47 protein-coding genes and 2 tRNA genes are annotated in these 53,549 nt (G+C 39.1%); 24 read left to right on the forward strand and 25 right to left on the reverse strand.

Annotation, left to right across the window (positions count from 1 at the left end; translation table 11 throughout):
- Window positions 1-68: 68 nt before the first annotated feature.
- Together A0J48_RS09890 and gatC are read left to right on the forward strand one after the other, a co-directional pair.
- Entirely contained in the window at window positions 69-590 is a 522-nt protein-coding gene (locus A0J48_RS09890) for a photosystem I assembly protein Ycf3 (RefSeq protein WP_200322658.1), read from the forward strand.
- A gap of 73 nt (window positions 591-663) precedes the next feature.
- Window positions 664-954, forward strand: a complete 291-nt coding sequence (gene gatC, locus A0J48_RS09895) for an Asp-tRNA(Asn)/Glu-tRNA(Gln) amidotransferase subunit GatC (RefSeq protein ID WP_200322660.1) — start codon at window positions 664-666, stop codon at window positions 952-954.
- A gap of 266 nt (window positions 955-1,220) precedes the next feature.
- Here the strand turns inward: gatC and pirA are convergent, their stop codons facing one another.
- Window positions 1,221-1,376 (reverse strand): arginine synthesis PII-interacting regulator PirA, encoded by a 156-nt coding sequence (gene pirA / locus A0J48_RS09900; RefSeq protein WP_200322662.1) that lies wholly within the window; start codon window positions 1,374-1,376, stop codon window positions 1,221-1,223.
- Window positions 1,377-1,502: 126 nt separating this feature from the next.
- Here pirA and A0J48_RS09905 point away from each other — a divergent pair, with 126 nt between their 5' ends.
- The gene (locus tag A0J48_RS09905) at window positions 1,503-2,324 is read left to right on the forward strand and encodes an SAM hydrolase/SAM-dependent halogenase family protein (RefSeq protein WP_200322663.1); all 822 of its coding nucleotides are present in this window, start codon (window positions 1,503-1,505) and stop codon (window positions 2,322-2,324) included.
- 58 nt (window positions 2,325-2,382) lie between these two features.
- On the opposite strand, the gene aspS is transcribed toward A0J48_RS09905, so the two are convergent.
- The 3 genes from aspS to A0J48_RS09920 all read right to left on the reverse strand — a co-directional run bounded on the left by aspS (window position 2,383) and on the right by A0J48_RS09920 (window position 7,038).
- Complete coding sequence (gene aspS, locus A0J48_RS09910; protein ID WP_200322664.1) at window positions 2,383-4,176, reverse strand: aspartate--tRNA ligase; 1,794 nt, start codon at window positions 4,174-4,176, stop codon at window positions 2,383-2,385.
- A gap of 218 nt (window positions 4,177-4,394) precedes the next feature.
- Window positions 4,395-5,756 carry a tRNA (N6-isopentenyl adenosine(37)-C2)-methylthiotransferase MiaB gene (gene miaB / locus A0J48_RS09915; RefSeq protein ID WP_200322665.1) on the reverse strand — a complete coding sequence of 454 codons (1,362 nt, stop codon included), beginning with the start codon at window positions 5,754-5,756 and terminating at the stop codon, window positions 4,395-4,397.
- 157 nt (window positions 5,757-5,913) lie between these two features.
- Window positions 5,914-7,038: a glycosyltransferase family 1 protein gene (locus A0J48_RS09920; protein ID WP_200322666.1), complete on the reverse strand. Its 1,125-nt coding sequence runs from the start codon at window positions 7,036-7,038 to the stop codon at window positions 5,914-5,916.
- Window positions 7,039-7,186: 148 nt separating this feature from the next.
- Here A0J48_RS09920 and A0J48_RS09925 point away from each other — a divergent pair, with 148 nt between their 5' ends.
- Together A0J48_RS09925 and A0J48_RS09930 are read left to right on the forward strand one after the other, a co-directional pair.
- The gene (locus A0J48_RS09925; protein WP_200322667.1) at window positions 7,187-8,323 is read left to right on the forward strand and encodes a glycosyltransferase family 4 protein; all 1,137 of its coding nucleotides are present in this window, start codon (window positions 7,187-7,189) and stop codon (window positions 8,321-8,323) included.
- A 509-nt stretch (window positions 8,324-8,832) separates the two neighbouring features.
- Entirely contained in the window at window positions 8,833-9,210 is a 378-nt protein-coding gene (locus A0J48_RS09930; RefSeq protein WP_200322668.1) for a hypothetical protein, read from the forward strand.
- Window positions 9,211-9,361: 151 nt separating this feature from the next.
- Here the strand turns inward: A0J48_RS09930 and A0J48_RS09935 are convergent, their stop codons facing one another.
- The gene (locus A0J48_RS09935) at window positions 9,362-10,444 is read right to left on the reverse strand and encodes a tetratricopeptide repeat protein (protein WP_200322670.1); all 1,083 of its coding nucleotides are present in this window, start codon (window positions 10,442-10,444) and stop codon (window positions 9,362-9,364) included.
- 89 nt (window positions 10,445-10,533) lie between these two features.
- Window positions 10,534-11,247 carry a 16S rRNA (uracil(1498)-N(3))-methyltransferase gene (locus A0J48_RS09940; protein WP_200322671.1) on the reverse strand — a complete coding sequence of 238 codons (714 nt, stop codon included), beginning with the start codon at window positions 11,245-11,247 and terminating at the stop codon, window positions 10,534-10,536.
- A 575-nt stretch (window positions 11,248-11,822) separates the two neighbouring features.
- Here A0J48_RS09940 and A0J48_RS09945 point away from each other — a divergent pair.
- Window positions 11,823-12,569, forward strand: a complete 747-nt coding sequence (locus A0J48_RS09945; RefSeq protein ID WP_200322673.1) for a phycobilisome rod-core linker polypeptide — start codon at window positions 11,823-11,825, stop codon at window positions 12,567-12,569.
- 316 nt (window positions 12,570-12,885) lie between these two features.
- On the opposite strand, the gene sir is transcribed toward A0J48_RS09945, so the two are convergent.
- On the reverse strand, window positions 12,886-14,799 hold the full coding sequence (gene sir, locus A0J48_RS09950; protein WP_200322675.1) for a sulfite reductase, ferredoxin dependent: 1,914 nt from the start codon (window positions 14,797-14,799) through the stop codon (window positions 12,886-12,888).
- Between the two features lie 332 nt (window positions 14,800-15,131).
- A complete protein-coding gene (locus A0J48_RS09955) occupies window positions 15,132-15,668 on the reverse strand; it encodes an autotransporter outer membrane beta-barrel domain-containing protein (protein WP_200322677.1) in 537 nt (178 codons plus the stop codon).
- Between the two features lie 239 nt (window positions 15,669-15,907).
- Here A0J48_RS09955 and A0J48_RS09960 point away from each other — a divergent pair, with 239 nt between their 5' ends.
- Window positions 15,908-16,855: an ADP-ribosylglycohydrolase family protein gene (locus tag A0J48_RS09960; protein WP_200322679.1), complete on the forward strand. Its 948-nt coding sequence runs from the start codon at window positions 15,908-15,910 to the stop codon at window positions 16,853-16,855.
- Between the two features lie 39 nt (window positions 16,856-16,894).
- On the opposite strand, the gene cutA is transcribed toward A0J48_RS09960, so the two are convergent.
- The 5 genes from cutA to A0J48_RS09985 form a co-directional block, all read right to left on the reverse strand.
- Entirely contained in the window at window positions 16,895-17,224 is a 330-nt protein-coding gene (gene cutA, locus A0J48_RS09965) for a divalent-cation tolerance protein CutA (RefSeq protein WP_200322681.1), read from the reverse strand.
- A gap of 5 nt (window positions 17,225-17,229) precedes the next feature.
- The gene (locus tag A0J48_RS09970) at window positions 17,230-18,225 is read right to left on the reverse strand and encodes a helix-turn-helix domain-containing protein (RefSeq protein WP_200322683.1); all 996 of its coding nucleotides are present in this window, start codon (window positions 18,223-18,225) and stop codon (window positions 17,230-17,232) included.
- A gap of 18 nt (window positions 18,226-18,243) precedes the next feature.
- Window positions 18,244-19,122 (reverse strand): hypothetical protein, encoded by an 879-nt coding sequence (locus A0J48_RS09975; RefSeq protein ID WP_200322685.1) that lies wholly within the window; start codon window positions 19,120-19,122, stop codon window positions 18,244-18,246.
- Between the two features lie 246 nt (window positions 19,123-19,368).
- Window positions 19,369-20,019, reverse strand: a complete 651-nt coding sequence (locus tag A0J48_RS09980) for an Npun_F0813 family protein (RefSeq protein ID WP_200322687.1) — start codon at window positions 20,017-20,019, stop codon at window positions 19,369-19,371.
- A gap of 11 nt (window positions 20,020-20,030) precedes the next feature.
- Entirely contained in the window at window positions 20,031-20,171 is a 141-nt protein-coding gene (locus A0J48_RS09985) for a hypothetical protein (protein ID WP_200322689.1), read from the reverse strand.
- 205 nt (window positions 20,172-20,376) lie between these two features.
- Between A0J48_RS09985 and A0J48_RS09990 the strand changes: the two genes are divergently transcribed.
- A tRNA-Arg gene (locus A0J48_RS09990) sits at window positions 20,377-20,449 on the forward strand.
- Between the two features lie 17 nt (window positions 20,450-20,466).
- Here the strand turns inward: A0J48_RS09990 and A0J48_RS09995 are convergent.
- The 4 genes from A0J48_RS09995 to A0J48_RS10010 form a co-directional block, all read right to left on the reverse strand.
- Complete coding sequence (locus A0J48_RS09995) at window positions 20,467-21,015, reverse strand: deoxycytidylate deaminase (RefSeq protein ID WP_200322690.1); 549 nt, start codon at window positions 21,013-21,015, stop codon at window positions 20,467-20,469.
- A gap of 50 nt (window positions 21,016-21,065) precedes the next feature.
- Window positions 21,066-21,497: a nucleoside 2-deoxyribosyltransferase gene (locus tag A0J48_RS10000; RefSeq protein WP_200322692.1), complete on the reverse strand. Its 432-nt coding sequence runs from the start codon at window positions 21,495-21,497 to the stop codon at window positions 21,066-21,068.
- 122 nt (window positions 21,498-21,619) lie between these two features.
- Entirely contained in the window at window positions 21,620-22,468 is an 849-nt protein-coding gene (locus A0J48_RS10005; RefSeq protein ID WP_200322694.1) for a dCTP deaminase/dUTPase family protein, read from the reverse strand.
- Window positions 22,469-22,540: 72 nt separating this feature from the next.
- Window positions 22,541-24,034, reverse strand: coding sequence for a thymidylate synthase (locus A0J48_RS10010; RefSeq protein ID WP_200322735.1), 1,494 nt, complete (start codon window positions 24,032-24,034; stop codon window positions 22,541-22,543).
- Between the two features lie 321 nt (window positions 24,035-24,355).
- Between A0J48_RS10010 and A0J48_RS10015 the strand changes: the two genes are divergently transcribed.
- The 3 genes from A0J48_RS10015 to A0J48_RS10025 all read left to right on the forward strand — a co-directional run bounded on the left by A0J48_RS10015 (window position 24,356) and on the right by A0J48_RS10025 (window position 27,238).
- Window positions 24,356-26,230 carry a diguanylate cyclase domain-containing protein gene (locus tag A0J48_RS10015; RefSeq protein ID WP_200322702.1) on the forward strand — a complete coding sequence of 625 codons (1,875 nt, stop codon included), beginning with the start codon at window positions 24,356-24,358 and terminating at the stop codon, window positions 26,228-26,230.
- Between the two features lie 87 nt (window positions 26,231-26,317).
- On the forward strand, window positions 26,318-26,533 hold the full coding sequence (locus A0J48_RS10020; protein ID WP_200322704.1) for a chlorophyll a/b-binding protein: 216 nt from the start codon (window positions 26,318-26,320) through the stop codon (window positions 26,531-26,533).
- Between the two features lie 126 nt (window positions 26,534-26,659).
- Window positions 26,660-27,238, forward strand: coding sequence for a thioredoxin family protein (locus A0J48_RS10025; RefSeq protein ID WP_200322706.1), 579 nt, complete (start codon window positions 26,660-26,662; stop codon window positions 27,236-27,238).
- Window positions 27,239-27,307: 69 nt separating this feature from the next.
- Here the strand turns inward: A0J48_RS10025 and A0J48_RS10030 are convergent, their stop codons facing one another.
- The gene (locus tag A0J48_RS10030) at window positions 27,308-27,820 is read right to left on the reverse strand and encodes a hypothetical protein (RefSeq protein ID WP_200322708.1); all 513 of its coding nucleotides are present in this window, start codon (window positions 27,818-27,820) and stop codon (window positions 27,308-27,310) included.
- A 391-nt stretch (window positions 27,821-28,211) separates the two neighbouring features.
- Here A0J48_RS10030 and aroA point away from each other — a divergent pair, with 391 nt between their 5' ends.
- Window positions 28,212-29,561, forward strand: a complete 1,350-nt coding sequence (gene aroA / locus A0J48_RS10035) for a 3-phosphoshikimate 1-carboxyvinyltransferase (RefSeq protein ID WP_200322710.1) — start codon at window positions 28,212-28,214, stop codon at window positions 29,559-29,561.
- 36 nt (window positions 29,562-29,597) lie between these two features.
- Here aroA and A0J48_RS10040 read toward each other — a convergent pair whose 3' ends face one another.
- Entirely contained in the window at window positions 29,598-31,496 is a 1,899-nt protein-coding gene (locus tag A0J48_RS10040; RefSeq protein ID WP_200322711.1) for a transketolase, read from the reverse strand.
- 625 nt (window positions 31,497-32,121) lie between these two features.
- On the opposite strand from A0J48_RS10040, the gene A0J48_RS10045 reads away from it, so the two are divergent.
- Window positions 32,122-32,397, forward strand: coding sequence for a hypothetical protein (locus A0J48_RS10045; protein WP_234300826.1), 276 nt, complete (start codon window positions 32,122-32,124; stop codon window positions 32,395-32,397).
- 416 nt (window positions 32,398-32,813) lie between these two features.
- A complete protein-coding gene (locus tag A0J48_RS10055; protein ID WP_200322712.1) occupies window positions 32,814-33,608 on the forward strand; it encodes a DUF4231 domain-containing protein in 795 nt (264 codons plus the stop codon).
- Between the two features lie 152 nt (window positions 33,609-33,760).
- Here A0J48_RS10055 and A0J48_RS10060 read toward each other — a convergent pair whose 3' ends face one another.
- From A0J48_RS10060 to alr, 6 genes are all read right to left on the reverse strand, one after another.
- On the reverse strand, window positions 33,761-36,742 hold the full coding sequence (locus tag A0J48_RS10060; RefSeq protein ID WP_200322713.1) for a hybrid sensor histidine kinase/response regulator: 2,982 nt from the start codon (window positions 36,740-36,742) through the stop codon (window positions 33,761-33,763).
- Window positions 36,743-36,794: 52 nt separating this feature from the next.
- A complete protein-coding gene (locus A0J48_RS10065; protein WP_200322714.1) occupies window positions 36,795-39,047 on the reverse strand; it encodes a methyl-accepting chemotaxis protein in 2,253 nt (750 codons plus the stop codon).
- A 237-nt stretch (window positions 39,048-39,284) separates the two neighbouring features.
- A complete protein-coding gene (locus A0J48_RS10070) occupies window positions 39,285-39,797 on the reverse strand; it encodes a chemotaxis protein CheW (protein WP_200322715.1) in 513 nt (170 codons plus the stop codon).
- Between the two features lie 79 nt (window positions 39,798-39,876).
- Window positions 39,877-40,932, reverse strand: a complete 1,056-nt coding sequence (locus A0J48_RS10075) for a response regulator (RefSeq protein WP_200322716.1) — start codon at window positions 40,930-40,932, stop codon at window positions 39,877-39,879.
- Window positions 40,933-41,517: 585 nt separating this feature from the next.
- Window positions 41,518-41,599, reverse strand: a tRNA-Leu gene (locus A0J48_RS10080).
- A 120-nt stretch (window positions 41,600-41,719) separates the two neighbouring features.
- Window positions 41,720-42,907, reverse strand: a complete 1,188-nt coding sequence (alr, locus tag A0J48_RS10085; protein ID WP_200322718.1) for an alanine racemase — start codon at window positions 42,905-42,907, stop codon at window positions 41,720-41,722.
- A 371-nt stretch (window positions 42,908-43,278) separates the two neighbouring features.
- Here alr and A0J48_RS10090 point away from each other — a divergent pair, with 371 nt between their 5' ends.
- The 10 genes from A0J48_RS10090 to A0J48_RS10135 all read left to right on the forward strand — a co-directional run bounded on the left by A0J48_RS10090 (window position 43,279) and on the right by A0J48_RS10135 (window position 53,520).
- The gene (locus tag A0J48_RS10090) at window positions 43,279-43,776 is read left to right on the forward strand and encodes an HNH endonuclease (RefSeq protein WP_200322719.1); all 498 of its coding nucleotides are present in this window, start codon (window positions 43,279-43,281) and stop codon (window positions 43,774-43,776) included.
- A 752-nt stretch (window positions 43,777-44,528) separates the two neighbouring features.
- On the forward strand, window positions 44,529-45,806 hold the full coding sequence (locus tag A0J48_RS10095) for a DHH family phosphoesterase (RefSeq protein WP_200322720.1): 1,278 nt from the start codon (window positions 44,529-44,531) through the stop codon (window positions 45,804-45,806).
- A gap of 429 nt (window positions 45,807-46,235) precedes the next feature.
- Complete coding sequence (locus A0J48_RS10100; RefSeq protein WP_200322721.1) at window positions 46,236-46,643, forward strand: RusA family crossover junction endodeoxyribonuclease; 408 nt, start codon at window positions 46,236-46,238, stop codon at window positions 46,641-46,643.
- Window positions 46,640-47,881, forward strand: coding sequence for a hypothetical protein (locus A0J48_RS10105; RefSeq protein WP_200322722.1), 1,242 nt, complete (start codon window positions 46,640-46,642; stop codon window positions 47,879-47,881). Before A0J48_RS10100 ends, A0J48_RS10105 begins: the two co-directional genes overlap by 4 nt.
- Window positions 47,878-48,501, forward strand: a complete 624-nt coding sequence (locus A0J48_RS10110) for a Shedu immune nuclease family protein (protein WP_200322723.1) — start codon at window positions 47,878-47,880, stop codon at window positions 48,499-48,501. The genes A0J48_RS10105 and A0J48_RS10110 overlap by 4 nt, the downstream gene beginning before the upstream one ends.
- A gap of 87 nt (window positions 48,502-48,588) precedes the next feature.
- The gene (sixA, locus tag A0J48_RS10115) at window positions 48,589-49,083 is read left to right on the forward strand and encodes a phosphohistidine phosphatase SixA (RefSeq protein WP_200322725.1); all 495 of its coding nucleotides are present in this window, start codon (window positions 48,589-48,591) and stop codon (window positions 49,081-49,083) included.
- Between the two features lie 112 nt (window positions 49,084-49,195).
- Window positions 49,196-50,332: a citrate synthase gene (locus tag A0J48_RS10120; RefSeq protein ID WP_200322727.1), complete on the forward strand. Its 1,137-nt coding sequence runs from the start codon at window positions 49,196-49,198 to the stop codon at window positions 50,330-50,332.
- A 636-nt stretch (window positions 50,333-50,968) separates the two neighbouring features.
- Entirely contained in the window at window positions 50,969-52,087 is a 1,119-nt protein-coding gene (gene nuoH / locus A0J48_RS10125) for an NADH-quinone oxidoreductase subunit NuoH (protein WP_200322729.1), read from the forward strand.
- Window positions 52,088-52,182: 95 nt separating this feature from the next.
- A complete protein-coding gene (ndhI, locus tag A0J48_RS10130; protein ID WP_200322731.1) occupies window positions 52,183-52,764 on the forward strand; it encodes an NAD(P)H-quinone oxidoreductase subunit I in 582 nt (193 codons plus the stop codon).
- 144 nt (window positions 52,765-52,908) lie between these two features.
- Window positions 52,909-53,520 carry an NADH-quinone oxidoreductase subunit J gene (locus A0J48_RS10135; RefSeq protein WP_200322733.1) on the forward strand — a complete coding sequence of 204 codons (612 nt, stop codon included), beginning with the start codon at window positions 52,909-52,911 and terminating at the stop codon, window positions 53,518-53,520.
- Window positions 53,521-53,549: the final 29 nt, after the last annotated feature.

Raw genomic sequence — 53,549 nt, forward strand, 5'->3', positions numbered from 1 at the left:
CCCCAGTCCCCAGTCCCCAGTCACCCAAAATCAGCTAGATTAACTTATAGGTTAAGATAGGGGCAAATATGCCAAGAACACAGAAAAACGATAACTTTGTTGACAAGTCTTTTACGGTGATGGCAGATATTATCCTAAAAATGCTGCCAACCAACAAAAAAGCCAAGGAAGCATTTGTATATTACCGTGATGGTATGTCAGCCCAGGCTGAAGGTGAATATGCCGAAGCACTGGAATATTATGAAGAAGCTCTATCTTTAGAAGAAGACTCCAACGACAAGAGTTATATTCTCTACAATATGGGGCTGATTTATGCTAGTAATGGTGATCATAATAAGGCTTTAGAATTTTATCACCAGGCTGTTGAGTTGAACCCTCGTCTACCCCAAGCTTTAAATAACATCGCTGTTATTTATCACTACAAAGGGGAAAAAGCCAAGGAAGAAGGCGATAACGACGGTGGAGAAGCATTGTTTGACCAAGCAGCAGATTATTGGGTTAGAGCTATTCGCTTGGCACCAAATAATTATATTGAAGCTCAAAACTGGTTAAAAACTACTGGGCGATCGCAAATTGACGTATTCTTTTAACGAATTGGTAATTGGTAATTGGTGATTGGGGAAAAATCACCAATGACAACTGACAACTGACAACTGACAAACTATGATTGATCGTGAACAAGTCCATAAAGTCGCTAACCTGGCTCGGTTAGAATTGACACCAGAAGAAGAAGAAAAATTTACTATCCAACTGGGCAGTATTTTGGAGTATGTTGAACAATTGAGTGAGCTTGATGTTAGCGATATACCTCCAACAACCAGAGCTATTGATGTTAGTAATGTGACACGAGAGGATAAGTTACAACCCTATCCTGACAGAGAAGCAATTCTCGGTAGCGCACCTGAACAAGAAGGTGATTTTTTCAAAGTTCCTAAAATTCTTAATGCTGACTAAATAGCAATTACTGCATCTGACAGGTGACAGGTGACAGGTGACAGGTGACAGAATTAAAAGAGTGTTTTGGTGTCTAAGTTTTATCTGCTGATTGATGTTCTAACTACCCTGTCTATGGTCATAACATAAAAACTATTTCCAGGTGGGCAAAATGTCCACCTTAGTTTTTCTGGATTAAATTTGATGTTTTGAATCTACAAAAAAACCTGCTTTCGCAGGTCTACACACAACAAAACCATGAAGTCTAAATATTTTAATTAACCACTTTAACTATAGTACGCTTGTTCTGCCTCTAGTTGACGAACCAGTTTCTCGTCACCTTTAGCTTTGGCTACTTCTAAACGGTGTTCTACACTTTTTTGAATATTCTGCTTGTGAGCTTCATCAGCTTTTTGAACTGCTTGTAGTCTATTGCTACTCATGGCTAGAACCTCTTTACGTTTATTTTTATGTCATGCTTTTATAACATAACATATATTTTGTAGCTGTTGTTACAGAAAATTATAAATTAATCTACATTAATAGTCAAGGCTTGTTTCACTAAACAAATGAATCAATCAAAAATCCTGACTTTATTGAGTGATTTTGGTGATCATGATGTTTATGTAGGGGTGATGAAAGGTGTAATTGCCCAAATTAACCCAAATTTGCTGCTAATAGACTTAACGCATCAGATTCCACCGCAAAATATCCCTGCTGCTAGGTTTTGCTTGATGAATTCTTATGCTTATTTCCCTATGGGAACGGTGCATTTAGCAGTTGTAGATCCGGGTGTGGGAAGCCAGAGGAGAGCGATCGCACTAAAATTAGCTCAAGGTTATCTTGTTGGACCCGATAACGGCATTTTCAGTGGCATAATTAGTCAAAATCCGGTAATTGCAGCGGTAGAACTCACAAATACTAACTATTGGCGCACACCTCAACCCAGCAGTACATTTCACGGTCGAGATATTTTTGCACCAGTAGCAGCGCATCTTGCCAGTGGTGTTAATCTGCAAGAGTTAGGCAGGGAAATCAATCCAGAAACTTTGGTCAAGTTAAATATTGGCGAATGCTACTTGACAAACACAGGCGTAGCAGGTTGTATTCAATATATAGATCACTTTGGTAATTTAGTTAGCAACATTCCCGGAAGTTATGTGCAGGGTAAAACTTGGGGCGTGGAAGTTCAAGGTTTGACTATACCAGGATGTGCAACTTACAGTGATGTGAAAGCAGGGGAAGCTTTAGCTTTAATTGGTAGTCACGGATGGGTAGAAATTGCTGTCAATGGCGGTAATGCACAGATACAATTGCAGATAAATGGGCAATATGATTTACATCATTTTACTTTAAGGTTGATACAGCAATTGCCAGATTTCAAAAAATAAACTTACAAATTTGGGATGCACCCAAACCCCCTGCAAAAAGCAGAGGGAATTATCAAACTTACTCTTTAACTTTCGGTTTCACAGTGGAAGCAACATGAAGTTCTTTTAACTGCTTCGCATCTACACCAGAAGGTGCATCTGTTAACAAACAACGCGCTTGTTGAGTCTTGGGAAAAGCAATAACATCACGAATTGATTCTTCTCCAGCTAACAACATTACTAAACGGTCTACACCGTAAGCAATACCACCATGAGGAGGAGTACCATATTCAAAAGCTTCTAACAAAAAGCCAAATTTGTTTTGTGCTTCTTCTGGTGATAAACCAATAGCTTCAAACACCTGTTCTTGAACTTCTCGCTTATAAATTCGCAGACTTCCACCACCGACTTCAAACCCATTAAACACCAAATCATAGGCTTGTGCGCGGGCGGTTTTTAAATCATGCAAATCATCAGGATGGGGTGCGGTAAATGGGTGGTGTAATGCTTCCAAACGTTTCTCATCAGCATTCCATTCAAACATCGGGAATTCTGTAACCCAGAGAAGATTAATTTTATCTGCTGGAATTAAATTAAATTCCCTAGCCACAAATTGACGAATTCTATCTAAAGTTTTATTTACAGTCCCAGCATCAGCGGCTGCAAATAATAATAAATGTCCTGCTTTTGCACCTGTGCGGGTTAAAATTTCCTGCTTTTGTTCTGGTGTCAAATTATCTTTAATTGCGCCAATGGTGTCAATTTCTCCATTTTCTCTGACACGAATATAAGCTAAACCTTTCGCACCTGCTTCTGCTGCTTCTCTGAAAATGTCACCATTTGGTTTAATGCGAACATTAGAAATTGCATCATTACCATTAGGAATAGGAAGAATTTTAACTATTCCACCGTTAGAAATTGCATCTTTAAAAACTTTGAAACCCGAATCTTTTAAAACATCGGAAACATCAACTAATTCTAAACCGTAGCGAGTATCTGGTTTATCACTGCCATATTTATTCATCGCATCTTTATAAGTCAGACGCGGAAAAGGAAGAGGTAAATCAATTCCTTTAACGGTTTTGAAGATGTAAGTAACTAACTTTTCATTGAGTTCAATAATTTCTTCTTCAGACATGAAACTCATTTCCATGTCTAATTGTGTAAACTCCGGTTGTCTGTCAGCGCGTAAATCTTCATCGCGGAAACATCGGGCAATTTGATAGTATCTATCCATTCCCGATACCATCAATATTTGCTTAAATAGTTGTGGTGATTGAGGTAAAGCAAACCATTCACCTTCATTCACGCGACTGGGAAGGATATAATCTCGCGCACCTTCGGGAGTGGAACGGGTAAGAACTGGGGTTTCGATTTCGATAAAACCTTCGTGATCTTCCAAAAAGCGACGCATAGCTTTAACGACTTGGTGACGCAGTTGCATATTTTGCGCCATCCGTTCCCGTCGTAAATCTAAATAACGATATTTTAGCCGCAAATCTTCCCGCACATTTTCGGTGTCTGCTGTGGAAACTTGGAAAGGTAACTGTTTGCGGACAGCGTTGAGGAGTTCAATTTGATCCGCGTATATTTCTACCTCACCAGTAGGGATACGGGAATTCAGGGATTCTGCGGGACGTTGTGTAACTCTACCTGTGATTTTAACAACGTATTCATTCCGTATGGCGTTGGCCTGTTCGTAGGAGTCTGGGGTGCGTTGCGGATCGCTGACGATTTGAACAATACCAGAGCGATCGCGTAAATCTAAGAATATCACGCCCCCATGATCGCGGCGACGGTCTACCCAACCGTAAAAGGTAACAGTTTCTCCAATATGCTCTTTTCGGAGTTCGCCGCAATAGTGAGTTCGCATAGTGATTAGTTCTTTTTTTTCGGGCTAGAGGGGTGAATAAATGTCAAGGCTTTCCCATTATCTAGCATCAACACTAATTGTAATCATTTTGGGTGAAGAAAAATCATCTTTTTAGGAGTCAGGAGTCAGGAGTCATGAGGTAAATAGTTCTCCCCTGCTCCTCTGCTCCCCTGCTCCCTGCTCCGTTTCTTCTTCTCTGTCACCTGTCACCTGTCACCTCACACTGTCAATGCTTCCCGCACTTCTACAGGTTCACCAGTCAAGCTAAAAGGACGAACTTCGGTAATTTTTACCTTGACTATTTGCCCTTTGAGTTCGTTAATGTTCCCTGTAAAGAAAGTCAGACGGTTTCCTCTGGTTCTTCCCATCACCTGAGTTTTATCCTTGCTGTTTTGGTCTTCCACCAGAACTTCTTCAATTCTGCCAAAGTAACGCTGCGATCGCTCTGCTGCTTTAACGTTAACTAAATGGTTTAATCTTTGCAAGCGATCGCTCTTAACTTCTTCACTTAATTGATGATCCCACAACGCCGCAGGTGTACCTGGTCTGGGTGAATAAGCAGCAGTATTCAACAAATCGAAACCAATATCTTCAACCAGTTTTAGAGTATTTTCAAACTGCTCCTCTGTCTCCCCTGGAAAACCCACAATAGCATCCGCACTAATGGACGCATCTGGCATATAACGACGAATAGTATCAATAATCCGACGGTATTTCTCATGGGTATAACCCCGTGACATCGCCTTCAAAAGCTCATTATCCCCTGATTGGAAAGGAATATGGAAGTGTTCGCACACCTTGGGCAACTCTGCACAGGCTTTAATTAACCTTTCAGTAAAATAACGGGGATGGCTGGTAGCAAATCTGAGCCTTTCAATTCCTGGCACATCATGAACATAATAGAGTAAATCTGTCAAGGTGTGTAGGTGACGACCTTCAGAAGTTGTTCCCGGTAAATCTCTACCGTAAGCATCAATATTTTGACCCAACAGGGTAACTTCCTTATAACCTTGTTTTCCCAAAAGTTCCATTTCTGCACGGATAGCTTCCGGTGTGCGAGATTGTTCTACACCACGGACATTAGGAACTACACAATAAGTACAACGCTCATTACAACCATAAATCACATTTACCCAAGCTGTCACTTTACTATCTCGCCGGGGTTGGGTGATATCTTCTAAAATATGCACCTCTTCCGTTGCTACAACTTGATTACCCTCAAAGACAGATTCCAGCAAATCTTTAAGACGGTTAGCGTGTTGGGGACCCATCACCAAATCTAATTCTGGCACACGCCGCAGTAATGCTTCCCCTTCTTGTTGTGCCACACAACCAGCAACTACCAAAGTTAAATCAGGTTGTTCATGTTTGCGTTTTGCTTGTCTACCCAAATAAGAATAAACCTTTTGTTCAGCATTATCCCGAATCGTGCAAGTATTATAAAGAATTACATTAGCATCATTAGGATCTTCTGACCATTCAAATCCCATATCTTCTAGGATGCCAGCCATGCGCTCAGAGTCAGCCTTATTCATTTGGCAACCGAAAGTAGTAATGTGGTAGCGGCGGTTCATGGTCATGGGGAATTACGCTTAATAAATATCATGTATTTTATAGCAGTTAGCTTGTGAAAGCTTTTGTCTAAAGTGCCTGAGCAACTGCAATATGTCTATTTACCATTCTATGAAAAATAGAACAGAATTTATCAGGACTTGAAGCAAAATATCACTCAAACCTTCATTCCTCTGCGTCCTCTGCGCCTCTGCGGTTCGTGATCAAATGAAAGCTGGTAAAATTCGTAAAAATCCGAGCTTGTGCCGATAAATTATGCTGTTCATACCAATTATAGGCATGATCCGCAACTATCTGCCCATCAGCTAAATTCATCTTCTGTTCATACCGGTCTCCCAACCAGTAATGTTTTCCTGCCACCAAACCATCTAAATCTCGTCCTTCATCCCATGTTCCCACAGGTAACACCTTGTGAGCGCAGTAGGCAGCGAAAATTCCTGATTTTGTCAAAAATGCCAAAGGGTAATTAAAAAAACCAACTAAAGAACTTGATAATATATCACTTATTTCTGAAGCAGAATTAATTCCTAAACAAGTGACAGGAATATTATTCAGTGGGGTGATTTCAAATTTTAAAGCAGGGCCAATATCGAAGATTTCCTCAATTTCCAACTCTTGACAAGTTCGCTTTAATGCTAACTGAGATGTTTGATAAACACGGGAACGGGGACCAGTACCGCCAAATATTACCAAACGTCGGGGACGTGCTGATAAAGGAGTCAGAGATTCAGGTTCACCCACATTAGAAAAAACGGGCAAAGTAGGAATGTCAGAATGTTTACCTTGACTGAACTTACCGATGATATCAGCATATCCTTGTTTGCTGGTAATACAGCGATCGCTCAATCTTACCAAACGCGCCGCCAAATTTCTTTGTAGTGGTGATGTCCAAAACTGACTTGTCCAAATTGCCCCAAAAGCGTAGATTTCGTGGAACATTGTCACTAATCGGCGGTTATTTGCACCTTTTCGCCATTTTTCTAAACCTTCCACTAACCAAATAGGACAGCCTCTCCTAGCATAACCATAGCCCACATAATGCAACAGTACAATTTGTTCTGAGTTCTGCTCATGAGGTAATAATGCCAACAAAGCAGTTTTAGATGGAGTTGATACTTGCTTTACAGGAAATCCTTCTACAATATCATCTCCAGTCCAATTTGCATCTCCAATCACAAATTCCGTCATGACATTGAAGTTTTGACGCATTTGTTTAGCCAAATTTATCCCATAGTCTCCCACTCCATCAACAGCAGGGGGTAGACGAGGTACGACTACAGTAATTACCATAGGAGCAAAAAAATTTATACTGCTAACTTTTGCTATTCATTGAAGACAAAGCCTTGAAAATACTTTACCTTAATGTTGAATACTGATACAAAGATTATAATAAAAAACACCATCAAATCTCTTTGCTGATGAGCGCAAGTTAGGATCTATGCCCAAAACTCGAAAACTGCTTTCTATTGGTCACTCTTATGTGGTTAGCCTCAATCGCCGATTAGTCAATGAAATAGCCCGCTTGGGACAAGGAGAATGGGAAGTAACAACGGTTGCACCTGCATTTATCCAGGGAGATTTGCGACCTATGCACCTAGAAACAGATGCTCATGAACTCTGTCGCCTGGAAGCAGTACCTGTATATTACAGTAAATTTATTCACATCATGACCTATGGTTGGCGACTGCGGGATATTTTGCAACAAAATTGGGATTTAGTGCATTGTTGGGAAGAACCTTATATCCTGTCAGGCGCACAGGTTGCTTGGTGGAAAACAAAAAAATCTCCCTTAATTTATTCTACATTTCAAAACAAATGTAAACAATATCCACCCCCATTTAACTGGATTGAGCAATATGCCATGAGCAAGTCCACAGGATGGATAGCCTTTGGAAAAACCGTAGCCGAAGCTTTAAAATCTCGCCCTGGCTATTCAAGTCCGATGCAAGTGATTACCCCTGGAGTGGATATCCAGCATTTCTACCCCTGTGTAGATGCCAAATACAAAATTCGTCGTTGTTTGGGTTGGGAAGAAGAAGGAATACCTGTTATCGGCTATTTAGGCCGCTTTGTTCCGGAAAAGGGGTTAGATTTGCTCATGGCGGTTTTGGATAGATTAGAAACCCCTTGGCGAGCTTTATTCGTGGGTACTGGAGTGATGGAATCATCATTACGGAATTGGGCAAAGCGTTATCCCAAACAAGTCAGAATTTGCACAGATGTTAAACATCATGAAGTTCCCCAATATCTCAATGCTATGGATATGCTTGTTGCTCCCAGTCAAACTGTGTCCAACTGGCAAGAACAGTTTGGCAGAATGTTAATTGAAGCCTTTGCTTGTGCTGTTCCTGTCATTGGTAGCGACAGTGGCGAAATTCCTTATGTAATTCAAGATGCAGGATTGGTAGTTGGCGAAAATGATCAGCTTGGTTGGGTTGCAGCTATTTCCGATTTGTTAAATAGTCCATCTCGCCGTCAGGAACTAGGAAAAAGCGGTTTAGAAAGGGCGCATAATTTTTACACTTGGACTGCTGTTGCTAAACAGCATTTACAGTTTTTTAATGAACTGCTATGAGTGGGAATTTTAGATTTTAGATTTTAGATTAAAAAAATTTGGTACAGGCCCCCGTCCTTCAGGACGGAAAAATACTCGCTGCGCTGCGTACACTTCGCTAACGTCAATCAAAAATCGAGTGACTTACGTCACACTGCGCTATCACAGATAACTTCCGTGCGTAAGTCCTGTATCTGTTGATGTCCTAACCACCTTAGCTGTTGCTATAAAAAATAACCACTCATTGAGTGAGCAGGGGACAACCAGGCATTGTTAATTTTTATGAAGTAAAGTCTCAGAATCTTGCTTATAGATACGGTAAGATTTAATAATGATTTCGCAGTCTCTATAAGTTGCCAATCGTTGTAATGAAGTCATAACAATTGCCCTATAGTATGACTACACTCTGATTCAGTAAAAATTACTAGAATGATTACCGGAAGCAATTAGGGCAACAAAATGTAACATTATGCTGCAATAATTAATAATTACGGTGATATTGCAAGATTTTAAAAACAGGAGAAATGGTAATGTTCGGGTTTATCAAAAATTTAATCGCTGGGATTTTTGGTTTCATCACTGGATTGTTTGGTAAAAAAGATGGCTACTACTTAGAACTAAAAGAAGAAGCAACTCCCACCAAGCCAGCCGCAGCTAAACCAGAAGTAGCAACTGCACCAACTTCCGTAGCAGCACCTAAAGCCGCAGCAAAAGCACCTACAGCAAATAAAGTAGAACCTGCTAAAGCGCCAGCAGCCAAAGCCGAACCAGCTAAACCACAAGTACCAACTGAAACCAACTTTGCAACCAAGTATTTAATGCCTTCATCTTCTAACAGTCGTCGTCGTCCAGGTGCGAACATGAACACCTATCTGGATATGGCGCGTCAAGTGAAAACTCCTGGATAAATTTGACCGAAGAAAGGCAGAGGGCAGATGGCAGCTATGCTGAAGGAATAAATGCAATTTTCGCCCCCTGCCAAAAGGGAGTTCCTAGCCCTTCTGCTAAACCGGGAATGAAACAATTGTCAATTGTCAATTATCAATTGATAAATCCTGGCTATGATTTTTTTGCATTATTTTTCACAAAAACCATTCCACTGTATAACTGAAACGCTGCATCCCAATTAGTTGTTTCCCTTCTAAATAGTTGAATATGAGAGGGAATTTGATTTAGCACTTCTGTTTGATCTAAAACTGTTTCCCCAAAAGGCTGGAAATCTGACCAAACTTTGATTTGAGGTAATTTTTTTTCGACCCATTGGATTAAACTATTCCAGTTGATTCTAATTGTATTTTGGGTGGCTTGGGGGGTGATTTCTAAACCCTGTTGAAATTCATATCCATTGTCATAAATTCGCAAAATAATATTTCTTCCAGGTAAGTGCAAATCACAGAAATGGGCATAGTCTTGAGTTTGGGTTTTCCGTTCTAGTTTGCCACGGACGTTAATATCTACCACCTGTTCAAAAATTGGTAACAGTCCCATGACTCTGGCTGTAACTTCTGACCAATCAAAATTGATAGAACCCAGTTGATTTTCATCATTTTGACAGACAACTGTGGGTTTTGATGGTGATTGGGAGAAATGTTTAACTTGATATACTTGTATTTTTTGAATTTGTGATATTTTCAGCCAGAAACAGGGAATCCCTGCTTGTTGTAACTGTGTCCCATAAAATTGCATTTCGCCAATTTTACCAGTGCGATACACTCTCCAACTGCGACTTGGTAGCATTAGCCTAGCACTGTAGGCATCTATTTGCAGAATTTGGGCAAATTTTGGTGCGGCTATAGTTCTTTGTTCATTATTGATAGGTTCTAAAACTAATATTCCCGGTTCTTGATTAGTTGGTTGTGCGATCGCTTTAGCAATAGCTGTTTGTCTTTCTTCTTGTTTAATATTTTCCAGACGTTGTAAACCTTGACGTGCTTGTGACAATAATTTTTGGTGGGTTGTCACTCGCAATAGTTGACGATAAATTTTTTCTGCGTCCTGTCGTTTTCCAGAAACTTCCTGTATTCGTGCTACATAAAATTGCACCCAAGGATTTTCCGGTGAGTCTTTGAGTAGGGGTTTGAGTAATTTAGCTGCGGTGTGGTAGTCCTTGCGTTCAAAGGCGGCGATAACTTCTTCCAGCATGACGTGATAATAAACCTGAATAAATTTCTCGCGCCAAGACGCACAGACGCAAAAAAAGCGTTTTCGTTTTGCGTGAGACCTTATATCATTTATACTTCACAAGCAGCCGCAATCAAGGATAATGCAACAACTGGCGCGGTGACTGCGCGGAGGATGCGCCTACCAAGGGAAACAGGTTGAAAACTTTTATCTATAGCCATTTCAATTTCTTGATCTGTCCATCCTCCTTCTGGTCCGATGGCGATAGTAATTTCACCAGATAGATGATTGTTATTTAACACTTTTGTTAAATGTGGATAATCACTACGCGCTTCACAAAGATAACGGTGATTGGCTGCACATTCACTTAAAACGCTACTAAAGGTTACAGGTTCTAAGATTGTAGGCACAAAAGCCCGTTCTGATTGTTCTGCGGCTTCTGAGGCTATACGTTGCCAACGTTCCAGTTTTTGCGGACTAGGATTTAATAGAGTGCGATCGCTCAAAACAGGAATAATACAAGTTACTCCTAACTCCGTACAACACCGGACAACATCATCAAAGCCATTTCCTTTTGGTAAAGCCACCATCAAAGTTATAGATACTGGTAACTCTGTTTTCACCTCCAGTAATTCTAAAACCTGTCCTGTTTCTCCTGTTAATTGAGTTAACCACCATTTACCAATTCCATCCATCGCAATAAATTTATCCCCATCTTGTAACCGCAACACCCGGAATAAATAATGTTGTTGTTGGTGGGTTAATAAAAGTTGGGTTTGTTGGAGTTGGGAAGGATTAATCGTAATGCGTTGGAGTTGAGACATGATGGTTTGAGATTTGGGATGTTTGATTTGAGATTGTATCTAAAATCAATTTTCCTTTCTATAGCTGTAGCCAGGATAATTAGGACATTATGAATCCTATAAACGTAGATATAATAAGGCTTTTTCTCCTGCCTCCTGCTATATCAATGCAGTTTTCCTACACCCTACACCCTACACCCTACACCCTACACCCTACCCCCTACCCCCTGTTGTTGACTGCATGAAAAATCGCTATTTCCAGGCATATCTGTGGTAATATCTAAATCGGGGAATCAACGCCTCAAGTTAGTGACCGAAGCCCCTTAGACAATTGGTATCCGGTAGAGCGACGCAAAAAATTTGGAAAGCCGCTCTATAAGTCAAACACAGGCACGCATTGTCCAAACTATGACCGAAATACAGGTGATTATTGCTCCTTGGATTTACTGGTAGAGATGCTAGGAGTTGAGATTGCCAATCACTGTCATGTCAATGTGCAACGGATTGCGGCGCTGCCGATTTTCCTATCATTTAATCTGCGTAAGTCATGATCACGACTGATTTTTCCTATTACTGGTTACTCAATCCTTCAGATTATGACGATTCCTCTACTCGCTTACACACCCTCCAGCCAGAATCAACGGGTAAAAGGATTTGAAGTGCCTGGAGACGAAACGCCCCGTATCTACACCACTGAAGGAACACCTTCTCGCGGAGATATGGATGATTTAATCTGGGCAGCATATCGCCAGATTTTTAATGAACAACAAATTCTCGTTAGTAATCGGTTGCCAAGATTAGAAAGTCAACTGAAATCTAGAAGTCTGACTGTGCGTGACTTTATTCGGGGACTGGCAACCTCAGACACATTCCGGATACGTAATTACAATGTCAATAATAATTACCGATTTGTGGAAATGTGTGTACAGCGCCTGTTGGGACGAAAAGTATATAACCAGCGAGAAACAATGGCCTGGTCGATTGTACTAGCTACCAAAGGGTTAAATGGATTCATTGATACACTGTTGAACAGTGATGAGTATCAACAACATTTTGGTGACAATACAGTTCCTTATCAACGACGACGCATTTTGCCTCAGCACAGTAAAGGCGAGTTACCTTTTGCTCGGATGTCTCGCTATGGTACAGATTACCGTGATAAACTGCCAAAACCAGTATCACTAGGCGCTGATGGTTTATTCACTCAATTTGAGAAATTTGATTTTCAGACGTTTAAGCAACGGGCAGATTGGAATAGAGCATCTATTGTACTGCTCTCTATCTTGACGATTATTGTTCTGTTCTTACTGTTCTCAGAAACCAACAGGCTGTTTTTGTCATGAACAGCTAACTACTCAACCGTTAGATTTGCGTAGCATCTACTGATAGCTACTGTATATATAGGGGATGCTGATAGCGGAGTGTGGCGTAAGCCATATAAATGCAAAACTCAAATAAATCAATGGATTCAGGCTGATAAAAAAGAAAATAGGTGCAAGATTTTTGAAGCTAGGAGTGGAAAAATCGAGCATTTTGAGGGTGAAATCTCAAAAATTTGTTGCTGACAGATAGCCCTTTCCTCTTGCCTTTTGCCTGTCCCCACGAGAAGACTTTTTCAGCAAGCCCCATGTATAAGGTGGGCATTGCCCACCCTACCTACTACAGACTTTGGAAATACTTATCTAAAGCCTCATGTACCAATTCAGTCATGGGTCGATTTTGCTTTTCTGCGGTTTCTTTCAGTTGCAGATAAACATCATCTCGCAAACTCACCCGATGACGAGATTTGCCACTACTGGTAGGTTCTCCCGGTGTGTAGGTGGCTGAAAATTCACGGATAGCATCAAAACCAATGCGATCGCAAAAATCACCAAAACTCTCTTTACCTTTGCGCGACTTCTTAAAGAACACAAAAATCGGCTCTAAAAAGCTTTCTATATCATTGTGGTGCAGCTTTTCAATGATAGGTTGCGCTAACCGGGTTTGATCTGGTGAACCACCAAGCCACACTTGATAAGATTCTGGTGCGCTGCCCACAAAACCTAATTCTGCCATATAAGGACGAGCGCAACCATTGGGGCATCCTGTCATCCTGACCACAAAATGGTCTTTTTGTAAACCCAGTTGATCTAATAAAGCGCGAATTCTTTCTAAAATACCGGGAATTGCTCTTTCTGATTCTGTTATCGCTAAACCGCAGGTGGGTAAAGCTGGACAGGCCATAGAATAGCGGGTTAAGGCGGAAATTTGACTAGGATCAGCAATGACACCATGTTTGTCAAGAATTTCCTGAATTGCTTCTTTGTCTTCCGGGACAATATCGTAAAAAATCAGGTTTTGGTTAGGTGTGAGGCGGATAGGTAAATTAAACTGTTCCACAATTGAGCGTAAAGCGGTTTTCAGTTGCAATGTACCTTCGTCTTTTACCCGACCATTATCAATGGAAATACCCAAGAACAGTTTACCGTCGCCTTGTTCATTCCAGCCGAGATAATCTTGATATTTGAATTTGGGTAATTCTTTAAAAGGTTCGACAGCTTTACCAAAGTATTCTTCAACTTTAGCGCGGAATTTATCTACACCCCAATCATTGATTAAATATTTTAATCTCGCGTGTCTTCTGTCGGTGCGATCGCCATAATCTCGCTGAGTGGCAACAATCGCTTTGACAATATCATAAACATCTTCTTTGGCTACATAGCAAATTGGATCAGCCACTCGCGCAAAGGTTTCTTCTTTGTTGTGGGTTCTTCCTAAACCACCACCAGCAAACACATTAAAACCTTGTAATTCCCCTTTTTTATTGGTCATGACTACCAAAGTCAAATCTTGGGAATACAAATCTACGGAATTATCACCGGGAACCGTGACGCAAATTTTAAATTTGCGGGGCATATAATGAGTGCCATAAATTGGTTCTACGGAATCATGAATAATAGTCCCAGTACCATTTTTTTCCCTGGCTGCTTTCACATCTGGATGTTCTTCCGCACTGATGGCTTTTTCCCCATCTAACCAAATTTCATAATAAGCACCGGTTTGGGGCGAGAGCAAATCAGCAATATTTTGGGCATATTCCCAAGCATACTGATAATCAGCGCGATTTTTAAAAGGTGCGGGGGGAGCCATGACGTTGCGGTTAATGTCACCACAAGCACCCAAAGTTGAACCTAAATTTTGTACAATTGTGGCGATCGCACTTTTGAGATTTTTCTTTAAAATCCCATGTAACTGAAAACCTTGGCGGGTAGTAGCTCTTAACGTATGATTTCCATATTCATCCGCTAATTTATCTAAAGCCAAATATAGCTGCGGTGGTACTAACCCACCAGGATTTTTTGTCCGCAGCATCATTTGATAGTCTTTCTCTTGTCCCTTAGCACGATTATCACGGTTATCCTGTTGATAAGACCCGTGAAACTTCAGAATCTGGATCGCATCTTCACTAAAGTGGGTTGTATCCTGAAGAATTTCTGTGGCTACAGGTTCACGCAAAAAATTACTATTTTCTTTAATACCTTCAACTTTAGAAGGCTTACGGTTGGTCAGATTGGTAGGAGCAGAGTTAACCATTACAGTAGTATCTTTGTCAATAGCACGAGTTAAAGTCGAATTAGGAATTAAAAAATACCTTATTCAACTGGTAGAACACCGAAAATCCGGTCGGAATTATGAAGAATAATTTAATTTTAACACGGTAAAATGCTGGCTTTATCAGTGATAGACACTTAATAAAACCAGCATCGACAGTAAATAGGTGTAATTAAACACAATATTTTTTTGTTTTCTCCTGTTGACATAATATTTAAACTAGTTTTTTGTCAACAGTATCTATAAACTTGAATTGCACCAACTTACTGAGGATATATATTCTATCAGACTAAGTTCGCAACTGGGCTAAATTTTTACCGGAAACGATAACCAATACCACCATTGATGCTGACAGCAGAAGCATCGCTATTTTGGTAAGCACCGAGTCCAACTTTAGCGTTGGTGTAGACGAGGAAGTTTTTGGTAACTTCAGATTCCACTCCAGCACCCACAACTACAGCATCTCTGTTACCAATAGGACTGGGTTTACCATCTGACTCTACAAAAGAATAGCCACCAGTGATGAAGGCGTTTGTTTTAGGAGCAATACCTACGTCTACAGAAACTTCAGGGATGATAGCAGAGGTTTCATCACTCCAGAGAACATTACCCCGTGCAGAAAATGGAGTGTTACCTAATTTAACGCGACCTGTGAGGTTGCCACCGAAGGTAGCTGCATCACCGGTTTTTCCACCATTAGTAACACCAGCAGAGACACCAGCACCGATATAACTAGCATCTGTGCCTTTTTGAGTTTCAGCGGCAGCTTTACCAACTGACATAAATGCAGGAACAATAACTAAGGAAGATAGAGCAGAAATTGTAACTAAAGATTTGAGCAAGCGTTTCATAATTGTCACCAAATTTTAGAAGTTTTACTGTTAAATTCTAAGTCGAATGTAATCTAAAAATGTTCCAGATGATTTTAAAATTTACGAATTTCCTTGTTGCTTTAGATGCAATCTATTTAGGATTAAGTGATTGGGTAAATTTTTGAATCATTTGAATCAACAATCATAATTACACATATCTAGCCTAGGATTCCAGATTTATTGATCGAGATTTTAGTAATTTTCTTGGAAATTGAATTATGGTAACTACAACTAACGTCTTGTCTGGGTTGTTGGGTGTATGTGTCGGTGATGCCTTGGGTGTGCCTGTGGAGTTTACCAGCCGTACTGAACGCCTAAAATACCCAGTCTCTTCAATGTTAGGTTATGGCACATGGAATCAACCACCCGGAACTTGGTCAGATGATAGTTCACTCACTTTGTGTTTAGCAGAATGTCTGTGTGATGGTTTTTCCCTAGATGCGATCGCTAAGTCTTTCTGGCGTTGGTACAAAGAAGGTTACTGGGCTGCTCATGGTGAAGTCTTTGATATTGGCAATACCACATTTCTGGCACTTGTTAATTGGCAGCAAGGAGCATCACCTCTAAAAGCAGGTGGTACTAGTGAAAATAGTAATGGCAATGGTTCTTTGATGAGAATTTTGCCAATGGCTTATTGTTATTCAACTTGGACTTTTCAGGAATTAATAGAAAGAGTGCATCAAGTTTCTTGCATTACTCACGCTCATCTTCGTTCCCAAATGGCTTGTGGCATTTACATTAGTATTGCTGTGGAATTATTGGCAGGGCTTGAACCCAAAGCCGCTTATTTACAAGGCTTGGACAAGATTCAATCCCTTTATTCTGGTGGTGAATATCTCCTAGAAAAACCCCATTTTGACAGGGTTTTGAGTGGGGAAATTGCCGGAGTATCCATCGAAGAGATTAACTCTGGCGGTTATGTGATTGACACCCTGGAAGCATCTTTATGGTGTTTGTTAAATAGTTCATCTTATGCCCAAGCTGTACTCACAGCTGTCAACTTAGGCGCAGATACGGATACTACTGCGGCTGTGACTGGTGGGTTAGCGGGAATTTATTACGGTGTGGAAAATATTCCCACCGCATGGGTTGAGCAAATTGCCCGCAAATCAGAAATTATAGACTTGGCCAGTCGTTTGGCTATGACACTCTCATCAAGGTTTTAGGGGTGTAGGTGACAACTGGTTGCTATGCCTAATAGCAGACTATTCTATTTGCACCTGTTCATTAATCCATTGTTGGTAGGCAGGACTGGAGAGGAGAATGGGTAAAGCAATGATTTCTGGCAGTTGATAGGAATGCATTTCTCTAATTTTGGCTTCTAGGGTGGGAAATAGAGCCAAATTTGTTTTCATGACCAACTGCCATTCATGCTTGTTGTGGATTTCTCCTTGCCATCTGTAGATGGATTGGATAGGTGATAGACTGACAGCGGCTACGAGTTGAGCTTCAACAACAGCTTGAGCAATTGCTTGAGCTTCCTGCTGTGAACCAACTGTCACCAATACCACACCATAACCCGTTGGTTGCTGCATTGTTGCTAAACCAGAGACAGGGAGTAAACCTGGCCATCAATTAACAGTCGGGTGATACCTTTAGCTTGCAGATGGGTACTAGCTTTATGCAGCATTCTACTGTCAGGAACTTTAATCACGCGATCGCGTTTAGTAGAGAAGCGTTTGGCAACTCGATGATTATCAAATACTGGCAGAGTTCTCTGTTGAGTTTCAATGGTCGGAATTTGACCTAAATCACCGAAATCCTTGAGTGGTCTGGTAATTAATTCCGCAGAACGGTCAATGACCAAATAGCAAGTTTTCGGCAAAGGTGCCACTGACAACGGTAAAACTTGAACTGCTCCTTCCCCTGGTCTACGTCTTGTGACTAAGGGTTTTGCCTCCTCAAAGTCTTCGTCTTCAAAGTCTTCCTCATCTTCATACAAATCATCATCTAAATCATCTAAATCATCGGACTCATCCAGCAGGTCATCGTCGAACATACCCGCAATGACGTTTACCTCTGGTTCTTCATCCTCTAAGATTGTTCTGGGGATGCTGGGAAGTTCCGTCGGTCTATGTCTGACGATTTCTATTTCCTTAACTGTTGGTAGTTTGGGTTTTTCCGTAATTGGTTTTTCCGTAGCTGAGGAGCGCGTTTTCACCCGTCTAATCGCCGGGATTGGCGGTGGAATTGACTCAGAATTCGATACTTCTGCTTCTATGACTGGTTTGTCTGGCTCAATATGCAGCAACTCTAAGCGGGGTTTTTCGCTGCTTACAGGTGCTGTTTCTATTGCTGGTTGACTCAACAGAGGTAACTGCTCATAACTTACCTGCGCTCTGCCTTCAGGGGTTCTAGCAGCGCGTTTTAAAGAAACGAGATATTCGTAATCTTCTTCTGGTAAGGTACTCTTGAGTAGTCGGCTAATTGTTGAGTTGCTAACTCCATAGCGTTCTGCCAAAGTCGAGGTGGTTTCGGCAGTCTCTCTATATAGCTTGAGAATTTCTTGTTTGTCAGATTCTGTTAATTTTCTCACGGTAGACACCAAAATTTACTAAGTTCGTTTGCGTCCACTTGTACGCCGCTTAAGGCTCAATGATGCTTCGTATTCTAAAGCAGCGCCCATCCCAAATAACACTCCGCTAAACACCCAGAACACTTCTAGTATGTCTCCACTTTGATAATCTGGAAGATAATTAGTGGCGTATTTAAACCACATATCTGCAATGTATAGCGAAAATGCCGCCGCTGCAATCATTCGCCAGGATAGGGAAACTTTTCCTCCCCAAAAAGCCAGCAGCATGATTGTAGCGATAATTAACAGAAGCACGTCACTAACTATGTAAAACCAATTCAAAACAAAAGCTATTTGCTGATAGATGGCAGGAAGGTCTGCTGAAGGGCCTTTATCTGTCTGAGAAATCCACCAGGCGATAAAACTGCCTAACACACCAATTGAGGCGACAATCAGCCACTGCCATTTTTCCAAATTGATGCGCCGGGAGAATAAAGCTAACGCCATACCTGCTCCCAACAACAAATAATTCAGTACAAAAAACACATCGCCTAGAGACACTTCTGGATCTTGCTTTAACACTACTTCTGTATAGCCAAAAAATATGCCTCCAATGCAATAAGCTATCATACCTAAGCCGATCAAGAGCCAAACCTTCTGACTACTGACAATTTGATTACTCCGCCAGTTTCTTAAGCATAATACACCTGCACCCAAGTAAGCGAGTGCTTCAAAAATATTTGTCCCTAGGACGTACCAATCACCACGGATTTCTGTGTTATTTGGGCCAGGGATTTTGGCGCTAAACAACAAAAAGTATAACAGTGCTAACACAGCCCAGCTAATACCAAGCAAGATGATGTTTGGAGTAGAGAGAATGGGCTTTGAACGGTATGAATTGTCGTAAGATTTACTCATAGGTTTCAACTAGGTAAATGCACTTTGGCAACATTTTTGGCGAAATTGATTGTGTCTCAAGTAGCTGCTCACCAGACAGGGCAGCAAATAAGTAGATAGACACAAATTAGATGTAAAATATCAACCAGAAAAACCACCCAGGAAAAGGCTTTTTGCTTCTGCCTTGGAGTCTCCTGCCTCTTGCCTTCTACTGATCACAGTAAAAATTAGTGCCAAGGGACGGTTTGTGAGCAAATAATATCCATGCTACTGCCAAAGTTTACTGAGTGGAGATTGACTTAGCCAACCGATAAATACTAATCGTTCTTCTTCTGGCATATCTTGTAATCTATCCTCTAATTGACGGGCAAAGTTGGTATCACCAAAATATGTTTTTCCTAGTCGATGCAGTTCTTCCAGGAGAATAATGACATGAGTTTCTTGCCAAGTAGGCAGTTTAGGCATTTGTGAAGGCTCAACAGTGAGGAAAGATTTTACTAACTCAGATTGGGGAAATTGCTTTTGCTGTAATATTCCCGTTATATCTTTTTCAAATAAACCAGCTTGACGATTGCCTAATAATTCTTCAATATCTAGATAAACGGCTTGCAGCAGCAAAATACCAGCTAAGGTCAAAATTTCCGTATTGCTATGGCTACCTGTGTCACTATCTAGCTGTTCCAAACGGATTTTACCCCAGACGCTATAACGCTCTGGTTCTTCTAGCAAAACACAGGCTTTACCACGGTTGTCAGTTAAAGACCTCCACAATGATCTAGCTTCAACCTCTTGACTGGCTTTGAAAACACTTATCAGGCGAAAGGTTTGCCCCTGATAATGGAGGATCGGCACCTGCTGATCCCGCGTTGGGTGCTGAATAGTTGATATTTCAACATCCTGGCGTTTAAGAATAAACATGGCACTAGCAACTAACTCCTCACAGGGGCGGTTTTGATGGGGGGTATGTCATGGACTTGGGCATCATTGCCAAAAGTATAATTATTTATATTATGGTGGGGTAAAATTAGGCATTTGCCAAATTCTTTACCAGCATACGCCTGAATGGGCATTTAGTCTGCATGGACAAATTTCCCCTTGACATCACAATATATCGGAAATATCCCATTTTGTTAGTTTTTAGTTTACATCGAGTGACCAATGTGTAGGAAATTTAGTCTTGATGTTCGGAAGTTTTCAATTTTATTTTGCTTGTTACTAGCAAAAACAGATATAATGGTGTATGATGGCTTTCTGAAGAGCCAGTGATTTGGTCTTGGGCGCGTAGCTCAGTGGATAGAGCAATTGCCTTCTAAGCAATCGGCCGCAGGTTCGAACCCTGCCGCGCTCGTTTTAATTCAATATCTCTCAGGTGCTGATAGAAGTAGAACCTAGTAGTGATGCTGCTGCTTTAGCAGCTATAACTTCTGAAAGCTGCACTTGATGTATTGTTACCAAACCTTCTTTGAGAAAGGAGTCTCGTACCAAGGCTTTTTCTCCACTATTAAAAGAAGTTTCATAAAATACTTCTTTGATGCCAGCGGAGATGATTAACTTTAAACAAGATAAACAAGGCTCTAACGTTACGTAGATACTAGCGCCATCTGTAGATATACCATATTTTGCAGCTTGAGCGATCGCATTGGCTTCCGCGTGTACAGCCCTTGAGGGTAAGGTCTTACTAGCATCACAACTAGTTAAACCTGGATAACAATATCCTTGAGTGGTGCAATGGGCTGAACCAGATGGTGAACCATTGTAACCTGTGGCTACGACTTGCTTATTTTTAACAATTACAGCACCTACTGGAAAAGCGAGACAAGTTGATCTTGTTGCTGCTAGTTTAGCCAACATGAGGAAGTATTCATCCCAAGTTGGCCTTTGCTGGTATTCTTCAGATGAGCAAAAATCTTGCATGGTGTTTTAATTTCAAAATTAACTATACTGTTTTGCTGACAATCAAAATATTAAATGCTATTTTTCCAATTTAATAAAACATTTTTTAACTGATTTAAAGCATCTTCACCGTTATTAAACTGAATTTCAGCAATCACAGTAGGAATACCGCGAGGAAATCTTGATATCCGTTTACCTGTTTCGTACAAAAGAATGATAGGAATTTTGTTGTTCTCTGCATAAGCTAACTCCATTCCTACACCGAAAGAAAGCGAACCAAGGTAAGCAATAACCAAGTCTGATATGCTGACCTGATGCTTATCTTGATCGAAAACCTCACGGGGAGTAATATCAGGATTATTTACCGGATCAGTGTGTAAGTGCGGTACATAAGCTTGAAGACCTACTTCTTCACAAACCGAGCCTATTTTTTCGTAAAGTGCTTTAGTTTCTATTGGATTTTCTACATCAGTTAAAGCACCAGACACATATATTTTGTACATTTTTATTAGTTAGCTTGCTTTACAAGTTATATTCTTTTCGGTGTTGAATAACCGAAGGTTAATTTTCTCACGAAAAGATGAGCTTTGAATATAAATATCTTGTGCAAGGAAAATAAAGTGTACTATTTAGTTGAGCTTGGAGCTACTGTTTTATTTGGATTTGCTTGTGTCTGGGGAGTAGTATCTTTGCTTGGATTTAGATTAGACGAATCAGAAGGTTTGAATACAGCAATCAATAAAGCAATCAATGAAATAATAACTCCCAATGCTGTCCATCGAGTCTGTTGATCTGAACCGAGAAAACCTAGTAATGTGTCTTTTACACTTTTTTTAAGTTTTTTATACTCATCTGATTCGACCATCAGTTGTTTTAGCCTATCTGTTTTATTATTTGTCATCCAACCATTTTCTGGTGCATTAAAGTAGTCATTTATTTCTTGATTATTAGGTCGTCCACGAAGAACATCAAGTCTTCCAGGAGTGTGTTCATGTTTATGGTTCTTTGATGGATTGGAACACTTGGAACTTAATTTTTCAATAGCCAAATGGGCGATTGGATTTTCAACATCGTTCACGTAAATTCTAACTGGTTTATCTGAAACATTATGAAGTGCTATGCACAGAACACTAGACCACTCAGGATTTACTCTTGTTCCAATGTGTCCTAAACCGTCTGATACTTGTTTAACGACAGAATAAAGCGGTCCGCGAAATTTATTACTGAGCCAGACTGCTTCGCTAGTCCATACTAAAGCTGTATCATTTTTTGGGATGTCGAAATATTTCTGTTCCTCTCCTTGCTGGTTTTTTTCTGTATGAATAATCAAGCGTTGTTCTAGTACAAGTGAATAAGCACACTCACCCGCAGTTAGACATAAATCGCAATCTTTAATACTACCTGGTTTAAGAGGATGAAAATATATACCTTTACCAAGCTCCCTAATAATATCCTGATAACTCAAAACAGACATGAAATACTCCCTGAGCTTTAGAAAAAATGAGGATTTTCTACAACCATTTTGGGAATGGTTGCTGGTTAGCGGTTACTGATCTTGAACATAAAGCTTGTCAATTTTAATACAGTCGGCGGCTTTTTGCAATTCTATACCTAAATATGCAGCATGATCTGGACGTATTGCAGGTGAAGCAGCACAAATTTCTCTGATTAATTTCAAAGCGTTTTTACCAGAGTAACAACCTACAATCTCTCCACTACCGGGAGTTGTATGTGTGACAACTATTTGACCATCTGCAATTTCAATTAAAAAGTTTCCTGCGGGGTCAGCATAATCTAATTTTCTGCAAATAGCAGCATATTGTTGTTGAATCAGTTGTTCTGCATTACTCCAAGTATCATCATATATATGAGCCGACTGACTTAGAGTTATTAAGGGTCCCATTTTCAAATCATATTCAGAACGTTGAGCAATTTCATCTCTAATATGTTTTTGCAAAGCCCTTAAACCCATCGCATTTGCAGGCCAAGCAGCAAACATATCATTACTTCTGAGAGTCGCAGTTAATGATAATTCATTATCAACAACTCTCAACCAAATATGATTTAAACAAGGGCTACCACCTTTTTCATGATCTTTCACATCCCATAAAGTCATGACGGCACTAGCAGCATCAATTTCTCCAATTAATTTATCAATCACCTGTTGAATTTGATCTTTTCCAAACCAAGAACGCAACCGCTGACCATAAGTATATTTCACTCCTTCTCGATAGGGTGAATCATCTAAAATCTGCGAAATATATTCCTCTAAAAAGCTTCTATCAATTGGTAAATAATTTGGTTCAGGAAAATAAAAATCCTCTGGTTCATCGGTGACAACTGCCATTAAATCTATTAATTCTTGCCATTTGCCATCATAGCCTGTTGGTCTAATTGTGCCTGTGGTTTTGATGCGATGAATGATTTTTACCCAAGTTTCAGCAATGGTTTTACCTTCTATTCTGTGTCCATAAAGTGAGCCAGGTAAAATTGTAGGTTCAACGGTAGACATGGGAAATTCTAATGGCATTCCCCAAGGCTCAATTAGTTCTTTTTGGGCGTAATATTTAATTATATCAACTGCTTCAGTAATGGATTTAGCTTCTTGAACTTCTATGGAATTTCTGAGTTTTTCTAGGGAATTAATATCAATATCAATATCAATATATCCAGGTATGGGAGAACGAACTACCCAAGATTTGCGCCCAGTATCACTTACACTTTCTTCTACACCATTGCGAAAAAAGTCCAGCAAGCATTGAGAAGCACCTGCGTTTTTGTCTTCTTTGGTAGCGTTGAGAATTACTAAATAACGAACATGGGGATTCAATAACAAATTACGGATGAGTAAATTTATCCCTCTAGTGGGAGAGTACAACTGACCAATGACAGAGTAATCTGAGGGTTGTAAGTGTTTAGCGATCGCTTGCTTTACTGTCCATCCTGTAATTACTGCTGTTTGCCCATTTCCATAAATCAACTGATTCGGCTTATGCTGGGCTGTGTACCCAAATTGAGTTACTTGACCTGTTTGTGTCATCATTGGCTAAAAGTCAAATTTTACTAAATTACCATTACTGTGCAAATTCAAGATTTCCCTCGTTACAAAACTTAACTTTTATCTGCACATTAAATTTTATCTTCATCCCATCATTATCAGGTTAGGGATACAGCATTTACTCTAATTGACTTGTTAGTTAAGATGATTAAATGCGTACTCAACTTGAAGGTTTATATTAGATTAACATACAAATAAATTGCTATGTGCTATAATTTACTCCATCAAGAGTGGAAATAACCATTTATCCCTCTTTCATAGAAGTTTTATTATCTAGGTCATAAGTTTTTATGAAAATAACCTATGCCAATAATTAAATTAAAAAATTGGTTATTTCCTACTTTTTTCAGACCAATAATCATTAACTTAATAATAATAATTGCTTACAGTATAGGGGTTAAATTAAGTGTAGAATTTGCCTCGTTACCTGGTCAAGTTAGTTCTGTATGGTTTCCTTCTAGTCTGACCTTAGCATCTATATTTTTGTTTGGTAATCAGATCTTGCCAGGAATTATTATCGGTTCAGTAATTGGTTTATATGAAATTTTATTGGAGCTACAGCCACCCTTATCAATTTTAAATATCATTTTCTTGCATCTAATTTGTGCATCTGGTAATTGTCTGCAACCCTTTACAGCTAAATATTTATTCAACAAATTTTCTCCTTATCCGACTATATTTAATCATGTCAGTACAGTTTATATCTTCATTATTGTAGCGATTTTTTCTCCAACTATATCAGCCACTTTTGGGATCACAGCATCTTCCTTGATAGGAACAATACCTTGGAGCAGTTATGGAGTTTGCTGGCTACATTGGTGGTTGGCTAGTGCCTTGGCTCATTTAACATTTACACCGACTTTACTATTAATTCCTAACTTTAATTGGCGAAATTATCGCTATCAACTGATAGAGATATTCCTAACTATTGGCTTAATGTTAGTTATTGCTTGGTTAAGTTTTATCAAAGCATGGCACTTAGAATATTTACTGCTACCTATCCTCATAGCCACTGTATTACGACTAGGTAAATTTTTCTCAAGTTTATTGGTGAGTATGGTGAGTTTGTTTGCCATATTTGCCACCGCTAAAGGACAGGGAATTTTTATTCAAAATTCACCCCATGAATCACTGATAATTTTACAATCATTTACATCTGTTTTTTCACTCACTTCTCTTGTACTTTCTGCTGTGATTGATGAACGAAAAGCAGCGCAGTTATCTCTCCAACAAACATTAGCTAATCTTGAATCACAAGTTAGAGAACAAACACAAGCATTGCGAAAGAGCGAAGCACAACTAGATGCGTTTTTTTCATCGGCTTCTATTGGTATGTGTATCATTGACCAGGAATTAAAATATGTCCGAGTTAATGAAATACTCGCAGAGATAAATGGCAAATCCGTTTCTGAACATTTGGGTAAAAGAATTAAAGAGATATTACCACTTCTAGGTTCGGAAGTTGAAAATCATTGCCGACAGGTAATCACTACAGGAAAACCATTATTGAATCAAGAAATCAGTATTTCTATTCACTATCCATTAGGCATTTATAGAACTTGGTTAGCTTCTTATTTCCCCATTTTTGATACTCATAATATTCCTTTTCGATTGGGAATTGTGGTGATGGAAATTAGCGACCGTAAACAGCTAGAACTGCAATTACAACAACAACTCCGGTTAGATGGACTAACTCAAATTGCTAATCGTCGTTGTTTTGATGAAGTATTACTCCGAGAATGGCAACGTTGTACTCGCAATCAACAACCACTCTCTCTGATTTTATGTGATGCTGACTATTTTAAAGCTTACAATGATACTTATGGTCATCCTAGTGGAGATAATTGTTTGATTAAAATCGCTAATGTTCTTAGTAATAATGTGCAACGTGCTAGTGATTTAGTAGCTCGATATGGTGGAGAAGAGTTTGCAATTCTACTTTCTGATACTACCGCTGAGGGAGCAATTCATGTTGCGAACTCGATTCGTAAACAAATCCACCATCTGAAGATTCCTCATGAAAAATCACTGGTAGCTGATCATGTAACTCTAAGTATTGGTGTTGCCAGCTGTATTCCCAGTTTAGAAATTCAACCTGAAAAGCTTGTAAATACAGCAGATCAGGCACTTTATGAAGCCAAGCACCAGGGACGCGATCGCATCATCCTGAAAATCTAAATCATCCATTGGATCAAAAATACTTTACAAATATTAATTTTCTTGTTACAGTTCTTTACATAAATAAAAAAAGCGAAAGATAAAACAATGCGTACAAATACTGCTATAATTGATGACCAAGGTAAACTAAATAACTTTGCTATTGAACCTAAAGTGTATGTAGACGAACAAGGCGATCGCACAGGATTTACTGTTTATGCAGAATTGCTCAATGGTCGGTTAGCAATGATTGGTTTTATTTCACTGATAGCATTAGAAGTCTTCACAGGACACGGTGTTTTAGGTCTTTTGAAAAGTCTATAAAAATAAGTAAAAACTTAGTGATATAACAATTAACAAACCAGAGAGACGGGAAAATTCCCGTCTTTAATTTTGATAATTTTGCGAAAATTTTATGATATGTTGTAAGCAATAAAAGATGAGAAATATATGGTTTTAACTGCTTCAACAATGTTACCAATAGGGACTAAAGCACCAGATTTTCATCTACCAGAAGTAGTATCTGGAGAGATAATTTCACTGGATGCTTTTGCTGATAAAAAAGCCCTGTTATTTATGTTTATTTGTCGGCATTGTCCATTTGTCAAGCATATTCAAACAGAATTAGCACAATTAGGAAAAGATTACTTCAACACTGATTTAGGAATAGTTGGTATTAGTGCCAACGATGCTCAAAATTACCCCAATGATGCCCCGGAATCATTGAAAGAAATGTCCATTGAATTGGGATTTAATTTCCCCTTGTGCTATGACGAAACCCAAGCAACAGCAAAAGCTTACACAGCAGCTTGCACACCAGATTTTTTTCTATTTGATCACCAAAGAAAACTAGTTTATCGCGGACAATTAGATGATAGCCGTCCTAGTAATAAAAAACCAGTAACAGGTGCAGATTTACGGGCAGCTATTGAAGCCGTTTTGGCAGATCAACCAGTCACAAGTGAACAGAAACCGAGTGTGGGTTGTAATATCAAATGGAAACCAGGCAACGAACCTAATTATCAGTGAAAAGGGACAATTGACAGTTGATAATTGACAATTGATAATTGACAATTGAAACCTGATAACTGAAAATTATCAGTGGTGAATTTCCAAATTGAGGATATAGCGTCCCAATTGGACTTTTTCTGACCACAATTCATACTCAAGCCGCAAATGTTCTGGTAAACTTTGTCCACTGAGGTTTAAGCTATTTGTAAAATTACGTAAACGAATTGGCTTGTGTGCTTGTAATGACTCAGTGGGCAACCAATAACGACTAATGCCATAAACGCCTTGTTCCCAGAAATGACGGTAACTAACCTGACTATTACCTTGCATAGTCATAATTATTCGATAAGGAGAAATCTCCAACCACAATACTCTAGGACTGCCAGGAATATCAGCTTTGTTTATGCATTGAGAAGAGGAATCTTCAGAACTCATGGAACTTCCTATTTCACAACTGATTAGAGGTGGTGCGGTCAATAGTAAATGAAATCTGTCAGTATCTTTTTGATACAGAGTGCCGGCAGTTTCTAGCACAGACCATACTGGCAAGTCGGTGGAAATAATAGATAAACAAACAGGTTTGCGGTGGTGAGTAAGCATGGGAGCAATGAGTGTGAGGAGCGGTTAAATCAAATCAAATGAACAATAGGGTATCTAGGAAATGAGTTGAAACAAATAAATAGTAAAACCTGCTTCATATTAACTGAATCTACAGTTCTGTTAATATAGACAAATCAGGATGCCAATCGCTGGTTTTTCAGACTAAACGACAAAAATGATGTTTTTTCTACCGTTAACAGGTGCATGAATCCAACTTGTGAATATTTTTTCAGGATTTGGATAATAGCAAATAAAAATAATAATGAGTAATCTTATACTAGTTAACTATAAGATAACGAAAAGCGATAGGATACTAGGGTGGAATTGACCAGTGGCAGCATAAAAAAGTCACTGCAAAATTTCCAACCTATTCCCAAGCCAGTGTATCCTAATGTCGGCTGCTGTTATAAATTTAGAAACTCAAGAAAACACTTCTCAGAACTTAATTATTCAGCGACCTGCCGCTGGACTGTCTCTACAGGGTCGCATCCAGATTCCTGGGGATAAATCAATTTCCCATCGGGCTTTAATGTTAGGTGCGATCGCTGAAGGTGAAACTGAAATTCAAGGACTGCTTTTAGGTGAAGATCCCCGCAGCACTGCTAATTGTTTCCGGGCGCTAGGTGCGGAAATTTCGGAATTAAATACAGAGTTGGTGCGGGTGAAAGGTATTGGTTTGGGAAATTTTCAAGAACCTGTGGATGTGTTGAACGCTGGCAACTCCGGTACAACCATCCGCTTGATGTTAGGTTTGTTAGCTTCCCATCCAGGACGATTTTTTACGGTTACAGGTGATGATTCTTTGCGATCGCGCCCTATGTCCCGTGTTGTCAAACCTTTGCAACAAATGGCCGCAGAAATTTGGGGACGCAAAGGTAACTCTTTAGCACCCTTAGCGATTCAAGGACAGGCACTCAAACCAATTCATTATCATTCACCCATTGCTTCGGCACAAGTGAAATCCTGTATTTTGCTGGCTGGTTTAAACACAGAAGGGAAAACTACTGTCACCGAACCTGCTTTGTCACGAGATCACAGTGAAAGAATGTTACGGGCTTTTGGGGCAGAATTAAGTATAGACCCGGAAACTAACAGCGTAACTGTGACAGGGAACGCGAAATTGTATGGTCAAAAAGTCGTTGTTCCTGGTGATATCAGTTCTGCGGCCTTTTGGTTAGTTGCTGGATCTATTGTTCCCGGTTCTGATTTAGTGGTGGAAAATGTGGGTGTGAATCCTACCCGCACGGGAATTTTAGAAGCTTTGTCTATGATGGGAGCAGATATTGAACTGCAAAACCAGCGGGAAGTTGCTGGAGAACCTGTTGCAGACTTGCGGGTGCGTTCTAGTCAGTTAAAAAGCTGTACCATTGCTGGGGATATTATACCGAGATTAATTGATGAAATTCCCATTTTGGCTGTAGCTGCGACTTTTGCCCAAGGTACTACCATTATTAGAGATGCGGCAGAATTGCGAGTGAAAGAGAGCGATCGCATTACCGTGATGGCGCAACAACTCAATCAAATGGGTGCAAAAGTGACAGAATTACCTGATGGGATGGAAATTACTGGTGGTACTCCTTTAGTGGGTGCTGAGGTAGACAGCCATACAGATCATCGTATAGGTATGAGTTTAGCGATCGCTGCTCTCAATGCTAGTGGTACTACGACTATTCACCGTGCTGAGGCTGCGGCTATTTCTTATCCCAATTTTACCAGCACTTTAGTAAAAGTTTGTCTATAAATTTGACAGGGGATGTTTGATTTTCCCCTGCTTCTTTCAATTTTTAGATACTCCTACCAGTTGTCTGACTTGGGATTTTACTGCTTCCACAATGGCATCAGCATCAATTTTCGCAGCATGAAGTAGTTCTTCTGGTGTACCGGAAGTGGGCATATCTCGCACTGCAAGTTTCATAATTTGTAATGGCGAACCTGTATAGGCGGGGGTGGTACTATTACCAGCAAAGGCATCTAAGACAGCATCACCTAACCCTCCTTCTAACCAATGATCTTCTACAACTATTAACTTACCGTTGGTATCTTTTGCTGCTTGATGTAGTGTTTGTACATCAATGGGTTTAACGGAATAGGCATCAATGACCCGGACTGTGATTCCTTCATTTTTCAATCTGTCGTAAGCTTTCAAGGCTTCATGTAAAGTAATTCCTGCGGCAATAACTGTAGCTTCATCTCGCTGGGAACGGTGTATAACTTTACTGCCACCAATGGGAAATTTTTCTTCACTACCATAAATTACAGGTGTACTTTCTCTGGTGGTGCGGAGGTAAACGATACCAAGTAAATCGCTCATCTGTGCTACCAGTTTCGCAGTCTGATTGGCATCACTAGGATACAATACAGTGCTATTCCAGACAGCACGAAAAGAAGCTAAATCTTCTAGTCCCATTTGAGAAGCGCCATCTTGACCGATGGAGACACCCGCATGAGAACCAACTAAGTTAATGTTGGCACGCGATACCGCAGCCATGCGAATAAAGTCATAACCACGAGTCAAAAAAGCTGCAAAGCTGGAAGCAAAGGGTTTGTATTGTCGAACCTGTAAACCAACTGCGGCGGCGATCATTTGCTGTTCAGCAATGTACATCTCAAAGTAGCGTTCGGGAAAGGCTTCAGCGAAATCTTCCGCATAGGTGGAATTGCTAACTTCAGCATCAAGGGCAATGATATCCGGTTTTGATGTTCCCAAAGCTAATAAAGCATCACCGTAAGCGCGACGGGTAGCGACTTTCTTACCTTTTTGATAGGTGGGCAGTTGGAGAGGTTGAGGTACACCTAGTGCAGCGGGTTGGCTTTGTTCTTCCGGTTTATCTACAGCAATGCTAATGTGGCGTTCTCCACCCAGTTCAGTAATAGCTTGTTCTTCCTGTTCTGCTTTCAGTGCCTTACCGTGCCAACCACCTAAATCTTCTAAAGATGCTACTCCTTTACCTTTTTTAGTACGGGCAATAATCACTGTCGGACGGTCATTTACAGCCACAGCCGCACTCAAAGCTTGGTCAATCTCTGTAAAATTATGACCATCAATTTCTATTGCTTGCCAACCAAAAGCCTTAGCCCGGTTAGCATAAGCTTGTGTATTCCAGCCTAATTCAGTTTGACCACGTTGACCAAGGCGATTGACATCAATAATGGCAATTAAATTATCTAAAGTATAGTGAGAAGCATGGTCAAAAGCTTCCCAAACCGAACCTTCAGCCGTTTCACTATCCCCCAATAATACCCAAACGTTGTAAGGTAATTGGTCTAAATATTTACCAGCCAAAGCAATACCCACCGCCACAGGTAAACCTTGTCCTAACGAACCTGTCGCTACATCAACCCAAGGTAAAATTGGTGTGGGATGGCCTTCTAACCGACTACCAAACTTCCGTAGTGATAGTAATTCTTGGTCAGAAATAACTCCCGCCGCTTTATACATAGAATATAACAAAGGTGCAGCGTGTCCTTTGGAAAGAATAAAGCGATCGTTATTAGGATTATCTGGATGATCGAAATCGTAGCGCAGATATTTAGATAATAAAACCGCCATCAAATCAGCCGGAGACATAGAAGAAGTGGGATGGCCAGAACCAGCGACTGTTGTAGAGCGAATACTATCTATACGCAACTGTTGTGCCAGTTCTTGCCATTGATATAGCTGTTCTTGGGTGGTCATGGTTTTTAGGAGATAATAATCAAGGTTATTTAGCAAAAACTTGAGATTGATGGAGATTAAATTGGTGGATACAGGGTTTTGCATTTAAATAGACCACATTGTCAAGATGTTAAATGAAATATCTTTACTGGTGTGGAAATATTATTTATGTGTTTCATTTACCTAAAAATTGCTTGGCTTGGGTTTAATTTAGAGAGTTAGTTTTATAAAGGCTTCTAGCTAATGGAATAAACACAAGTTCTATCTAGAGACTTATAATTTTTACCTTCATTCTTTAATTTCAATCTACGGACAGAACATTTCTGAGCTAAAACAAATAACAATATTCTTTAACAGTTATTCAATTAAGTAGGTTGGCGTTGAAAATTGTCGTTATGACAAGGCAAGAGGCAAAAGGCAAAAGGCAAAAGGCAAGAGGGAAAAGACTTTTAGTAAGTTTACATTTTGTTATATACCTCTGTTTTTTCAAACCGACTTACTTAGCAGTAAAATACTTGAGTTTAAATATCCCACCATACACCTTGATAACTGTTCACTGATTTAATTGCTAAAAATTAGCCAAACTCAACTATTCGCTGATTTTATCGCTGAAGTTAGAACACAACATTTATCTACAACAATTCTGATGTCTACGACAAGCCGCCGTTCAGACTTCTCTCCGCGTGAATTAAATTCATATCAATACTTACCAATAAAACCTAACAACATTAAAGAAGAAAATCCTCAAACTTATGATTCATTAATTGCTAAAAGTTGGCAGAAAGAACAATATATTGGTATCGCTATTTTATTAGTGAGCTTAATTGCCATAATCGGATTTTTTAGTCGTAGATTTGAATATGCTTTAATTTTTGCTTTGACTCTCAGTATTATCTTAATTGTTTTCTTCATCACTGTTTAAAAACGTGATCAATAACTACATTTATCAAACTGTAATTATTGGTGGTGGCTTTACAGGCTTATTTACAGCTTTGCACCTTAACCATCTGAATTATCCCCGTTCAATAAATTGGGGACTTTAGAGGATGGCTGAAGGCACATACATTAATTTTTGCCAACCAACTAGAATTTTTAGCAATACTCAATAAATTTAAGTAAATTTTAACTTTCTCATCTTCCTCAGATTAACTCTGGATGCTGGCATTTTCAGAACTGTATTTTTGTGAATTATTAGCTTGACAAACTTGTATTGAATGCTACTTTAGTGTAACATAATGAATTGTTTGTAGAAATCTATTTTTTCCGGCTGATTGCTCAATTTTTTATTGAGGAATAAATTGCCTGTGATGTTTCATCTATTTTTTTGCCAGGTGAAAAATGTTGTTGTTCTTAAAGCTGATTGATTATCTATTAGCAGCGATTTTTATTAGTGCTGCCATCATCATTTATTTCGATTCCAGTAATCAACAATATGTAATAGCTGGAGTTGGTGCTTTAGCTGTTGCTATTTTTTTGTTCTTACTCAACAGAAACTCAGTTAATAATGCTCGTAAGGAAGCACAACAGGCTGAATTACAAAAGAAAGCTGAACTCTATACCGCATTATTAAAAAATAGTAATCCATTGGAAAACAATACAATCGTTCCAGCTAGAACTAAAGCTTTAGAGTATTGCCAAGATTTGATTAATGATTACAAAAGCACGAGAAATTGGGCCAGAAATCTTTACTACGTCTTGCAAATTTCTACTGTGATTTTATCTGGTGTCACACCAATTTTAGTATTGGTAGATAAATTAGAAGCAGGACAAGCTTGGCTGAAGTGGCTACCAGTAATTTGTCCGGCGCTTGCTTCTATAGTTGCTAGTATTGTTACCTCATTCCCTTTTCAAAAAAATTGGGTCGCAGCTAACACAACAGTTGAATTATTAGAAGCAGAACAAGAAAAATTTATCTTAGGAATTACACCAGCTTACCGTTGTTATGATGTTTCTGGAGAAGCTGAACAACAACAAAGAGTAAGTCAAGCAGTAGAATTGTTTATTAATCAAGTAAATAACATTCACCTGCAACAAGTTCAACAAGCAACTGAACAACAACAGGAGAATAAGAAAGAGACACCGGCAACAGAAGAATCTAGTTCTGAGAAATCCAAAACTGAACAACCTGCTTAATTCAGTTATCAGTTATCAGTTATCAGTTTTTAATTATAGCAACTCCTATGCTAATGAATTACAAAATTATCTGCGTTTAATTACTGCTTGTACCTCACTTGAATAGGAATTGCTATATTAGTTATCAATTATCCCGACCTCCTGATGTTTATTCAATTATTCACAGAGCCTGTTTCCGCTATTCTAAAAATAATATCTTCCAATGTTCTCAACAAATCTTGTTCATTATAGGGTTTAGAAAAATAAGCTCGCGCTCCTAATTGCATAGCTAGTTGACGATGTTTATTACTACTACGAGAAGTCAACATAGCAACAGGAATACTTTTTAAACCATCATGAGATTTAACCCTTTCTAAAAAGCTATAACCATCAAGACGGGGCATTTCAATATCACAAATTACAGCTTGCACTTTTAAACCACTTTCTAGTTTTTCCCAAGCATCTTGACCATCTTTAGCTTGTTCAACCTGATAACCTCCTTTTTCCAGAGTTAAGGCTAAATAACGCCGGACATTAATGGAGTCATCAACAATTAGAATTATGCCTTTTTGGTGAGTATGTCTAGCTACGGGTTTAGGTTTTTGGGGTTTGAGAAAAGCAGTTTTTAATTTAGTTGTAGGCAAATTATTACTTAATTTATTAATTCTCTGGGGACGCTGATTATTGGTAATCCAAGAAACTAATTCATTAGTATTTACTAGTGGAACTACCCGACCATCACCGAGCATTGTACAGTTACTAAAACCATCAGGTAAAGGTATTTTTCCTTCAACTTGACGAATGGCTACTTCTTGCTCACCCCAGCAACGGTCTATTTGCACAGCTACAGGTTGAGGATCATTTTTGATAATTAAGATACTACTGGCATTAATTCCTGTAGAACTTTCTATTTCTAAATTATTGTAGTGGGAACAATTAAAATCAAAGTAATTACCAAGTCGGATTAAAGGTAGCATGGTATCTTGCCATTTCAGAAATTCCCCTCCATCCATAGCGAAAACCTGATCGGTTTCTAGCAAAAAGATTTCCGCAATCACATCTGTAGGAAATGCCAAAACCATGCGATGATGTAAACTGCCACTTATGTCACTTTCTACTAACAAAACTCGTGCGACAGACAGTGTAAATGGTACTGATAAAGTAAAAGTTGTACCACTTCCTGGCTGGGTATCAACTTTAATATCACCCCGCACTAATTGGAGATTATTACGAACTACATCCATCCCCACACCACGACCAGATAAAGCCGTCACTTTTTCAGAGGTGGTAAACCCAGGCTCAAAAATTAATGATAATAATTCCTCTTCACTAGCAGCAGCTATTAAAGCTGTATCCAAACCCATATTGAGAGCGCGTTGGCGGATTTTTTCTAGAGAAATACCTCTACCATCATCGCTGATAGCAATAATAGTGCGATCGCCGCGATGATATCCTTTAATTTCAATCAGTCCTTGTTCGGGTTTCCCTTGAGAGTGACGGGTAGCAGGATCTTCAATTCCATGATCAAAAGCATTTCGTAATAAGTGCATTAAAGGTTCATTTAAAGCCTCTAAAATGCTACGTTCAATTAATGTTTTACCACCTTCAATTTTTAACTGGACATTTTTACCATATTCAACATTTAAATCACGGATAGCTCTAGGAAATCTTTCTACTAAATCTGATAAAGGACGCATCCGCACCTGAGTTAACTTTCTCTGCACTTGCTTAGAAGTTTTATTCAACTTCCGTGCAATTTGGTCTGTATCGTCTACACTCAGTTGAATATCACTAGCGACTTCTGCTACCTGCACAATAGTTTCCATCACATCTTGAGATAGCAGGTTTAATTTTTGATAATAATTTATTTCTAAATCTGTTTCTCCAGACTCTGTAACCTTTTCCTCTAGTTTGGATACTTCAGAAGCAAGTTGGTGATGAAAAAATTTTTGATAAGTAGAACGCACTTTTTGATGTTCTTGGTCAAGAATTTGCACTCTTTGGCTCAGTCCCAACACCAATTTACGTAATCTCTCTAATTGGGAATTTAACCCATTGCGGTGAATAATAATTTCCCCAAATAAATCATTTATTTCCTCTAATTGTTTACTAGGAACTCGCACTGTATTTTCATGAATTTCCTTATCTTTAGCAATACCAACAATTTCGCCTTTGCGTTCAATATATTTATAATCTATCACAGGAGTTTCTTGAGAAAATGCTATGTTTTGTTCAGGAAACTCAATAGAATTAATTTCTGGTGGTAATTCTATTTCTGAAGCATCAAAATCAGAAACTACGGCTTCAGGTACTGGCGGATTTTCTCGATTTAGAGTTATTGGAGGCAGATTAACTTGTGGTAGAGTAGGACTAACAACTGCTTCACCTAAACTAATTTTTTTAGGTAATCTATCCCGTTGATTTGTCAGAACTAAAGCTTGCGATCGCCTCCATGCTTGTAATGCTAACTGAGCAATTTCCACACAACGCTCAGGCTGACTTTTTAAATGATGAGTAACTGATTCACAAAGCTGGACAAAAGCAGGTAACTGGAGCATTTCTCCCAAACCACCTAAATCAGAAGCCATGACCTCTACTTCTGACTGTAAACCAGTGGCTGCACTATTTGCCAACAAAGATTCTAAATGTTGCAAACATTCTTCCACCTCTGTTTCAAACAGCAAAGGAACAATTTCTTGTCCATCTTCCGGTGATAACATGGTGGTAATATCTTCTGGAGAAGGATCACCTAAACGCTGATGTAGTTCATCAAAAACTGGATAACAAAAAGTTTTTAACCATTTATCATCTAGCGATTTCCTCTCTGATAATAAGTCTACAATTTGTCGTAGCCAATCAACTCCAGATAACAATAAACTCTGCAAATGAGTATCAATTTCTAAAGACTTTTTCCGAGTTTTTAAAACCTTAAAAGAATCTTCTAAACGGTGAGCCAAATTACTCAATACTTTAAACCCCATCATCGCCGCACCACCTTTAATAGAGTGGGCAGATCGCATGGCAGCATTAATTTTATCTAATTCGATATGTTTACTTGTATCTATTTCCAATAATATACTTTCTAAAGTATTCAAATAATCAGTTGCCTCTTCTAGAAACTGCATCTGTATTTCCAGTTCTTTATCATTAGTCATATATCATCAGTCCTCATTATTTGTTAGTCATTACTAGCCAATCACAAACCTCTTAATTGATTTTAAAACTTTCCACATTCTTATTTAATTGTTGAGAAATCTGAGAAGTTGCTTGTAAAGATTCAGAAATTTGATGATAAGAATCCCTATTAAGTTGAGCAATAGCCGCAATATCTTGCATCAATTTGCGAATAACTTGCGATATTTCTATCTGAGAAACAGAAGTAACAGAAATTGAATTTAGCAAAGTATCTATTTGCTGCGAAACATCTAAAATATCTGTTAAACTCTGCTTGGCATCTGTAAAAATTTGTTTACTTTCTACTACCTGAGTATTTCCCAACTCCATCGCTTGCACAACTTCATTGGTATCTCGTTTAATCTTCTCGACAATTTGCTCAATTTCTTGTGTAGCTGCTGCACTACGAGCCGCTAACTCCCCTACTTCTTCAGCCACAACCGCAAAACCTTGACCTTCTTCTCCTGCACGCGCCGCTTCAATTCCTGCATTAATTGCTAACAAATTAGTTTGCATAGCAATTTGGTTCATCAAATACACCACACGGGAAATTTGTTGAGAAGATTCTCCCAAATACCTAACTTTCTTAGCAGTTTCACCCACAGTTTCTTGCCAAGAGTGGAGATTTTGTAATGTCAAATCCATTACTTTTTCACTTTTTGTAGCAGTCTCATGAGCATGATTGTAAATATTAGCAACTTCTTGAGAATCAGTGGCTAAAACCTGTATAGCATTACTCATTTGCTCCACCGCTGTTAAAGTGTAGTTAATATTTTCAACTTGTGTAATTGCTTGCTCTCCTAAGTAATTGATAGTATCTTGATTTGAATCCAGGGAATGATTAACTTGACGAGTAGTTTGTTTGATTTGAGTAACAATGTATCGGAGTTTTTCTACTATCGAGTTAAAAACATGGGCTATATTACCAACTTCCCCATCTATAACATCAGCTTGTATAGTTAAATTTCCTTTAGCAGCATTTTCTATCTGGTTGATTAACTTCAGCAGTTGCAAATGTAGAGTATTTTGTTGCTGCCATTCCTGCTCATAGTTAGATTCTCCATTAACTTGAAGCTCCCATTCTTTAACTACAGGGAGTGATTCATCATTTTTTGGCTGGCTCAGGGGCATTTTAATTTCATCCTCAGCCAGGGTTTCTAACCGTGCAGATTCAGAGTTATTTTGCTTTCCTATACCCTTAACTAACCCAGCCGCAATCAATGTCATTAATAATGCCGTTAGTGTTGTTATATTAGCAATTACTAGCAAAAATTTTCTTTGTGGCTCTAAAGCAATTGCTGAATCTTTAGCGACAATTAAATGCAAGTTTAAATCTGGTAAACTGGGAATTTTTTTTAATGGCACATAACTAACTAATTGTAATGGTTGATTAATTGTTTGCACTGCTGTAGATCCATCACCATTGTGTCTGGTTATTAGTGTAGCTAAACCAGGATATATTACCGTAGCTTGTTGTCCTAATAAATCTGGCTTGAGACTGAAAATAAATTTTCCTGAATCATCTAGCAAATAATAATCATCGCTATTGGCTACATAATTTTTGATTTCCTCTACCAACAGTTCTATGGGTATCCGAGTCCGCACGATAGCAATAGTTTTTCTAGTCACTATATCTTGCACAGGTGCAGCAATATATATCACGACTTTGCCATTTTGTAATGTTTCTGGCTGACTAATTATCGGAGCATTGTTTTGGATAACGTCTTGAAAATATTTCAGGTTTTTTTGTGGACGAGCATTTCCATCTTTAGATTGAAAAATTACTTTGCCATTTAGGTCAAAAACTGCTATATTGTCATAAATTTTATAAGTGGCAATAAAGCGATTTAATCCTGCTTGTTTTTCCGCAAAAGTAGTAACTTGACTGATTTTAGCATTGGTCAAAAATGGTAAATTTGATATAATTTCTATGTCTGCTTTTCTGGACAACATTAACTGATTTAAGTTGTCACTTAAGCTAATTACTTTTGCTTCCTGATTGCTAATAATTTGCTGATTAATCAATTTGCTGCCAAAATTATAAGTCACTACAGCAATTCCTAATACTGGCAGCGTACCTATAGCTAAGGAAAAAATTACTTCTTTTATACTTAATTTAAATTTTTGCAAATAACTAATTATATTATTTCTCTGATGAGCATCAACAGCTTTAACTTCAGCTTGATTGATAATTTCTCGTTGATTTTCATTAACTTTTGATGATGCCAGTACAGATGCTGGATTTTGATTATTACCGCTTTGAGTAGTATCAGTTTTATTAAACATCAATGAATTCCCCTGAATCTATATAATAATATCAGTAAAAACTGAATCTTTCTAAACTTGATTAATTACAGCCTATGCAGTGCAGAAAGCAATGCACAATTAGAGTTTTGAGGATTTACAGGTGAGAACATACAGTGATGCCTTCAGGGAGCCTAGCCATCATAAAAGTTAGAGGCTAAATAAGTGTCAACTTTATCACCTTTCACCTGTCACCTGCTATAGCATTACGTTTTACTCCTACTGACTGCTACTGTCATCACTGCAAGAGTTAGCATAATTTACAATACTCTGTGCATCTAACACCAGCAATGTTTCTTCCTTTTGTTCCACACAACCGCGTAAATAGGGTACTAAACTAACCGCTACTTGTCCTACAGGAGAATGAATATCATCAGCCATCAATTTTGTTGTCCCTTTAATCTCCTGCACAACTAAACCCAAAACCATTGACTCCACATTAACGACAATAATATTGTACTGTCGAAGAGGGTGATCTATTCCTTCTAAATTGAACATCTTGGGCAGATCAATTATCCAAATGATTCGACTACGCCAATTCATTAATCCTAATATAAAGGCTGGCATATTCGGTATAGCTGTCACCGATGTAATAGGTACAATAATCGCTTCTTGAGTATGATGAATTGATAAGACAGCCGTAGTTTGTTGATTGAGTTGAAATTTGAGATAGCTATCTGCTAAAGAGTTTTGATTTGGTTGGTAATAGAGGTTTAGTTTTGAACTTGTCATTGATTTAATTCTTCATCATTTGATTTTCTTATATTAATCATCACTGAATATGTGATTTTAATTACTGGCAACTACTAAATTAAACAATGTGTTTAAACACAATTTTTAGTAAATCTGCTCTTGTAAAAGGCTTGGTCAAATATCCTGATGCCCTGACAATTTTCGCTTTAGCTTTATCAATAAAGCCCGTTCTGCCAGTCACCATAATAATGGGTGTATTTTTAAATACTGAATGTCTCCTTAATAATGAACATAATTCATAACCATCTAAATTTGGCATTTCTACATCTAGTAAAATCAAGTCAGGTTTACTTCTGATAATCTGCATTAAAGCTTTAATCGGATCATTAATCATCACCACTGAAAATGTATTTTCATCTAAAAAATGTTGGATAGAATTCAAGACTGTTTGACTATCATCAATACAAGCAATTGTATAAAATTCTTTACTCAGAAAAGACTGGGGATTTTTAGGATTTATCTGCTTGGTAGGGTATATCTTTTTTGATTGTGATGATTTTTCTTTTAGTTGGAGTTCAGCTTGTGTCTGAGTTGAAGAAATGCTGTGAGATGAAATAACAGGCTTGATATTTTCCCGATAACTTAACTGTTTTTGACAATGTTCAACTAGTGATTGCAAATCTAAATGACAAAATTTCGGCAGATTATACAAATCATTGTCAGGATTAAGTTTGTAATTACCTTCTTTTAAACGAATAAATGACTCTAAAACTTCCTTAGCTAATTCCTCTATCAGTATTCCAGCTTGCGTGGAAGTAATATATTTTTGCTCTACTAACCAACAAATAGCGTGATAATCAGCATTTGCTATCAATTGTTGATGATTTTTGGCTGCTGATATCAATCCCATCTGTTCATAAGTTGCAGCATTGAAAGTGGGAATTTGATCACTGAAGTTTTGGAGGTGACTTTCAAGACGCTCAAATACTTGATCTGAATAAGTAGCGTAAGTTAATTTACCTTCTTCTAAATAGATTGACCAAGAAACAAAGCCAGTGAACACACTTAAGCATCCCGTAACTCTTTTTGTGCTTAATTGTGCTAAAAGAGACAAAGGATGTAATTTGTGAAATAACCTGTAGCTACCCAGAGGAGTGGAAGGAGTTGTGATCATTTTACTTATACTTCAGCTAGATTTAATACTTGTGATTTAAATTTGCCTATGGCAGTTCCATTTTATTTGTCAAGCTTAATCATTGTTAAACCTCTTTTCGTGCAGACAATAGGCAAGCTACTGGGAGGAAACAGATTTGATCACAAAAGATCTTAATTTGCATAGCAGATAGGTGAAAATTAAAATCAAGTATAAAGCCTCAAATTGGTTGTAGTCATCAATACAAAGTTTGATGTTCTAGTTTAGAGTAAAACTTAACAATCACAACGTCAATTAAAGATTATCAAATCTTGGTCAATTCAAGAAACAATAAAGAGTACCGAGTGTGAATGGGGTGTAGGGAAACCCATAATTAAAATCAGGGGTATCCAGCAAAGACGCTGTATTTTTCGCACTACACGCCTCAAAATACATCTTTTTTCTGTTTCCATACTTAAAAGTAGGGGCTTGTACCTAAACTTCGGGGCTTTTTCTTCCATAAAAAGTTTAACCCCTCAAAACTTTCGGAGTTCTGAAGGGTTCACTATAGCTAACGCCACTGTACAACCCTGCTCTATCAGGGTTGTCAGCCTATTTTCTTGTAAGTGCGGATGAAAGGACTTGAACCTTCACTCCTCTCGGAACTAGAACCTAAATCTAGCGCGTCTGCCAATTCCGCCACATCCGCATCAGTATTTAATATTAGCATAACAAAATATATATGGCAAGAGGTAATTGAAAATTGGAGGTAGAAGGCAGGAGGCAGAAGTAAGAATTCAGTTTTCCCCCACACCCCACACCCCACACCCTACATGATCGCTACACGAGGTAAACGATGCTTGAAGCCGCAGAGAATTTCCCAAGAAATGGTGTTTAATTGATTTGCCCAATCATCTGCCGATATTTGTTCTTTTCCCTGTTCTCCCAATAAGGTGACTATTTCCCCTTCTTGTACTTCGGGTATAGAACTTACATCGATCATTAATTGATCCATTGTAATTGCGCCAATTTGCTGCACACGCTGGCCACGGAGTAAAACTTGCATTTGGTTGGAAAGACTGCGGGGAACTCCATCTGCATAACCAATACCAACTACAGCAATCCGCATTTCTCTAGGAGCGATAAAATGATGACCATAACTTACACCAGTTCCCTTAGCAATTGTTTTTACATGGGTAACTCGCGCTTTGAGTTGTAATACTGATTGCAGTTTGATTTTATTTTGCAGGTGGGGAGCAGGATAAAGTCCGTAAATAGCTAAACCTGCACGCACCATGTCATAGTGTAATTTTGGATCTGCTAGGGTAGCCGCTGAGTTGGCTAAATGCAGACTAGGAATTTTGATACCTCTGGCTTTGATTTGGGCGATCGCTTGCTCAAATCTGCTATGCTGTTGCTGCATAATTGCTGGATCAGGACTATCTGCTGTTGCTAGGTGAGAATAAATACTAGCAATATCCAGATGAGGTAATCCCTGTACTAACTGCACAAAATCACCTGCTTGCTGCCAATCTGTGCCTAATCTAGACATTCCTGTATCTAGTTTGATATGTACAGGTATGGGAGAATTATAGTTAATGGATTCTAGTTTGTTAGAAAATTCTAAAGCTTGTTTAGGACTGCACAGTGTCGGCTGAAGTTTCCAGTGAGCGATCGCATGAATTTGTTCTGGTGTGTGGGTTGCTCCTAAAATTAAAATCGGAGCTTTGATCCCACCTTCCCGTAATTGAATACCTTCGGGAACTGTAGCCACTCCCAACCAACTAGCACCCGCTTCCAAAACTGTTTTAGCAACTGTCACCGCTCCATGTCCATAGGCATCAGCTTTTACCACTGCCATTAACTGGGTACGTGGTGATAAAAATCTTCCTAACTGCTTTATATTATAGGTCAACGCTCCTAAATCAATTTCTACCCAAGCACGTTGAGAAAACCAAGCGTAAGTATTGCACTCCTGACTATCAGCAAAACTAGGGGTTTGTTTGCTACTGAACATCGCTCTTCACTCCTCTCACACCACTGCAAAGCTTCCTGACTATCTAATGATTCTGGGTTGCCACCCTCAAAGCCATATCAATTTAATCAGGAAAGTTTACCGTTTCTCCGGGAGTTTATACAAGTATTCAGTTGTCCTATATCAGTTATCAGTTATCAGTTATCAGTTATCAGGAGGCAGAAGGTAGGAGACTCCAAGGTAGGAGTTGAGGAGTAAGTTTTTCCCCTACACCCCTACACCCTTACACCCTTACACCCCTACATCCCTTCTTCTTGCTACCAAATTATTGAGGAAGTATAAATTATTCTCATCCCTCCAGGAAGGTATATTTGTGTTAAAATATCTAAAACTAATACCTTGAGCTAATATCAATGGGGAAGGTTTTAGTCCTAAACGCCTCTTACGAACCGCTCAACATCACGAGTTGGCGACGTGCCATAGTTTTGTTGATTAAAGGCAAGGCAGAACACGTAGAACATAACGGTAAATTCCTCTACTCGGATTTTCCTCTGCCAACCGTCATTCGGTTGCGCCATTACGTGCGTGTTCCCTATAAAGAAATTCCTTTAACGCGCCGGAATATATTGCATCGTGATGGTCATACTTGTCAATACTGTGGCTATACAGGAGACGAGTTGACCCTAGATCATGTTATGCCGCGATCGCGTGGGGGGGGTGACACCTGGGAAAACATTGTTACTGCCTGTGTACGCTGCAATGTCAAAAAAGGCTGTCGTACACCTCATGAAGCCAGGATGCCTTTGCGCCATCCACCCCGTCAACCTTACAGTAGTCTTTATTTTGAGGTGACTAAACATCTCAAGAGTGGACTTCATCAAGAGTGGCAAAAATATGTAATCGGACTTTGACATTACACAGAATTCACTAAAAAGCACAGAGATGAGTCTTTACCTGTAGGATTTGCTGTTTGACCTCGGTCAAGACAGTTTACCACAACTAGAGGGCTTAATTTGGCATTGCTTAGTCTTTATTTGCGGCTGATGGGGCAAATTCCCAGAAGCTGGGATAATGCTATGCCAAAAATTAGAGCAGCTATTAACAGACAGGTTCATTATTGTACCTCATTTTTATGAGGTGTAAATCATTGTGGCTATAAATTATCAGCCAATTCTGATAATTAGGCTCACAAGACGGTTTGCGTCCGAAAATTTACAGCAGCATTCAGCAGTAAAACTCTTTTGCTGGTTGGTTTGTGGGTAAATACCGTCCTTTATTTACCTACAAAATGCTGTATTAATTTGTAAATTAATAGGATAAGTATATTAGAATTAGGAACAAGAAAATCGAATTTATATCAAATATTGAGGCTAGTATAATACCACAATTTAAATAAATATTCAAGTCAAAATCAGCTTTGTCAGAGAAAAACTCTTTGTTCCATTCATAGCAAATGGTTTGCTGCCTGTTGGCTGGTTTATTCTAGAGTGTCTATACCATCCAAGCAGATGTGATCAATTCTTGACCAAAAATAGACCAAGCTATGCAGTGCAAAGACAGTAGATTTCTGTCAAGATCATAGTGTGTGGCTAAACCAGTGATGCAATGATTGGAGTATCTCGGAAGGCATACACGAGCCACCACGCTGAAAACCAAATGCCCTATGTACTTGAATTCTTCAGTTACTCAATTTGAGAGTTTGTCGTTAGAACCGAACCCGGAGGAAGTTGAGATAGATAAAGAATCTTATGAACTTCCACCATTGAATCGACCTTCTTTACCACCATCTAACGGTGATGGTGGCATCTATTTAGCTCAACGTGGCAATTCTCTAGCAGTTCAGAAATCAGAAGAGTTACAAAAAACTCTGCTTGGACACCGGCATGAGCGCCATCTGGTAATTCTACAAGATTTCCCTGATCCTGATGCTCTTTCCTGTGCTTGGGCTTACCAGTTAATTGCCCAACAGTACGATATCAAATGTGAAATCATTTATGCTGGGACTTTAAGCCACCAAGAGAATATTGCTTTAGTGAAGCTAACTACTTTACCAGCACAGCGATGGACAATCCAAACCCTGAAAAGTAAAGATTTATCATCTTATCAAGGGTTCGTACTAATTGATAACCAGGGAACAACATCTCAGCTATTATCAGCAGTACAACAGGCAGGAATTCCCCTCATAGTGATAGTTGATCATCATAGCTTGCAAGGAGAACTGAAGGCCGAGTTTGTCGATGTTCGTCCTTATGTGCGTGCAACTGCAACTATATTTACCCAGTATTTACAAGCGGGTTTGCTGGGATTAGATAGCAGTATTAGCCAGCACGTTAAATGTGCAACTGCTTTAATGCACGGTTTGCGCTCAGATACCAATAGGTTGATGCAAGCGCAGGAAGAAGATTTTATGGCTGCTGCCTATCTGAGCAGATTTTATGATGCTCAGTTGCTAAATGCCATTTTACAGGCAAATCGTTCCAAGCGGGTCATGGATGTGATCGAGCGATCGCTCAAAAATCGCATTGTCCAAAATAACTTTTCCATAGCTGGGGTTGGTTATTTACGCTACGACGACCGGGATGCTATTCCGCAAGCGGCTGATTTTCTAGTGACAGAAGAAAACGTTCACACCGCAGTAGTTTATGGAATTGTTCACGATGAAGATGACGAATTAGAAGTAGTCATAGGTTCCCTAAGAACCACAAAACTTACTTTAGACCCTGATGAATTTATTAAAGAAGCCTTTGGACAGGATAGCACTGGGCGGTTCTTTGGTGGTGGACGTACAGGTGCTGGTGGCTTTGAAATTCCCATGGGTTTTTTATCTGGGGGCAATGAAAATTCTGCTTATGCCAAAATGAAATGGGAAGTTTACGACGCACAAATTAAACAGAAATTATTGAAATTGGTGAATCCTAGAGATAACCCAATTCAGTCGTAGAGAATGGGTTGTTTTTAAGTACAAAGAATCAATAGCCGAATTACGTTAAAACCGATTCAAAGACGGTGTTGATTCAGTGGGGGTAAGGCGCATTGCTAAACCCCTACTAATTAATTTAGATTTGAGCTAAGAAATTTATTTTTTTGGTGGTAAATTCCTAACTAGCAAGCAGTGTATCAGACAAATCCTATGATAGGCGTAGTTATAAATATGGTAGAATTGAGATAAGTAAGTCGGCGTTAAAAATTTTACATATGTAACACAATGTAAAATCGACAAATGCCTTGACAATAAATCATTCTACAAATTTTACAAAACTACACATACATCGTTTTTATCGTGCCGACTTAGCTTATACCCAAGATTAGAAGAGTCAGTTGTGAAAAGTTCTGCAAGTTTATTAATTTTTTATAAAAAGATGCACTTGGAATGCCAATAACATCTTTTGAATTTCTCATTCCCAGACGACCTGTTTCAGTACAGGCAAAAAAAGGTTTTGAGCAATGGAAAGCTTTTATTAAGTCTGAAGCTCAAAAGGTTTGGTCTTTTGGCAGCCCAATTAAAGATACTTATTTACAGCTTACGCTAGTTTATCTTTGTAGTGATGATAACCCCCCTGACACAGATAACATTATCAAGCTAATACAAGATGCACTTATAGGCTTAGTTTATGAAAATGATAGTTTAGTATTAGACGTAGAGAGTCATCGTCGTTTTCTATCTGAACCAATTGATATTACCAACTTACCTTCATTATTACAACAAGGAGTGATAACAGGCAAAGAGTGTGTGTATGTAAAAGTGAGTGAATCTCAACCATTGGAAAAATACTTATGATTAACAACACTAGAAGTTTACATGATGAAAAAGTCAAATCTTTGGCTGATAAGTATACAAATGAAGGATTTCGCGTTTTAGTTGAACCTAAAAAAGATGAATTACCAGAATTACCATTTGATTTAGGTAATTATCTACCAGATATTCTTGCTATTAAGAATGAATCCGGTTTAATAATTGAGGTAAAAACCAGTCTCAGCCGAGTTTCAGTAGATAATTTGCAGGCTATAGCCAATAAAATTAGTAGACACCCAGGTTGGCGTTTTTTATTAGTGACACTTGAAGATATAGAAGCTGAATCATTACCTGGACTAACTGAACAACTTCCTTCCTGGCAAGAACTAATTGACTATCTTAGTCAAACTCAGAAGCTGATTGAGAGTAATGAAATTGAGCCTGCCTATCTTTTTCTGTGGAGTATTTTTGAGGGTGCGTTAAGAAAGCGAGCAGTTGAGGTATCGATTCCCGTTGAACGTTTACCACTTATAAAATTACTTAAGCAAATGTACTCTTTGGGAGAGTTATCAATCTCTCAATCTGATACTATTCAGGCTTGTCTTAAAGAGCGAAATCGCCTCGCTCATGGTTACATTCAAAAGCTAAATTGGGAAGTTTTACTTGCGTTTGTAAATTTAGTTTTTACGTTATTAAATGAATGGATTCCTAACATATCTGAGAACCAAAAAATAGCAGTTCTAGCGGTTGTCAGGCAAACAATAGCTAGTATGACCAAAAATATTAATGAAACCACAGCACAAAGATATCAGACAGTCCTGGAAATAGTTGCTTCTGTGTTAAACGACGAAACAATAGAAAAGAAGCATAAAATACTGGCAGCTATTCAGCAGCGTTTGGAACAAGAAGAAAGAGGAACTAATTATTTCAATGATCTTCAACACATAGTTGAGGAGTATTGTGATCCTTCTATTGAATCCAATAATCAACAGCTAAAGAAAAATCAAGTAGTTTTACTTGATAAAGCACAAATAGCAATTGATGCTTTACCAACTCAAGATCAAGGAAAAATTAGTCATGCTATTAGTTGTCTAGAAAAATTTCCTGATTGTTCAGAAGTTGAGGTTTCTAAACTGAGTTCAATCCCAAATTATTTCATTGCAAAGGTAGGCATATACAGAATCATTTTTGAAGTTAAATCTGAAAAATTAACTATTATTGATATAGTTAATTTCAATCGAATTGAAATGTTATATGGCTCATTAGAAAAGGCTAAAATATGAAAGGTCTAGATTCTTTTACCATAGACCTTAAACAGTGTCTAGTTGAACTTAAGGAATTTGAAAAATTACTTCTCAATAATAGGGAATTAAAAGAAAACAAGGATATACTTCCTTTCTTTAAACAGAGACTTCATTTATCTGCTTTTATTGGTTCTTACGTTCCTAATATCGTTAGATTCAACCACATTAAACATGAATTTACATTTTTTGGAGATTTTCGTGCTGATTTAGCCGTTGGTGATTCTGTAAATAATACTTACTGTTTCATTGAATTTGAAGATGCTATGGAAGATAGTATATTTGTAAATAAAGGAAGAAGTACATTAGATTGGTCGCCTAGATTTGAACATGGATTTAGTCAAATAATTGATTGGTTTTGGAAGCTTGATGATGAAAAAAATACTTCTTCAGCACGTGCTATTTTTGGAACTGAGAATATAGAATTTTATGGCATTCTTGTTATAGGTAGAGATACTTTTATATCTCCTATTGATAAAGCTAGATTGAAATGGCGTTTAAATAAAGTTTTAGTAGACTCACGCAAAGTAATTTGCATAACATTTGATCAATTAGCTAAAGATACGAGAGATAGACTTTCACTGTATCCACAGATTTTATGAAATTGCTGAATTGCTAATTTTTGCGCTTTTTATTTTTTGCGTTTTTGCGTGAACTAAAAAATAATATAAAAATGCTCAACTCAAACTATGGAAATATATTTAATTCGTCATGGCATCGCCGAAGAACATCAACCAGGGCTAAAAGATGAAGAACGTCAACTAACCAAAGAAGGAAGACAAAAAACCGAAAAAGTAGCCCAAAGATTATTAAAACTAGATTTACACTTTGATTTAATCCTCACCAGTCCCCTAGTACGCGCCCAACAAACAGCAGAAATACTTATAGCAGCTGGACTTAGTTCTCAATTAGAAATATCTCACCATCTCTCCTTTGAAGGCGATATTAATAGCTGGTTAAAAGACTGGTTAGAACCAAGAAATTATACTCAACAAACCCAACTAGCATTAGTAGGACATGAGCCTTGTTTGAGCAGTTGGGCAGAAATTCTCCTCTGGGGGGAAGCAAAAGAACGCCTCGTCCTGAAAAAAGCAGGTATGATCGGAATAAAACTACCTGATGATGGTTCTCCTTTGGGTCGTAGTCAAATGTTCTGGTTGACACCACCCAAGTACCTGCTATAACAGTTTTTCGAGCTTTCGCATAGAATTGTTGTTAAATCGGCAACTGTTATGGTGAAAATAATCTCTGGTAAGTTAGCGTGTTCAGATATTTCACAAAGCAAACGGTGTAGCCATGACGGTGTGCGAATACAAGCCTGGTTTAGAAGGCATTCCCGCAGCCCAATCGAGTATTAGCTATGTAGATGGGCAAAAGGGAATACTGGAGTATCGTGGCATTCGGATTGAAGAATTAGCAGAAAAAAGTACATTCTTGGAAACTGCTTATCTTTTAATCTGGGGAGAATTGCCCAGCAAGGAAGAATTGGCGGCTTTTGAAGAAGAAGTTTGTAGCCACAGACGAATTAAATACCGCATTCGGGATATGATGAAATGCTTTCCTGAAAGTGGTCATCCAATGGATGCACTACAAGCTTCTGCTGCTGCCTTGGGGTTATTTTATTCTCGTCGTGACTTACATAACCCTGTTTATATTCGGGATGCAGTGGTACGTTTAGTAGCGACAATTCCCACAATGGTAGCGGCTTTCCAGTTGATGCGGAAAGGTAATGACCCTGTAAAGCCAAGGGATGATTTGGATTACGCTGCTAACTTCTTGTATATGCTGAATGAGAAAGAACCTGATCCGTTGGCAGCAAGGATTTTTGACATCTGTTTGATTCTGCACGTTGAGCATACAATGAATGCTTCTACCTTCAGTGCGCGAGTCACAGCTTCCACCTTAACTGACCCCTATGCGGTCGTTGCCAGTGCCGTAGGTACTTTAGGCGGACCCCTGCATGGTGGTGCTAACGAAGAAGTTATTCAGATGTTGGAAGAAATTGGCTGTGTGGATAATGTCCGTCCCTACATAGAAGATCGTCTGCAAAAAAAGGCGAAAATTATGGGATTTGGACACCGTGTATATAAGGTAAAAGATCCACGGGCGACAATTTTGCAACGCTTGGCAGAGCAACTGTTTGAGAAGTTCGGCTACGACAAGTATTATGAAATCGCCTTGGAAGTGGAACGGGTAATGGCAGAAAAAGTTGGCAGCAAAGGGATTTATCCCAATGTTGACTTTTATTCTGGGTTGGTGTATAGGAAAATGGGAATTCCCACGGATTTATTTACACCTGTTTTTGCGATCGCTCGTGTAGCTGGTTGGTTAGCACACTGGAAAGAACAACTCGCAGAAAACCGGATTTTCCGTCCTACCCAAGTTTATAACGGTCGTCACGAAATCGCTTACACTCCCATCGACCAGCGTTAATTAGGTAGAAATATAGATGACGGGTGACAAGTAACCAATTTTAGATTTTAGATTTGGGATTAATGCCCAAGAATGGACACATTGATAACTGTCATCTGTCTAATGAAGTGGGCTTGCAGCCACATATAGCAGAAGGCAAGAGGCAAGAGGCAAAAAGCAAGAGTGAAACCCTTGCTATTATTAGTTTTCAAGGATTAATAATGTCCTAATCATTCTGGTTACAGCTATATCTCAAGTCGATCATCTTAAATTGGTATTGTCATCACAGCCCCTATTGCTGGAAAATCAGAAAATTTGCATAGAACCAGAAAACCGTAACCGACAAGGAAACGGCAGATTTGGCTTGTCTGGAAACAGGGAACAGGCAACAGGGAACAGGCAACAGGGAGAAGGTTATTCTACACCCCACACCCCACACCCTACACCCTCTTCTTTCTTAATCCCAACCATAAGTAGAAGTTGTCATCTTGGTTAATGGGGTGAAAACCATCCAAGGATATACTAAACTCATGGGTTGGCAACAAATCTACAAATAGGCATCATCTCGGCAGAGATTATCAACTAGTGAATTTACAGTTATTAACTTGATTGATAGTTGTAATTCATCGTGACTTGACGACTTAAAGAGTAGCAAAAATGAATGCAGGAATTGACCTCCAAGGAACTTTTATTCAATCTGTCAGGGATTTAGGAATACCACCAGGGGCAGCCAAAGCAATTTGGATGCCATTACCAATGATCCTGATGTTGATTGGTGCAACGGTAGGTGTACTGGTTGCTACCTGGCTAGAACGGAAAATTTCTGCTGCGGCACAGCAACGGATTGGCCCTGAATACCAAGGGCCTTTTGGGTTGTTAGTGCCTGTGGCAGATGGTCTCAAGCTAATCTTTAAAGAAGATATAGTTCCAGCCAAAGCAGACCGCTGGCTGTTTACTCTCGGCCCAGTAATTGTGGTGATTCCGGTATTCTTGTCGTTTCTGATTGTCCCCTTTGGGGAGAATATCGTCATTACCAACGTAGGTATGGGGGTCTTTTTGTGGATTGCATTGTCTAGCATTCAGCCCATTGGCTTGTTGATGGCAGGTTATGCATCCAATAATAAATACTCTCTGCTAGGTGGTTTACGGGCAGCAGCACAGTCAATTAGTTATGAAATTCCGTTGGCGCTGAGTGTGTTAGCGATCGCCATGATGTCTAATAGCCTCAGTACAGTTGATATCGTCAATCAGCAATCTAATTTTGGTATTCTAGGCTGGAATGTGTGGAGACAACCCCTAGGGTTTCTCATTTTTTGGATTGCTGCTTTAGCTGAATGCGAACGCTTACCCTTTGACTTACCGGAAGCAGAAGAAGAACTAGTAGCAGGTTATCAAACCGAATATTCAGGTATGAAATTTGGTTTGTTTTACTTAGGTTCTTACATTAACCTAATCCTTTCTTCCCTGCTTGTAGCAATTTTATACTTGGGCGGTTGGCATTTCCCTATTCCCATCGACCTGCTTGGGGAATGGTTAGGAGTAAGTCCCAACAATCCTGTACTCCAGGTAGTGACAGCTGCTTTAGGTATCACTATGACCGTACTTAAAGCCTATTTTCTAGTATTTCTTGCCATCCTCATTCGTTGGACAGTGCCACGGGTAAGAATTGACCAGTTGTTAGATTTAGGATGGAAGTTCTTGCTACCTGTTGGTTTGGTTAATCTCCTATTAACCGCTGCCCTGAAATTAGCTTTTCCCGTCGCCTTCGGTGGATAAGGAAATTTTAGATTTTAGATTTTAGGTTTTGGATTGAATCTTAAATCTAAAATCCAAAATCCAAAATCCAAAATTCTTAAAGAGAGACACAAACAATGCTAAAGTTCCTCAAACAAGTTGGTGATTACGCCAAAGAAGCAGTACAATCAGCGCGTTACATCGGACAGGGGCTGTCTGTCACCTTTGACCACATGCAGCGTCGTCCCATTACCGTACAATACCCTTACGAAAAATTGATTCCTGGTGAACGATTTCGCGGTAGGATTCACTATGAATTTGACAAGTGTATTGCCTGTGAAGTTTGTGTGCGTGTTTGTCCCATTAACCTCCCTGTAGTTGATTGGGAAATGGACAAAGCCACCAAGAAGAAAAAACTCAAACACTACAGTATTGATTTTGGAGTTTGTATTTTCTGCGGTAACTGCGTGGAATACTGCCCCACTAACTGCTTATCCATGACAGAAGAATATGAACTGTCTACCTATGATCGCCACGAATTGAACTACGATAACGTCGCACTAGGACGCTTGCCTTACAAGGTAACAAATGATCCAATGGTGACACCCTTGCGCGAACTGGTTTATCTACCTAAAGGCGTACTCGAACCCCACGGTGTACCAGCAGACGCTCCTCGTGCTGGTTCTTTCCCAGAAGACTTAGTAGAAGCAGAAAAATAAATTAGTCATTAGGAACAGGGAACAGGAAACAGGGAACAGGGAACAGAGGAAATATCAATTAAAACACTCTTGCCTTTTGCCTTTTGCCTTTTGCCTTCTTCCACTGACAACTGACAACTAATAACTGACAAAGGACAAAATACAGTGAATCTAGCGGAAGGAGTACAAGTTGTTTCATTTGGCATATTGGGTGTAATGATGATTGGGGCGGCACTAGGTGTAGTGCTGTTTTCTAACATTGTCTATTCCGCGTTTTTGTTGGGTGGTGTGTTCATCAGCATGGCGGGACTTTACCTATTGCTAAATGGTGATTTTGTCGCAGCAGCACAAATTCTGATTTATGTCGGTGCAATTAACGTGCTGATTTTGTTTGCCATTATGTTGGTAAACAAGCGTCAGGATTTTTCCCCTTTACCTAGTGCTGGTGTGCGGAAAATAATTACAGCTGTAGTGAGTATAGGACTGTTTGCCCTGTTAAGTACGATGGTACTGGCAACACCTTGGGCTTATTCCTCTACATCTGTTGCTGCTCAAAATTCCATAGTTTTAATTGGTGAACATTTCTTCACAGACTTTTTGCTGCCCTTTGAGTTGGCTTCCGTTTTGTTGCTGATGGCAATGGTGGGAGCAATTATTTTGGCTCGTCGGGAATATTTGCCAGACCAATTAACCCCTTCCGAACTGCCACAAACAATCTTAACCTTGCCAGAACGTCCCAGAGAACTGGTATCAACTAGTAGTGGTACAGAAGAATAAAAAGATGGGGAGGCAGGGGAGGCAGGGGA

Origin of the sequence: Sphaerospermopsis aphanizomenoides BCCUSP55 (assembly GCF_001586785.1) — a bacterium.
In the GTDB taxonomy this organism is placed as follows: domain Bacteria; phylum Cyanobacteriota; class Cyanobacteriia; order Cyanobacteriales; family Nostocaceae; genus Sphaerospermopsis_A; species Sphaerospermopsis_A aphanizomenoides_A.

Excerpts from the sequence above, each read along its gene's own strand:
- A0J48_RS10010 (WP_200322735.1), bottom strand. The coding sequence starts at position 24,034 with ATGACACAAACAGGTCAAGTAACTCAATTTGGGTACACAGCCCAGCAT.
- A0J48_RS10030 (WP_200322708.1), bottom strand. The coding sequence starts at position 27,820 with ATGCTTACTCACCACCGCAAACCTGTTTGTTTATCTATTATTTCCACC.
- A0J48_RS10090 (WP_200322719.1), top strand. The coding sequence starts at position 43,279 with ATGGGGAAGGTTTTAGTCCTAAACGCCTCTTACGAACCGCTCAACATC.
- A0J48_RS10120 (WP_200322727.1), top strand. The coding sequence starts at position 49,196 with ATGACGGTGTGCGAATACAAGCCTGGTTTAGAAGGCATTCCCGCAGCC.
- A0J48_RS10015 (WP_200322702.1), top strand. The coding sequence starts at position 24,356 with ATGCCAATAATTAAATTAAAAAATTGGTTATTTCCTACTTTTTTCAGA.
- A0J48_RS10095 (WP_200322720.1), top strand. The coding sequence starts at position 44,529 with ATGTACTTGAATTCTTCAGTTACTCAATTTGAGAGTTTGTCGTTAGAA.
- A0J48_RS10005 (WP_200322694.1), bottom strand. The coding sequence starts at position 22,468 with ATGTCTGTTTTGAGTTATCAGGATATTATTAGGGAGCTTGGTAAAGGT.
- alr (WP_200322718.1), bottom strand. The coding sequence starts at position 42,907 with ATGTTCAGTAGCAAACAAACCCCTAGTTTTGCTGATAGTCAGGAGTGC.
- aroA (WP_200322710.1), top strand. The coding sequence starts at position 28,212 with ATGTCGGCTGCTGTTATAAATTTAGAAACTCAAGAAAACACTTCTCAG.
- A0J48_RS09980 (WP_200322687.1), bottom strand. The coding sequence starts at position 20,019 with ATGTTTATTCTTAAACGCCAGGATGTTGAAATATCAACTATTCAGCAC.
- nuoH (WP_200322729.1), top strand. The coding sequence starts at position 50,969 with ATGAATGCAGGAATTGACCTCCAAGGAACTTTTATTCAATCTGTCAGG.
- sixA (WP_200322725.1), top strand. The coding sequence starts at position 48,589 with ATGGAAATATATTTAATTCGTCATGGCATCGCCGAAGAACATCAACCA.
- A0J48_RS10070 (WP_200322715.1), bottom strand. The coding sequence starts at position 39,797 with ATGACAAGTTCAAAACTAAACCTCTATTACCAACCAAATCAAAACTCT.
- gatC (WP_200322660.1), top strand. The coding sequence starts at position 664 with ATGATTGATCGTGAACAAGTCCATAAAGTCGCTAACCTGGCTCGGTTA.
- A0J48_RS09930 (WP_200322668.1), top strand. The coding sequence starts at position 8,833 with ATGTTCGGGTTTATCAAAAATTTAATCGCTGGGATTTTTGGTTTCATC.
- A0J48_RS10025 (WP_200322706.1), top strand. The coding sequence starts at position 26,660 with ATGGTTTTAACTGCTTCAACAATGTTACCAATAGGGACTAAAGCACCA.
- A0J48_RS09920 (WP_200322666.1), bottom strand. The coding sequence starts at position 7,038 with ATGGTAATTACTGTAGTCGTACCTCGTCTACCCCCTGCTGTTGATGGA.
- A0J48_RS09925 (WP_200322667.1), top strand. The coding sequence starts at position 7,187 with ATGCCCAAAACTCGAAAACTGCTTTCTATTGGTCACTCTTATGTGGTT.
- A0J48_RS10055 (WP_200322712.1), top strand. The coding sequence starts at position 32,814 with ATGTTGTTGTTCTTAAAGCTGATTGATTATCTATTAGCAGCGATTTTT.
- A0J48_RS09985 (WP_200322689.1), bottom strand. The coding sequence starts at position 20,171 with ATGCCCATTCAGGCGTATGCTGGTAAAGAATTTGGCAAATGCCTAATT.
- A0J48_RS10100 (WP_200322721.1), top strand. The coding sequence starts at position 46,236 with ATGCCAATAACATCTTTTGAATTTCTCATTCCCAGACGACCTGTTTCA.
- A0J48_RS10060 (WP_200322713.1), bottom strand. The coding sequence starts at position 36,742 with ATGACTAATGATAAAGAACTGGAAATACAGATGCAGTTTCTAGAAGAG.
- A0J48_RS10075 (WP_200322716.1), bottom strand. The coding sequence starts at position 40,932 with ATGATCACAACTCCTTCCACTCCTCTGGGTAGCTACAGGTTATTTCAC.
- A0J48_RS09905 (WP_200322663.1), top strand. The coding sequence starts at position 1,503 with ATGAATCAATCAAAAATCCTGACTTTATTGAGTGATTTTGGTGATCAT.
- A0J48_RS09890 (WP_200322658.1), top strand. The coding sequence starts at position 69 with ATGCCAAGAACACAGAAAAACGATAACTTTGTTGACAAGTCTTTTACG.
- A0J48_RS10020 (WP_200322704.1), top strand. The coding sequence starts at position 26,318 with ATGCGTACAAATACTGCTATAATTGATGACCAAGGTAAACTAAATAAC.
- A0J48_RS10065 (WP_200322714.1), bottom strand. The coding sequence starts at position 39,047 with ATGTTTAATAAAACTGATACTACTCAAAGCGGTAATAATCAAAATCCA.
- A0J48_RS10105 (WP_200322722.1), top strand. The coding sequence starts at position 46,640 with ATGATTAACAACACTAGAAGTTTACATGATGAAAAAGTCAAATCTTTG.
- sir (WP_200322675.1), bottom strand. The coding sequence starts at position 14,799 with ATGGTTAACTCTGCTCCTACCAATCTGACCAACCGTAAGCCTTCTAAA.
- A0J48_RS09995 (WP_200322690.1), bottom strand. The coding sequence starts at position 21,015 with ATGCAAGATTTTTGCTCATCTGAAGAATACCAGCAAAGGCCAACTTGG.
- A0J48_RS09940 (WP_200322671.1), bottom strand. The coding sequence starts at position 11,247 with ATGTCTCAACTCCAACGCATTACGATTAATCCTTCCCAACTCCAACAA.
- A0J48_RS10045 (WP_234300826.1), top strand. The coding sequence starts at position 32,122 with ATGTCTACGACAAGCCGCCGTTCAGACTTCTCTCCGCGTGAATTAAAT.
- ndhI (WP_200322731.1), top strand. The coding sequence starts at position 52,183 with ATGCTAAAGTTCCTCAAACAAGTTGGTGATTACGCCAAAGAAGCAGTA.
- A0J48_RS10110 (WP_200322723.1), top strand. The coding sequence starts at position 47,878 with ATGAAAGGTCTAGATTCTTTTACCATAGACCTTAAACAGTGTCTAGTT.
- aspS (WP_200322664.1), bottom strand. The coding sequence starts at position 4,176 with ATGCGAACTCACTATTGCGGCGAACTCCGAAAAGAGCATATTGGAGAA.
- miaB (WP_200322665.1), bottom strand. The coding sequence starts at position 5,756 with ATGACCATGAACCGCCGCTACCACATTACTACTTTCGGTTGCCAAATG.
- A0J48_RS10040 (WP_200322711.1), bottom strand. The coding sequence starts at position 31,496 with ATGACCACCCAAGAACAGCTATATCAATGGCAAGAACTGGCACAACAG.
- pirA (WP_200322662.1), bottom strand. The coding sequence starts at position 1,376 with ATGAGTAGCAATAGACTACAAGCAGTTCAAAAAGCTGATGAAGCTCAC.
- A0J48_RS09935 (WP_200322670.1), bottom strand. The coding sequence starts at position 10,444 with ATGCTGGAAGAAGTTATCGCCGCCTTTGAACGCAAGGACTACCACACC.
- A0J48_RS10000 (WP_200322692.1), bottom strand. The coding sequence starts at position 21,497 with ATGTACAAAATATATGTGTCTGGTGCTTTAACTGATGTAGAAAATCCA.
- A0J48_RS09975 (WP_200322685.1), bottom strand. The coding sequence starts at position 19,122 with ATGAGTAAATCTTACGACAATTCATACCGTTCAAAGCCCATTCTCTCT.
- A0J48_RS09955 (WP_200322677.1), bottom strand. The coding sequence starts at position 15,668 with ATGAAACGCTTGCTCAAATCTTTAGTTACAATTTCTGCTCTATCTTCC.
- A0J48_RS09945 (WP_200322673.1), top strand. The coding sequence starts at position 11,823 with ATGACGATTCCTCTACTCGCTTACACACCCTCCAGCCAGAATCAACGG.
- A0J48_RS09960 (WP_200322679.1), top strand. The coding sequence starts at position 15,908 with ATGGTAACTACAACTAACGTCTTGTCTGGGTTGTTGGGTGTATGTGTC.
- cutA (WP_200322681.1), bottom strand. The coding sequence starts at position 17,224 with ATGCAGCAACCAACGGGTTATGGTGTGGTATTGGTGACAGTTGGTTCA.